Annotated in this window: 46 protein-coding genes and 1 pseudogene (1 of these 47 running past the window's edge); 28 read left to right on the plus strand and 19 right to left on the minus strand. The window is 45.9% G+C overall.

The window, feature by feature from the left end; translation table 11 throughout:
• Nucleotides 1-605: 605 nt before the first annotated feature.
• Together JK130_RS08180 and JK130_RS08185 are read left to right on the plus strand one after the other, a co-directional pair.
• Nucleotides 606-1562 (plus strand): transposase, encoded by a 957-nt coding sequence (locus JK130_RS08180; RefSeq protein ID WP_218353830.1) that lies wholly within the window; start codon nucleotides 606-608, stop codon nucleotides 1560-1562.
• A 1111-nt stretch (nucleotides 1563-2673) separates the two neighbouring features.
• Entirely contained in the window at nucleotides 2674-3225 is a 552-nt protein-coding gene (locus JK130_RS08185) for a porin family protein (RefSeq protein ID WP_218353831.1), read from the plus strand.
• Nucleotides 3226-3653: 428 nt separating this feature from the next.
• On the opposite strand, the pseudogene JK130_RS08190 reads toward JK130_RS08185, so the two are convergent.
• From JK130_RS08190 to JK130_RS08200, 3 genes and pseudogenes are all read right to left on the minus strand, one after another.
• Nucleotides 3654-3821 (minus strand): annotated as a pseudogene (locus JK130_RS08190) (ATP-binding protein); the annotation flags it as partial.
• Between the two features lie 267 nt (nucleotides 3822-4088).
• Nucleotides 4089-4730, minus strand: a complete 642-nt coding sequence (locus tag JK130_RS08195; RefSeq protein ID WP_218353832.1) for a PEP-CTERM sorting domain-containing protein — start codon at nucleotides 4728-4730, stop codon at nucleotides 4089-4091.
• 230 nt (nucleotides 4731-4960) lie between these two features.
• A complete protein-coding gene (locus JK130_RS08200; RefSeq protein ID WP_218353833.1) occupies nucleotides 4961-5239 on the minus strand; it encodes a hypothetical protein in 279 nt (92 codons plus the stop codon).
• A 1208-nt stretch (nucleotides 5240-6447) separates the two neighbouring features.
• On the opposite strand from JK130_RS08200, the gene JK130_RS08205 reads away from it, so the two are divergent.
• From JK130_RS08205 to JK130_RS08215, 3 genes are all read left to right on the plus strand, one after another.
• Nucleotides 6448-6990 (plus strand): cysteine hydrolase family protein, encoded by a 543-nt coding sequence (locus JK130_RS08205; RefSeq protein ID WP_343210988.1) that lies wholly within the window; start codon nucleotides 6448-6450, stop codon nucleotides 6988-6990.
• Complete coding sequence (locus tag JK130_RS08210; protein WP_218353835.1) at nucleotides 6987-9050, plus strand: NAD(+) synthase; 2064 nt, start codon at nucleotides 6987-6989, stop codon at nucleotides 9048-9050. Before JK130_RS08205 ends, JK130_RS08210 begins: the two co-directional genes overlap by 4 nt.
• A gap of 1028 nt (nucleotides 9051-10078) precedes the next feature.
• Complete coding sequence (locus tag JK130_RS08215; protein ID WP_218353836.1) at nucleotides 10079-16303, plus strand: putative Ig domain-containing protein; 6225 nt, start codon at nucleotides 10079-10081, stop codon at nucleotides 16301-16303.
• A gap of 534 nt (nucleotides 16304-16837) precedes the next feature.
• Here JK130_RS08215 and JK130_RS08220 read toward each other — a convergent pair.
• Together JK130_RS08220 and JK130_RS08225 are read right to left on the minus strand one after the other, a co-directional pair.
• The gene (locus tag JK130_RS08220) at nucleotides 16838-17560 is read right to left on the minus strand and encodes a haloacid dehalogenase type II (protein WP_246587738.1); all 723 of its coding nucleotides are present in this window, start codon (nucleotides 17558-17560) and stop codon (nucleotides 16838-16840) included.
• A 205-nt stretch (nucleotides 17561-17765) separates the two neighbouring features.
• Entirely contained in the window at nucleotides 17766-18080 is a 315-nt protein-coding gene (locus tag JK130_RS08225; RefSeq protein WP_218353838.1) for a DMT family transporter, read from the minus strand.
• A 217-nt stretch (nucleotides 18081-18297) separates the two neighbouring features.
• Between JK130_RS08225 and JK130_RS08230 the strand changes: the two genes are divergently transcribed.
• Entirely contained in the window at nucleotides 18298-19296 is a 999-nt protein-coding gene (locus tag JK130_RS08230) for an aldo/keto reductase (RefSeq protein ID WP_220099509.1), read from the plus strand.
• Nucleotides 19297-19385: 89 nt separating this feature from the next.
• Here the strand turns inward: JK130_RS08230 and JK130_RS08235 are convergent, their stop codons facing one another.
• The 4 genes from JK130_RS08235 to JK130_RS08250 form a co-directional block, all read right to left on the minus strand.
• Nucleotides 19386-19784, minus strand: a complete 399-nt coding sequence (locus tag JK130_RS08235; RefSeq protein ID WP_218353839.1) for a type 2 periplasmic-binding domain-containing protein — start codon at nucleotides 19782-19784, stop codon at nucleotides 19386-19388.
• 12 nt (nucleotides 19785-19796) lie between these two features.
• Nucleotides 19797-20921, minus strand: coding sequence for a porin (locus JK130_RS08240; RefSeq protein ID WP_218353840.1), 1125 nt, complete (start codon nucleotides 20919-20921; stop codon nucleotides 19797-19799).
• Nucleotides 20922-21160: 239 nt separating this feature from the next.
• Nucleotides 21161-22780 carry a methyl-accepting chemotaxis protein gene (locus tag JK130_RS08245; RefSeq protein WP_218353841.1) on the minus strand — a complete coding sequence of 540 codons (1620 nt, stop codon included), beginning with the start codon at nucleotides 22778-22780 and terminating at the stop codon, nucleotides 21161-21163.
• Between the two features lie 407 nt (nucleotides 22781-23187).
• Complete coding sequence (locus JK130_RS08250) at nucleotides 23188-23871, minus strand: haloacid dehalogenase type II (protein ID WP_218353842.1); 684 nt, start codon at nucleotides 23869-23871, stop codon at nucleotides 23188-23190.
• 174 nt (nucleotides 23872-24045) lie between these two features.
• Between JK130_RS08250 and JK130_RS08255 the strand changes: the two genes are divergently transcribed.
• Complete coding sequence (locus JK130_RS08255; protein ID WP_218353843.1) at nucleotides 24046-26331, plus strand: TonB-dependent receptor; 2286 nt, start codon at nucleotides 24046-24048, stop codon at nucleotides 26329-26331.
• 72 nt (nucleotides 26332-26403) lie between these two features.
• Here the strand turns inward: JK130_RS08255 and JK130_RS08260 are convergent, their stop codons facing one another.
• Complete coding sequence (locus tag JK130_RS08260; protein WP_218353844.1) at nucleotides 26404-28677, minus strand: TonB-dependent receptor; 2274 nt, start codon at nucleotides 28675-28677, stop codon at nucleotides 26404-26406.
• Between the two features lie 245 nt (nucleotides 28678-28922).
• Here JK130_RS08260 and JK130_RS08265 point away from each other — a divergent pair, with 245 nt between their 5' ends.
• The 4 genes from JK130_RS08265 to acnA all read left to right on the plus strand — a co-directional run bounded on the left by JK130_RS08265 (nucleotide 28923) and on the right by acnA (nucleotide 35737).
• Complete coding sequence (locus JK130_RS08265; RefSeq protein ID WP_218353845.1) at nucleotides 28923-29942, plus strand: LacI family DNA-binding transcriptional regulator; 1020 nt, start codon at nucleotides 28923-28925, stop codon at nucleotides 29940-29942.
• 118 nt (nucleotides 29943-30060) lie between these two features.
• The gene (locus JK130_RS08270; RefSeq protein ID WP_218353846.1) at nucleotides 30061-31302 is read left to right on the plus strand and encodes an MFS transporter; all 1242 of its coding nucleotides are present in this window, start codon (nucleotides 30061-30063) and stop codon (nucleotides 31300-31302) included.
• Nucleotides 31302-32804, plus strand: a complete 1503-nt coding sequence (gene treF / locus JK130_RS08275) for an alpha,alpha-trehalase TreF (protein WP_218353847.1) — start codon at nucleotides 31302-31304, stop codon at nucleotides 32802-32804. The genes JK130_RS08270 and treF overlap by 1 nt, the downstream gene beginning before the upstream one ends.
• Nucleotides 32805-33016: 212 nt before the next feature.
• Nucleotides 33017-35737 (plus strand): aconitate hydratase AcnA, encoded by a 2721-nt coding sequence (gene acnA, locus JK130_RS08280; protein ID WP_218353848.1) that lies wholly within the window; start codon nucleotides 33017-33019, stop codon nucleotides 35735-35737.
• A 69-nt stretch (nucleotides 35738-35806) separates the two neighbouring features.
• Here the strand turns inward: acnA and JK130_RS08285 are convergent, their stop codons facing one another.
• The 3 genes from JK130_RS08285 to JK130_RS08295 all read right to left on the minus strand — a co-directional run bounded on the left by JK130_RS08285 (nucleotide 35807) and on the right by JK130_RS08295 (nucleotide 38194).
• Nucleotides 35807-36130, minus strand: a complete 324-nt coding sequence (locus JK130_RS08285) for a DUF3392 family protein (RefSeq protein ID WP_218353849.1) — start codon at nucleotides 36128-36130, stop codon at nucleotides 35807-35809.
• A gap of 148 nt (nucleotides 36131-36278) precedes the next feature.
• Nucleotides 36279-37154, minus strand: coding sequence for a sugar phosphate isomerase/epimerase family protein (locus JK130_RS08290; protein WP_218353850.1), 876 nt, complete (start codon nucleotides 37152-37154; stop codon nucleotides 36279-36281).
• An 11-nt stretch (nucleotides 37155-37165) separates the two neighbouring features.
• Nucleotides 37166-38194 (minus strand): LacI family DNA-binding transcriptional regulator, encoded by a 1029-nt coding sequence (locus tag JK130_RS08295; protein WP_218353851.1) that lies wholly within the window; start codon nucleotides 38192-38194, stop codon nucleotides 37166-37168.
• Nucleotides 38195-38451: 257 nt separating this feature from the next.
• On the opposite strand from JK130_RS08295, the gene JK130_RS08300 reads away from it, so the two are divergent.
• The 11 genes from JK130_RS08300 to rplI all read left to right on the plus strand — a co-directional run bounded on the left by JK130_RS08300 (nucleotide 38452) and on the right by rplI (nucleotide 48317).
• Nucleotides 38452-39612 carry a Gfo/Idh/MocA family protein gene (locus JK130_RS08300; RefSeq protein WP_218353852.1) on the plus strand — a complete coding sequence of 387 codons (1161 nt, stop codon included), beginning with the start codon at nucleotides 38452-38454 and terminating at the stop codon, nucleotides 39610-39612.
• Nucleotides 39613-39639: 27 nt separating this feature from the next.
• Nucleotides 39640-40698 carry a sugar phosphate isomerase/epimerase family protein gene (locus JK130_RS08305; protein WP_218353853.1) on the plus strand — a complete coding sequence of 353 codons (1059 nt, stop codon included), beginning with the start codon at nucleotides 39640-39642 and terminating at the stop codon, nucleotides 40696-40698.
• Nucleotides 40699-40743: 45 nt separating this feature from the next.
• Nucleotides 40744-41964, plus strand: a complete 1221-nt coding sequence (locus tag JK130_RS08310) for a nucleoside permease (RefSeq protein WP_218353854.1) — start codon at nucleotides 40744-40746, stop codon at nucleotides 41962-41964.
• Nucleotides 41957-42832: a hydroxypyruvate isomerase family protein gene (locus JK130_RS08315; protein ID WP_218353855.1), complete on the plus strand. Its 876-nt coding sequence runs from the start codon at nucleotides 41957-41959 to the stop codon at nucleotides 42830-42832. The genes JK130_RS08310 and JK130_RS08315 overlap by 8 nt, the downstream gene beginning before the upstream one ends.
• 39 nt (nucleotides 42833-42871) lie before the next feature.
• Nucleotides 42872-44557 carry a GMC oxidoreductase gene (locus tag JK130_RS08320; RefSeq protein WP_218353856.1) on the plus strand — a complete coding sequence of 562 codons (1686 nt, stop codon included), beginning with the start codon at nucleotides 42872-42874 and terminating at the stop codon, nucleotides 44555-44557.
• Between the two features lie 2 nt (nucleotides 44558-44559).
• Nucleotides 44560-45171, plus strand: coding sequence for a gluconate 2-dehydrogenase subunit 3 family protein (locus JK130_RS08325; protein WP_218353857.1), 612 nt, complete (start codon nucleotides 44560-44562; stop codon nucleotides 45169-45171).
• A 100-nt stretch (nucleotides 45172-45271) separates the two neighbouring features.
• The gene (locus tag JK130_RS08330) at nucleotides 45272-45976 is read left to right on the plus strand and encodes a 3-keto-disaccharide hydrolase (RefSeq protein WP_425514597.1); all 705 of its coding nucleotides are present in this window, start codon (nucleotides 45272-45274) and stop codon (nucleotides 45974-45976) included.
• A gap of 143 nt (nucleotides 45977-46119) precedes the next feature.
• Nucleotides 46120-47019, plus strand: coding sequence for a DMT family transporter (locus JK130_RS08335; protein ID WP_218353858.1), 900 nt, complete (start codon nucleotides 46120-46122; stop codon nucleotides 47017-47019).
• 149 nt (nucleotides 47020-47168) lie between these two features.
• The gene (rpsF, locus tag JK130_RS08340; protein ID WP_218353859.1) at nucleotides 47169-47600 is read left to right on the plus strand and encodes a 30S ribosomal protein S6; all 432 of its coding nucleotides are present in this window, start codon (nucleotides 47169-47171) and stop codon (nucleotides 47598-47600) included.
• An 11-nt stretch (nucleotides 47601-47611) separates the two neighbouring features.
• On the plus strand, nucleotides 47612-47839 hold the full coding sequence (gene rpsR, locus JK130_RS08345) for a 30S ribosomal protein S18 (RefSeq protein ID WP_073316739.1): 228 nt from the start codon (nucleotides 47612-47614) through the stop codon (nucleotides 47837-47839).
• Between the two features lie 25 nt (nucleotides 47840-47864).
• Nucleotides 47865-48317, plus strand: a complete 453-nt coding sequence (rplI, locus tag JK130_RS08350) for a 50S ribosomal protein L9 (protein WP_218353860.1) — start codon at nucleotides 47865-47867, stop codon at nucleotides 48315-48317.
• 52 nt (nucleotides 48318-48369) lie between these two features.
• On the opposite strand, the gene JK130_RS08355 is transcribed toward rplI, so the two are convergent.
• Nucleotides 48370-49020, minus strand: coding sequence for an MOSC domain-containing protein (locus tag JK130_RS08355; RefSeq protein ID WP_218353861.1), 651 nt, complete (start codon nucleotides 49018-49020; stop codon nucleotides 48370-48372).
• A 112-nt stretch (nucleotides 49021-49132) separates the two neighbouring features.
• On the opposite strand from JK130_RS08355, the gene JK130_RS08360 reads away from it, so the two are divergent.
• The 5 genes from JK130_RS08360 to dnaB all read left to right on the plus strand — a co-directional run bounded on the left by JK130_RS08360 (nucleotide 49133) and on the right by dnaB (nucleotide 53822).
• Nucleotides 49133-49717, plus strand: coding sequence for an RNA polymerase sigma factor (locus JK130_RS08360; protein WP_218353862.1), 585 nt, complete (start codon nucleotides 49133-49135; stop codon nucleotides 49715-49717).
• Entirely contained in the window at nucleotides 49707-50249 is a 543-nt protein-coding gene (locus tag JK130_RS08365) for a hypothetical protein (protein WP_218353863.1), read from the plus strand. The genes JK130_RS08360 and JK130_RS08365 overlap by 11 nt, the downstream gene beginning before the upstream one ends.
• Nucleotides 50250-50267: 18 nt before the next feature.
• Nucleotides 50268-51248, plus strand: coding sequence for a DUF4097 family beta strand repeat-containing protein (locus JK130_RS08370; RefSeq protein WP_218353864.1), 981 nt, complete (start codon nucleotides 50268-50270; stop codon nucleotides 51246-51248).
• Nucleotides 51249-51532: 284 nt separating this feature from the next.
• Nucleotides 51533-52027, plus strand: coding sequence for a hypothetical protein (locus JK130_RS08375; protein WP_218353865.1), 495 nt, complete (start codon nucleotides 51533-51535; stop codon nucleotides 52025-52027).
• 406 nt (nucleotides 52028-52433) lie between these two features.
• Nucleotides 52434-53822, plus strand: a complete 1389-nt coding sequence (gene dnaB / locus JK130_RS08380; RefSeq protein ID WP_218353866.1) for a replicative DNA helicase — start codon at nucleotides 52434-52436, stop codon at nucleotides 53820-53822.
• Between the two features lie 88 nt (nucleotides 53823-53910).
• On the opposite strand, the gene JK130_RS08385 is transcribed toward dnaB, so the two are convergent.
• The 5 genes from JK130_RS08385 to rsd all read right to left on the minus strand — a co-directional run bounded on the left by JK130_RS08385 (nucleotide 53911) and on the right by rsd (nucleotide 57043).
• Entirely contained in the window at nucleotides 53911-55047 is a 1137-nt protein-coding gene (locus tag JK130_RS08385) for an OmpA family protein (protein ID WP_218353867.1), read from the minus strand.
• Nucleotides 55048-55150: 103 nt separating this feature from the next.
• Nucleotides 55151-55588 (minus strand): secondary thiamine-phosphate synthase enzyme YjbQ, encoded by a 438-nt coding sequence (locus tag JK130_RS08390; protein ID WP_218353868.1) that lies wholly within the window; start codon nucleotides 55586-55588, stop codon nucleotides 55151-55153.
• Entirely contained in the window at nucleotides 55578-56042 is a 465-nt protein-coding gene (locus JK130_RS08395; RefSeq protein WP_218353869.1) for a chemotaxis protein CheX, read from the minus strand. Before JK130_RS08395 ends, JK130_RS08390 begins: the two co-directional genes overlap by 11 nt.
• A complete protein-coding gene (locus JK130_RS08400) occupies nucleotides 56032-56508 on the minus strand; it encodes a transcriptional repressor (protein ID WP_218353924.1) in 477 nt (158 codons plus the stop codon). Before JK130_RS08400 ends, JK130_RS08395 begins: the two co-directional genes overlap by 11 nt.
• Before the next feature lie 49 nt (nucleotides 56509-56557).
• Nucleotides 56558-57043 carry a sigma D regulator gene (gene rsd, locus JK130_RS08405; protein ID WP_218353870.1) on the minus strand — a complete coding sequence of 162 codons (486 nt, stop codon included), beginning with the start codon at nucleotides 57041-57043 and terminating at the stop codon, nucleotides 56558-56560.
• 174 nt (nucleotides 57044-57217) lie between these two features.
• On the opposite strand from rsd, the gene nudC reads away from it, so the two are divergent.
• Nucleotides 57218-57671, plus strand: partial view of an NAD(+) diphosphatase gene (gene nudC / locus JK130_RS08410; RefSeq protein WP_218353871.1) — the 5' portion only. The gene runs 374 nt beyond the window's last position; 454 of the gene's 828 nt are visible here — the first part of the coding sequence; its start codon is at nucleotides 57218-57220; its stop codon lies off the right edge, out of view.

Raw genomic sequence — 57671 nt, forward strand, 5'->3', positions numbered from 1 at the left:
CGTACCCCTGTGGCTGCACCACGCGTTACAATCCCGGGTCGAGGCACCATTATTCTAAAGGCCCGCATTTATGCGGGTTTTTTAGATCTGGGCTATCGGAACACGCTGGCGTACCCCTGTGGCTGCACCACGCGTTACAATCCCGGGTCGAGGCACCATTATTCTAAAGGCCCGCATTTATGCGGGCTTTTTTAGATCTGGGTTATCGGAACACGCCGGTGTGCCCCTGTGGCTACACCACGCGTTACGATCCCGGGTCGAGGCACCATTATTCTAAGCCCTGCACGCAAGTGTGGGGCTTTTTTGTTCCTACTATCCTATTTCTTTCCTAGAAAAAGTTCGCTCCAAACGGAGGCAACACTTTTACCGTTAGCACAAACAAAAAAACCGCGTTTGCACGCGGTCTTTTAGAAGCAAGTGCGTCAATATTTCTTAACCTCGGACAGACACTCACACTACTTACAATATTTCCTTCTTAACATGGACAGTCACTCTCTATCCTTTCTTTCTGTCAAGGACAGTCACTCTCTATCCCTGGGTACAGTTGGATTTCGAGTTAACTTCAGCACAATAGAAAGCCTACTTTCCTCGTTTTGTTTAACCTCATGCCCAGACCGCGTAAAAGTCTTATTAACCTGTCAGATACGCCTTACTACCACTGCGTGTCGCGGTGTGTTCGCAGAGCATTTTTGTGCGGCGAAGACAGGCAGACGGGCAAAAGCTATGAACATCGACGACAGTGGGTTGAAGACCGGCTGTTATTGCTGGCTGACGTGTTCTGCGTGGATGTGTGCGCCTATGCGGTGATGAGCAACCACACCCATGTGGTATTGCGTATCAATAAGCAAAAGGCGGATTTGCTTTCAGTGAAGGAGGTTATCGGCCGCTGGCATAAGCTGTACAAAGGCATGCTGCTGTCCCAAAAATATATTAATCCCGAGGTATGTGATGCATTATCTGAGGCAGAAATTGAAACCGTAAAAAACCTCGCCGAAGTCTATCGTAGCCGACTGTTCGATATCAGCTGGTTTATGCGGCTGCTCAATGAATACATTGCCCGGCAAGCGAATAAGGAAGACGAGTGCACAGGCCACTTCTGGGAAGGAAGATTCAAGTCTCAGGCATTAATGGATGACGCAGCGTTAGCAGCCTGCATGGCGTATGTTGACTTAAACCCGGTGCGCGCTTGTTTAGCGAAAACACCGAAAGAGTCGGCCCATACCAGTATTAAAAAGCGCATTGAAGCCGCAACGTCTCATCAACAGCCCCGTCACTTACTTCCTTTCGCAGGCAATCCCTCAGATAAAATGCCCGATGGTCTACCTTTTCGTATTGAAGAGTATCTGGCAGTTGTCGAACAAACCGGACGCCAATTTCACCCGAAAAAACGAGGTAAAATCGATGATGTCGCCAGGCCTGTGCTCACGCTCACGCGGGTAGCGTTAGAGCCTTCTGACTGGCATGCATTAGTCTGCGGCATAGAAACAGAGTTTAAAACGGTTATCAGTCTCGAAAAACTAATGTCGCAACGCAAGAAAAACTTAAAGTATAACTCAGCGTAATCCAGCAAAGCGTTCATCGTCGACTTCATGCTTCAATCATTCGTATCGCCCAAACCGGGCCGATGCACTCCATCATCTTGGCTATTCAATCTGACTGTTATTATTGTTAATAAGTAGTGGGCAATACTCCTTCCAACACAAATAGTGCTGCAATATTTAACCGCCTGGTAATGATATCAATATCGAAAGTAATGAGGGAAGCAAGGAGTGACTGTCCTATGCAAGCCATACTATGGAAGCCGTAGATACAGGGAGTGACTGTCCTATGCAAGCCATATTGAAAAACTAATGTCGCAATGCAAGAAAAACTTAAAGTATAACTCAGCGTAATCCAGCTAAGCGTTCACCATCGACTTCATGCCTCAATCATTCGTATCGTCCAAACCGGGTCGATGCACTCCATCATCTCAGCTATTCAATTTGACTGTTATTATTGTTAATAAGTAGTGGGCAAGATTCCTTCCAACGCAAATAGTGCTGCAATATTTAACCGCCTGGTAATGATATCAATATCGAAAGTAATGAGGGAAGCAAGGAGTGACTGTCCTATGCAAGCCATACTATGGAAGCCGTAGATACAGGGAGTGACTGTCCTATGCAAGCCATATTGAAAAACTAATGTCGCAATGCAAGAAAAACTTAAAGTATAACTCAGCGTAATCCAGCTAAGCGTTCACCATCGACTTCATGCCTCAATCATTCGTATCGTCCAAACCGGGTCGATGCACTCCATCATCTCAGCTATTCAATTTGACTGTTATTATTGTTAATAAGTAGTGGGCAAGATTCCTTCCAACGCAAATAGTGCTGCAATATTTAACCGCCTGGTAATGATATCAATATCGAAAGTAATGAGGGAAGCAAGGAGTGACTGTCCTATGCAAGCCCAGACCTACGCGATCCCTTCTGGGTTTCCTAGTTTATATTACAGACGACTTTTATCTAGGAAAAAAACATTACAACTCAAATGATTTCGTGGCAATTAATTACTTTTTAGTAGTAAAATGCCGCGGCTAATAAAGGACGTGGGAAGCAGCAAGTGAAACGTACGGCGTATTGCTGTGAGTTCCCCATTAGATGTTGTGAGAAAATTAAGGAGTGTTAATTAAAAATGTCAGTTGTTAAAATAGTTCCTGTTTTATTGGGTGTATTATCCCTTTCATTGCAAGCAGAAGAGCAAGAATCAAGCGATGATGGATTCTTAATTGGCGGTGGTGTTTTTTCCGCAGCAAACTCAAGTTGTGACTATTCTGATTGTGCATATTCTGGGCAATATGGTGAAGTTGGTTATGATTTCAACAATGTGTTTGGGATTGAAGCCAAATACGTAGTTGGCGAAAATGATTCTGACATTGATTTAACGGTAAGTTATTTTGGTTTGAATATTGGCCATGACTTTAATACAGAGTGGTTCAGGCTCTATGGTAAAGTTGGCTATGCCAATATAAAAGAGGAAGAATCTGGAGAGAGTTTTTGTAATAACTACTGGTGTTATTATCCACGGTCATATTCATCCTCAGGTGCAACATTTGGTATAGGGACCAGATTTACTTTTTCAGGAAAAGCTTCTGGCCTTTACCTTAAATTGGAAAGCTTAGCCGTTGCTTTTGAAAATGACACCGTGGGTGCAGCCTTTGCAGCTGGCTTAGGATACAGATTCTGATAAGAAACTATGGCGCCAATAGTTAAGTTATAGCCTTGGCGCTTCTTGTATTGCACCTACTTTGTACATCGAATTTAAGATAGCAACCCTCTTTTTTATTCCATGAGTTCCACTGGGGTTAACGCATAGACCAGGGCAAGATCGCGACCAGTTAAACAGTTAAATAATCCATCGATTGAACTCACAGGTTAAGCAGCCATCCATCTTAGGTGTTATCAGGTCTACCGTTCGTTCAAAACAACCAGTCATGGTATGTCGGGACTTCTAGAAAATTGTGTGACGATTTTTGGCCCTGTCTTAGTATTTTGTCTCAATGAAGCGGCGCTACAGATCGCTTAAATCAATAGGTGTCATCATTGCTACATTGTCAACGGCAATCTAATTTTGACCCAGTTAGCGGTAAAATAAAATTGACCCACCTTTAGCGTTTACACTTTATTTTGTTTATTGGTGACCTGGGCTATCCCAGCCGCTTTTTTGCCCCGTAGACGGTAACTATTTCCTGCTATCTGGACGATATGTGCATGATGTAACAGTCTATCAAGCAGAGCCGCAGTCAGTGTTTGATAGACTGCGAATGGATACAAGAAGTGACTGTCCTGTGCGAGTCACTGTGCGAGTCTGTCTCTTTGGAAGAAGGAGGCTGGTGTACGACTCTATCAGCACACAGTCAGCTTAAGGCTGAACAAATGATAATATGAAGTAGCCCTTTAGTTAGGCGTTTGCCTATGGTGGAAATCGAAGGTTTTTGAATTATTTGGCTAAGGTCAGCTTTAGATACAAGAAGTGACTGTCCTATGCACTTTAGGCAAAAAAAAGCCTCGAGATTTACCGAGGCTTAGAATATGTATAACGGTGATAGATTATGACACTTTCTTTTTTCTAGAAAATCCTATCCCAGCTAAGCCTAGTCCTAAAATAGCAATGGTTGAAGGTTCAGGCACATGAACTGAAGCTATATTTACTGTAAATGCCATTTCTGGAGTGAGCGAACGCCCATCAAAATTTGTACCGGTAGGATCATTAGAATACCAGAATGTACCATTATCAATTATACCGCCACTATTTTGCGTATGAGCGCCAACGTTAAAAGGGCCAGATCCTCCTAAACCAACTGTACTGGCCCCAAACCAATACGTTTCATTTGCTATTAGATCAATCGCGCCTGCAATAGTTGATTGCTCAAAATATGTTAACGATGGGAAACTTAAGCCTGAAATTACTGATGTCGAGGCAAGGATACTTGAAGAATCAGGACCATTATTTAAATCACCTCCAAGCGAGCTAAATACTTGCAATACAAAATCAGAGCTGCCGCCATTTAACCAAACTCCTAAGTCTGTAGCGATACCATTTGAATCAGCCACAAAACTATTAGCATATATATATGTTCCTGAGCTTGAAAGGGGATTCCAAAAATCACCTAAATCCGGGCTTTTGGTAATAAGGCCAGCATTCGCTGAGGCTGCAAAAAAGCATACGACCAAACCTATAATATTTTTCATTTTTTTTACCATATAATTTCAGTACGAAATACATGGCAAATGCTGTGCCAAAAGTATATATTCTTGTTTTTTATGAATTAATATCCACGCAATTGCATAATTAACACACGATTGTAAAATTTACCGACACATATATGGCTATAATAATTAGAATGAAGTAACACAGCCGCCCTATTTGGGAGGGAGCCCGCCTGCGAACAAATTTAATATGATTGTGATGTGTTTAATATTTATATTAAGACGATATAAACCACAATCAATGTCCAGAAAGATAACCCTAAAATACAGACTCCCCAGGCTCCAAGGTAGGTTTGGCCAGAACGATTTATAAGACCAAAGCCGCTTTGTTTTTTGGACACACGGCCCGTATTTGAGCGGATAATACTATCAGGTACCCACTTACCAAAAGAAATGATGAAAGTGAGAACCGAACCTGTGGCATATATTACGCCCCAAAAGATAAATTCAAAGATTAGCCAGATAAATAAAAAACCAATAAAATCTTCCATGATAATCCTTACGACACTTATGTCCTATAAATGGGGTGAAATACAAAAAAATCGTTACGAAGTGGTATTTTTTCAACCAGCCTTCAAACGATTTAATGTGATGGTCAGGGCCTACGAACATACTCAATCATGATAATCATACCACCTAAAAAGAGGAAGCATGCAGAAATTAAAAACGGTGTTTCCGTATACAACCCCATATATAAAGCAACTAATAAAACACCCTAACCCACACCAATAGAGTAAACGGCAAATTTACTGATTTTGGGATAGTGAATAACCGTATATATAACCACTCCAAGCGAAAAAATTCCAACTAAAAGTAAGACGGTTACAAAAAAGGAAAAGAGACTATAAAAAGTACCATGAGTGAAAACCATCAGACCGAGCAATGTAATTCCAAGCCAATGTATGGAAGCAGGGACAACTATAATTAACAGTAATATCTTTTTTAAACAGAGCGTCATTACCTGCTGGCACCTAATGATTTAAAAGTGCGTGAATTGCGCATTTTTTATATCGCCATTGCTCACTTTTATACTTTCGCTATTAATAGCAAACTAACTATCGTATTACTACATATAGAGAAATCAGCAATCTGGATATAAAGCAAAGGGACATAAACGCGCGAATAGGTTGTTTCTAAATATGAGCGTAAAGGAGCGGGTGGGGATAGATTAACCGGGTTATGACGTTAATGGGTGAGGGGACACCAACTTGCGCTATTCGCTCAAACTGCTAGTAACGGTGTGTTGAGGCTCCCATAGTACCTTGTCTGGTCCTTGATAAAGAGCGCTACTGCCCGCTAGAATCAAACGGTTTCGTCATTAACATAAGCCCGTAACATAAGCCTGTAACATAAGCCTGTAATACATGTCCGCAGACATTAGCCATTTGCTTGCTCCCTGGGCAGCTCGGGGCATTGCGAATTTGGGGCTGTCTATCATTACTTAGAAGCGGTGAAGGCAAGTTAGGGCTCCTTTCTATTTTTCTATTAATTTCACATCTATGTGTCGCTTAATCTTCCCCTCCCGAGCAACGTGTTATCCGCAATTTTGTTGATCCCCCTTAGACGGTGGCTCATATCAAACTCAGTCTTTTTCACTTTGTCGAAATATATACTTATCCCTGTTTACGCTCTATCTGCACTTACCATAGGAGAATAACCTATTAATAAGCCAGCTGATTTTCCTGACAAAAGCAATGTGGTGCTCCTGATTATCGATATGATTAATGATCTGGAATTTGAAGATGGAGAGCAGATGCTTGAGCCAGCACTTGAAGCCGCTCATTCCATTAGCCGATTCAAAAAGCGTCTCAGTGAAGCTTCTATCCCCACCATTTATGTTAACGATAACTTTGGCAAATGGCGGTCTGACTTTCGACAGTTGGTTGAACATTCGTTAGACAAGAATGTACGGGGTGAAAAAGTTGCAAAAATTCTAAAACCCCAGGATGAGGACTATTTTGTCATTAAGGTACGCCATTCTGGTTTTTACGGCACTACTCTTGAAACCCTGTTGCGGCATCTCGAAGCAGATACCTTGATATTAGCGGGTATTACTGCCGATATTTGTGTTCAGTTTACCGCTCAGGATGCCTACATGAGACGTTATAATTTAATCGTACCTCCTGATTTGGTGGTGTGTGCAAACGAACACAACAAACAAACTGCTTTAGAACAGCTAAGACAAACCTGTAAAGCTAAAACACCGTTGTCTACCGAAATTAATCTTGAGGAATTTTTATGAAAGAAGAGCAACCCTTCAATAATATCTATTCGCATGGTTTTGCTCGGGTAGCGGTGTGTATACCGGAGCTTAAAGTCGCCGATCCGCAATATAATAGTCAGCAAACCATTAATTTAGCGAAAGAAGCGGGTAAACAAAATGCGGCGGTCTGCTTGTTTCCCGAACTCGGTATCAGCTCCTACTCATGCGGAGACTTATTTCACCAGGATGCTCTGCTAGATGCCTGTTTAGACGCAATCGAAGAAATTAAAGTGGCTTCAAACGACCTTCCGTCATTTTTATTAATCGGAACTCCTCTCAAAATAGAAGGAGCGCTTTACAATTGTGCGGTCGCAATCCACAACGGCAAAATTTTAGGCGTAGTACCAAAATCTTTCCTGCCCAATTACCGGGAGTTTTACGAAAAAAGGCAGTTTTGCTCAGGCCGTGACTGCCTGCTCGATGAAATTTATCTTTTAGGAGACAAGGTTCTTTTTGGTGCGGACATCATATTTAATGCGTTGGATGTCGAACATTTACGAATTCATGCCGAGATTTGCGAAGATTTATGGACACCCATTCCGCCGAGTACCTACGCTGCTTTGGCAGGGGCTACAGTACTGACTAATTTATCTGCAAGTAATATTACTGTAGACAAAGCGCGGTACCGCCGTGACTTATGTGCGCGTCAATCCGGGGCCTGTGTTGCTGCCTATCTTTATGCTGCAGCGGGGCCAGGCGAGTCTACCACCGACTTAGCGTGGGACGGTCATGGTGTAATATTTGAAAATGATGAATTACTGGTTGAGTCTGAAAGGTTTACTCCAGAAGCTGACCTTATTTTTGCTGATATCGACCTTGAGCGTCTTGCGCAGGACCGTATGCAATTAACCAGCTTTCACGATTCGGTCTCTGCTCATCAAGCTCTGGTTTCCAAAATTCGGCGCATAGATTTTACGCTTAATCCGCCCGAGGCCAAGCTTCCTCTTCTTCGAAACGTCAATCGCTACCCGTTCGTACCTTCAATCGTTAATGACCTGGACTTGCGCTGCTTTGAAACCTACAACATTCAGGTGCACGGACTGGCAAAAAGAATGTCTGCGTCTGGATTCACCAAACTCGTAATTGGTGTTTCCGGTGGATTGGACTCGACCCACGCTTTAATCGTTGCCGCAAAAACCATGGACCGCTTAGGTTTACCCCGGGAAAATATTTTGGCCTATACCATGCCAGCCTATGCTACTAGCAAAAGTACCAAAAATAACGCTCATATACTGATGGAAAGTTTAGGTGTGACCGCTAAAGAGATAGATATACAGCCCTCATGCGATCAAATGCTTAAAGATATAGGCCACCCTTACGCCGACGGTAAAGAGCTATTCGACGTTAACTTTGAAAATGTTCAGGCGGGAGAACGGACTTCTCATTTGTTCCGACTGGCTGGTCAGAATCATGCCCTGGTTCTGGGAACCGGAGACTTGTCAGAAATTGCATTAGGCTGGATGACCTATGGGGTGGGCGATCATATGTCTCACTATAATGTAAACTGCAGTGTGCCTAAAACACTTATTCAACATCTTATTCGATGGATTGCCGCCCAGGATGAATTTGATTCTGAAACTCATGACGTATTAACAGAAATCGTAAACACCGAAATTTCTCCTGAACTGGTCCCCGGAGAGGCCAATTCGGACAAACCAGCTCAAAAAACCGAAGACAAAGTGGGCCCCTATGAATTGCAGGATTTTAATCTTTACTGGATCACCCGCTTTGGTGTGCGCCCCTCGAAAGTTGCGTTTTTAGCCTATCATGCATGGCATGATGCCAGTGAAGGACGTTGGCCTAGTACTCTTCCTGAAGAAAATCGAACTCAATACACCTTGTCAGAAATAAAGCATTGGCTAGAAGTTTTTTGCTATCGATTCTTTAAAATCAGTCAGTTTAAGCGCTCAGCTATGCCAGATGGCCCTAAAGTAGGTTCAGGAGGATCGCTATCGCCTCGGGGAGACTGGCGGGCCCCTAGTGATGCAGAGGCCAAAGTATGGTTAAAAGACATAGAAAAGATACCAGATAAATTATAAGACACTTTGGGTCTTCAATACTTACCAGCTAAGGTTGAAGGCCCCTTAACGCTAATTGTTTAAACCACGACAGGCTATTTTTTAACTCTCACTCTAACCTCGGGTTCTTCTGTCATACCTGCTGTTTCTTTCCTGTTAAGCGAATAAATCTAAAAAACTATAATAGCTGAGTTATCACCTTTACGTTTTATAACCCTCTCTTTATTTAAATTCTCTGAAAACGCTCTAAAACATAAGCAAGGTTCTGAAATATTCTTAACCGTTAACTGCAACGTCAAACAGAGGTTTTAACGCCCTGTAGCGGTGTTCGTGTCAAAAAAATATCCTACGAATATTGGTATAGTTTTAATGCCCGGTTGCCCATCAAATTATTTAAGGTGCAATAAGTCCTGTTGGAAGAGCGTACGCCAGGGCATGGAAAGTAGAAAGAAGCGCCTATAAATAGGTATGTCGGTTACTACCTATGTATGCTTTCTATCAGGCCGGGCATACTAAACCGGGGACTTTTTTACGGTAAAACTTTGTGTTGAAACACATAGGTTTGCTGCTCAGGAAATCTTTCGAAAATCGCCAATGAGCTAAGCAAATTAATGGAGGGTTTTTTTTAATTCTAACATCAAGATTATTCACTTCTTCGCGTTAACGTCAAAAACAAAAAATTACTCGATAGCCCTTAGCAAATAAGGGACATAGTGACTTTTTTAAAATTCAGATAGGCAGCATCAATAGACATATTACGTTCTGCGGTGACCAAAATTCATTACCAAGATGGTGGCTTTTTTTGGCGCCCGAAAATGTCTGTTCGACGACAAAAATGATGCTTTTTTGAGGGCAAATGTTGCACAGGTCTTTCACTGAAATTTACTTTAAATACTCGTACAGAATTAGGTGGCAGGTTAAAAAGTTTTAAGGCTCATATTGGCAGAATGGCTAATAGACTATTACGCTTATTCAACTATCTTACGAAATGTAATTTGTTGACCAAAGTAATTTTGAAAATGTTCCCATATCATATAGATGGAGCTCATATGACTTCACCCTTATTTCGCTCTGCCCCCGTTATAGCGTTGGCACTCGCAGGCTTTGCAGTTAATGCAACGGCCTCGCCGAGTGCCCACCACGTATCTCAATCGCTGGTTGTTATCGACAGCGCCGCGCCTGATGCATCATGGCTTTATGACGAAGCGGTTAAAAATGGCCATAAAGCGGTAATTTTAAACTCAGATACCTCTGGTATTGAACAGTTGCAAAACGCATTGGCGTCTCATGAAGGCAAGATCGGTGACCTTCACCTGATATCACACGGCGCCGATGGCCAAATTTTCTTAGGTTCAGATATTCTCGGTGCCGATAGCGCGACCATGGCACAAATGAGCTCGCTACAGCAATACTTTGCTCCGGGCGCTGATGTTAAGCTTTACGGTTGTGATATTGCTAAAACAGATTCTGGTGAATATTTTGTTAATCAGTTGGCCGATGCAATGCAGGTTGATGTGGCCGCTTCTTCTGATACCACGGGTGGCGACAAATATTCGGCCAACTGGTCATTGGAGTATACGGTAGGGGACATTGACAGTGACCTTTTCGCAAAGCAGTCACAGCTAGCTCAGTATGACGGTTACCTTTCTCACTTCAGGGGCGGCGGTATAAAGTGGATCCCTGTAGATGCAGATGGTGACGGTCAGGTAGATGATGTTCGGTTGTATATGAATACAGCTTGGGCGGTTGATAGAGCTCCCACACCGGCATTATCAAGTACTCCGACCTTTAATATTGTAGAAATTCAAAGTCAAAAAGTACTTACACAAATTCGAGATTCCGATCCCAATAGCCAATATGATCAGCTTTCTCAAGTATTTGAAATGTATGATGTAGATCCAACAGTTACGTACAAGCTTCAATACGCCAGTGGCAACCGGATAGCTGAATTAAAAAATAATGCTAATGGCCCATGGGATATCCAGACCCTGGTGTATACCGGTAACGGCAACAAGCAGCCAGGTTTAGATCTCCCTATTGTTTTTGAAGTGCCCAAGCAAAATGGTGACGGCACTGTGTTGACCGACTGGACCTACCAAACCAATGTGGTGGATCCAAATGGTGATGAAATTAAATATAGACTTGCTAACCTTGAAGAGTTGGGTGGTGGCTCATCGGCAAACCCGCCGGGGATTGCGATCGATGAGAAAACCGGTGTAATAACCTGGACAGGTTCAGGCACCCAAACCGCCGGTTTGTATTCTGCCGGCTTTGTGGCCGAAGACTTAGATACTGTCGGTAATGTAAAGTCAAAAGCGCATTTCGACGTCATTCTGTATCTAATAGATGGCCCGGCGACAGAAGAGTATGCGTTTTCAGAAGACATTCCTGAAGAAACGAAAACGGTAATTGTGTCTCCGGAAACCCCGTTAATTTTTGCTATCGATGGGGTGAATGGTTCTACGGTAACCAGTACTAACCTTGGTAATTTCAGAAATGAAACCGGGGATCTAGTACTGACCACTCTGCCTTCTGGCGAGTATCAATTTAACGCAGCGGGTCTGGCCTCAGGTACTTACCCCATTACGTTTCAGGTTGAAGAAAACGGAAAAGTTAAAGCATACCAAACCATAAACTTTGTGGTTCCGGATCCCGAAGGCCCGCAACTAACTTATTATCCTGGCGATGGTGCCTATTCACTAAACGGCGATAAGGTATTTGTCGACGTGGGTCAGGATGCGCTACTTACCGATGTAGACTCTGTTGATTTACAAGGTGGTAAATTACGTATAGACACCACCAGAATAGATGGAGCCAGTGAAATACTTAATGTTGAAAACATCGGCACAGGGCCAGGCCAGATCAGTGTTGATAATGCCACCGGTATTGTTTCTTATGAAGGTGTACAATTTGCGACCATTAGTAGTTCGCAAAACGGGGTAGGCGCTCCGCTGGTGGTTGATTTTACCGGAAGTACATCATTGGATTCAGCTCAAGCTCTGGTAAGCGCGCTTACTTATGAAAATAGTGCCGCAACGCCTACTGATGGTCTGCGTACACTGTCGTTGGTTATGAGTGACGAAACGCAAAAAAGTAACCTGTTTAATACCAGTGCAACTGTGGGTTCAATTGCAAACGACGCCCCACAGGCCAACGGCACATTACCTAACCAGACCTTTTTAGAAAACGAGCCGTTTTCATTTGGTCTTCCGGCTAACTTTTTTACCGACAACGATGGCGATGCGTTAAATTATTCAGTAAGTGGTTTACCCGCCGGCGTGTCCTTTGACGCTGCTTCGCAAACCTTTACCGGCCCTACGGCAGTTGTTGGTCAGCACACTGTGCTGGTGAGTGCAGACGATGGTAAGGGTGGTACAGCTACCGCGCAATTTACCTTATTTATCAATGCCAATACTGCCCCTAATGTTGACAATACTATTGCCAATACCAGCATTGCTGAAGATAACGCAATGACACCTATTAACGTGGGTAACGTATTTAGCGACCCGGAAGGTAAAGCATTAACGGTTACGGTCACTGGCTTGCCTGATGGCGTAAGCTACGACAGCAATACGCAGGAAATTTCTGGTACCCCAACTACACCGGGCGACAGTGCTGTAACTATTACCGCTACCGACACGTCTGGTGAAAGTTCATCTACAGGCTTTACATTAACTGTAACCAACATCAATGATGCGCCGGTGGTAAATGCTGCACTGGTTGATCAAACCACAGACATCACCACCAGCCCTTCTGCATACCAGTTTGCCGCCAATGCGTTCACTGATGAAGATATTACTCAGGGACAGGCCGACGAACTAACGTTCACTGCTCAACTTGCTGATGGTTCGCCATTACCTGATTTTATCTCGTTAAATTCAGCTAATCGTACTTTTACTTATGTACATAGCTGGTACGACCGTGGCACTTATGACACCCGTGTTATTGCTACAGATAAAGCCGGGGAAAGTGTTTCGCAAGACTACGCACTTACAATCACCGGTACTAATACAAATCCAATGCGTCATCACTTCGATGGTTTAGATGTTAACGAAAACGGCAATGCGTTTTTTATGCACAATACGCTGCATTACATGGACAATGAGCAGCTACCGATAGATTTAATCTATACCGTTACTCAAACGCCTTCAGCGGGTGCATTGTACAAAAATGGTGAGCTATTAAGCGCAGGCGATACGTTCACTCAGCTTGATATTGATGAGATGAATGTTGTTGAATACCGTCATAATGGTTCAGAAGACCCTACTGATACTTTCTTCTTCACCCTTAGCGATAGCTTTGGTGGCTTTGTTGCCGAAGTTACTGACTTTGCGATTCGGGTTGCACCGGTTAACGATACCCCTGAGGTAAATCAGGGCCTGGCAGACCAGAACGCGATTGAAGGCGTGGCATTTAATTACAGCGTGCCCGAAACCACCTTTAGTGATATTGAAGGTGATGCACTGACATTAGAAGTCACCTCAGAACTACCTGCCTGGGTAAGCTTTGATGGGGTTACCTTATCTGGTACTCCGGCCCAAGGTGATGTAGGCGGATTCAATGTAACCGTTCAGGCGACAGACACTAGCGGTAGCTCTGTTGAAGAAACATTTGCTTTGTTTGTACTTAAAGATTCAGATGGTGATGGTGAACCTGACAATATTGACCCGGATACCGATGGCGATGGATTTATAAACTCTGAAGATGCGTTTCCGCTGGATGCTTCTGAGTGGGTTGATACTGACATAGATGGTATTGGTAACAATACTGATACCGACGACGACAACGATACTGTTGAAGATAGTCGTGACGCGTTCCCGTTAGATCCTAAAGAAACTCTGGACACTGATGTTGATGGTATTGGCAACAATGCTGATACTGATGACGACGGTGACGGTATGCCCGACGCCTATGAGCTTGAACAGGGTTTTGATCCGTTAGACGCGGCAGATGGTCTACTGGATTTAGACAACGATGGTTCGACTAACAGCGAAGAATTCGCTGCAGGAAGCGACCCATTTACTGATGAACGTGGCCCGGTATTTGAGCCCGTAGAGCCATTTATCATCAACGCTACAGGTACCTTTACCCGTATTACTGCGCAAATGATTGAAGAGGCCATTGAGGTTTCGGTAACCAGTGCTCTGGATGCAGACTGCTGTGAGCCAGAATTAATTGGTCTTGAGTCAAATGGTACACAGTTCAGACCTGGCAGACACACTCTTACCTGGAAAGCCGTCGATGCTAAAGGCAATGTGGGCGAAATTGAACAGATTGTCGATATTTATCCTCAAGTATCATTTAGTCGTGATGTTCAGGTGAAAGAAGGCTCTGTAGCTACCGTAACATTGATTCTAAATGGCGAATTACCTGAGTATCCTGCTACCTATAACTTTACGGTGAGCGGAACCGCCGATGGTGAAGACTATGAGCTGTCAGCACAGTCATTTACGATAGCCTCTGGCGCAACAGCAACCATTGATATCGATTTGACCGACGACGGACTTGGCGAAAATGTTGAAACGCTAACCCTGACCTTAGATGACAGCCATAACTTAGGTGCTAAACCTGACTTTACGCTGGATATCGTTGAAACCAATGCCGCACCACAACTGAGATTATCAACCTTTGTAGACGGTTCGCCTTCGGCGGTTGTCACTCCTGAAGATGGCATTTTGGTTATCGACTTAGACATTACCGATCCGGGCGATACTCACACTATTGAATGGGATGTTCCTGAAGGTATTACTATTGTTGAAGATGAAAATGGTAAAGCGATTGGTATCAGCGCGATTGGCTTACCGTTAGGACCTATCGACTTAACAGTGACGGTTACTGACAATGGCAGCCCTGCACTTTCAAGCATTGCAAATATTATTATTCCGGTAATCAGCGCGCGCGTTGAGTTAAGTGGCTCACAAGACTCAGACGGTGATGGTATTAACGATGCTGATGAAGGTTGGGCTGATGCCGATAGCGATGGCATTCCAGATTACCTGGACAACAATGATGTACCTTATTTGCTGCCTGAGCGTGGCATAGTCAGAGACGCGTATATTGTGGAAGGTGATGTCGGCCTGAAAATGAAACTGGGACGCGTGTCATCATTTAGTACCTTTACAGGCGCTCAGGTTACTGACGATGACTTTGCTAAGTTAGATATTGAACCAGATACCATTGAAAACGTGGGCGGTTATTTCGACTTTATCGCCGAAAGATTGCCAGAAGGTACGGTGTCTATAAATGTTGTATTACCCCAACGTGCCGCGATTCCTGAAGAAGCGGTGTATAGAAAGTATATGCCTGCTTCAGGCTGGCAGACCTATGTGGAAGATGGCAACAACATGGTTAAATCAGCCTTAGGTGAACCAGGTTACTGTCCAGCGCCAGGCTCGTCAGAATACACAGTTGGGTTAAAAGAAGGAGATTGGTGCGTGCAGTTAACGATAGAAGACGGTGGTCCGAATGATGCTGACGGTGAAGTAAACGGTATTGTTCGTGACCCAAGTGGTGTAGGCAAACCAGAGATCTTTGATAGCAGAGTGGTTGTTACTTCAGAATCTGGTGGTAGCTTAGGTATTCTATCTTACCTGGCTCTGGGTCTGGCAGTAGTATGGCGTCAAAAGCGCCTGCTACTGGCGCTAAGCCTGATGGTTACGGCTACTGCGTCGCAGGCTTCTGATAAGTACAAAATGTATCTTAAAGGGGGGTTGGGTAATGCAAAGTACAATCTTGATGAAAGCGATATTCGTCAACAGATAATGAATGTTTCAGATACGGCTGTTTTTGAGAGTATTTCTGAAGACAGCAAATCTTACTGGGTCGATTTTGGCTATCACATTACCCCAGAGTGGGCGGTAGAGATCGGCACCGTTGACCTGGGTGAAAACCAGGTCTCGTTTACCGACCGAATTACCGAGTTTGAGATTGATGAATATCTGGCTGAACTGAACTTTGAACATCCAAGCTCTGCTTCAGGCGAAAGTATCGCCATCTCTTATGGTCAGCAGATTAACGAAAACCTGAGCTGGAGAATTCGTGTTGGTAAGCTTTGGTACGATGCCGATTACAATCTACGTCTTGAAACCGGTGGTACGCAAGTAGATACCGGCCGGGAAAGCATCTCTGACAGTGATATGTTTTTCGGAGGAAACTTGCAATGGCATGTTTTCGAGCAATTTTCGGTAGGCGTGTCGGCCAGACGCTACGAAGTAGCAGGTAACTACGTCCGCTTGATTGGTTTTAACCTTCAATATCAGTTTTATGAGAAATAAAAAACGCTAATGTGTGACCGAAGATTGAGTTGTTAATTCGCTGAATCTTCGGTCATTTTATTAAAACTCAACTAACAAAATTTACCAAAAAAGTAAACCGTCAGACATTCACCGAAACTTGAAAGTATCAAGGTAAAAAAACAGTTAGCGTACTGTTACCCACTCTTAAACTCTCAATACCAATACTCTCGCCTTTTTATCTTTGCCCACCTCTACGTCTTTTCGGCGGAAACAATTTCAACCAGAACGCTGCCTCTAAACAAAAGCCAAGTATGATAAAAATAAATAAGCCTGTAGTGTGTCCATAGCTATAGGCGCTAAACGCGCCCGCGATAAGAATAAGAGCAACAAGACTGCGAAGAATAATTTGCATGTCGTTCCTTTTGAGCAAATGCAAAGTATCAGATGAATACGTCAACTAAACCGATTGCTGGCAATATCCGCTGAGGCAATACTTGTTTTTGGTAGGTTCCACGCCGGCATCACTCACAGCGTGAAGGCCAAAGAGTGTTACCGGGCAGGGAACTAACCGAGCTAGCGGGCCAGAATCGTGGCCAATTCGGGCAAAGTATTGATTTGATAATCAGGCGCTATGGCTAACGGGTACAGGACTTTGCCTTCACGGGCAATAAATGTAGCCTGTAAACCTGCGGCCTTAGCACCAGCAATATCCCAACCATGAGCCGCCACCAGCATAGCGTCTTTCGCTTTAACTCCGGCTTTTTCTAAAGCCCATTCATAAGTACGCAAATCAGGCTTATAGCGATTGATGTCTTCAACGCTATAACGCGCATCAAAATAAGAAAGCAAGCCAGCATTTTCAAACTGGGTTTTAACCCCTTTGTTTGATGAATTAGTTAAACTGATTAGGGTAAATCCTGCTTCTTTGAGTGCTTTCAGGCCGGCTTTAACATCTGAATGGGGCGGTAAGCTGCGTAATGGAGTGACGATGGCCTTACGAGCTGTATCTTCATCAAGCTCGACACCATTTGACTTTGCTACCATTAACAACGAGGCGACACCGATTTCTCCAAAAGTGTGAAACCGGCCAGTGGTATTATCGACCAAAGAGTGATGCAGCATGGTAGAAAACCATAGGCTCATAAGCTCGCTACGTCCGCCAAGAGCTTCTGTAACCGATACTTCCATGGCGTTTAAGTCTAGCAGGGTTTCATTGACATCAAAAAATATTACCTTGGGCGGATTATCAACGTTAGCCTGGGTATTCCAGCTGCTTACTATCAACATTATTACCATTAAGATACGCATCATTTGCTCTCCGGAAAGTTAACTTGAACGAATGTTCAAAGGCTATACTAGACTTTTTTACAAGAGTGTAAAGGTATCGGGGTTGTGAGTTGTGAATAACCATCTAAAAATAAAAGCAGTTTTACAGCGCAAGAGTGCCCACCCGCTTCGGCTATCTTATGCTGTAAGTAAGGGCGTAGCCTGAAACCTATTTTCAGGCTACTTTGAGTAAAACGACGCCCCCTACAATCATCAATGCCCCTAAATAGCGCAGAAATGAAGTAGGGTCCTGATAAAACACCACCCCTACGGCAAAAGTGCCTACTGCACCAATTCCGGTCCATACCGCATAGGCAGTTCCCATGGGGATTTGTTTTTGCGCCAGCCACAGTAAAAAACCGCTGGCTATCATAAAGACAACCGCAATAATGATACCTGAAATACGGGTTTCCGGAGATTGTGACATTTTCAAACCCACCGGCCAGCCAATCTCTAAAAACCCCGCTGCAATAAGATAAACCCAGCTCATACTCTTCCTTATAAAAAATTGCTCGCGCTGTCACTTAGTGTAACGAAGCCTTTTATACGCGAACAGGCCTGTTCAGGCCAGCGACCTGGGTATAAATTTAAACGAGTATAAGTGCGCCTTGAAAACTACCGATTTGTTATATCGAAGATGGTCTTTCCATACATGCCTGCGTACTTTGCCTTGTATCAATATTTTACCAACCAATTCAGGGGCGACAATGTCTTCGCGTAAAATTGCAACACGTAAGCTCGGTAAATCAGGCTTGCAGGTGACCGAGGTGGGATTAGGCTGTTGGCAGTTAGGAGGCGAGTTTGGTCCTATCTCTGAGTCAGACGCACACTCAATTGTAGAAAGCGCGCTTGATGAAGGCGTGCGATTTTTTGAGACTGCTGATGTGTATGGGGCCGGGCAAAGTGAAAACCACTTAGGCGAAGCTTTGTTCAAATCGTCAGCAACCACGGTAGTGGCGACCAAATACGGAAGAGCGCACGGTGTCTACCCTGATGGTTACAGCTTCAATAGTATGCGTGATTCGGTGTTGCGGTCACAAGATCGCCTTCAGCGCGATAAAATTGACCTGTTGCAGCTGCACTGTATTCCACATGAACAGCTTGAAGCCGGCCATGTGTTTGACTGGCTGGAAGAGCTGAAACTTCAGGGCCAGATCAGTCATTACGGAGCCAGTGTGGAAACGCTGGCGCAGGCAAAAACATGTTTAAAATATGAGGGTATATCCTCTATACAGCTTATTTTTAACCTATTCAGACAAACTGCTGTCGAGTCGCTTTTTGATGAAGCGCAACGCAAACAGGTGGGCATTATTGCCAGAGTGCCGCTGGCAAGCGGATTATTAAGCGGCAAACTAAGTAAAGACACTCATTTTGATGAATCAGACCATCGTTTTTTCAACCGGCAGGGCGACGCCTTTGCTATTGGCGAAACATTCTCTGGAATCGATTTTGAAACGGGTCTGAAACATGTCAACAGTTTGTATCGACACTACAAGCCAGCCACACTGAAGATGCCTGAATTTGCGCTTCGCTGGATATTGGCTCATCCTGCAGTGAGCTGCGTTATCCCCGGCGCCAGCTCTGCTGCCCAAGTTATTCAGAACAGCCGGGCAGCCAACCTTCCTCACCTGGAAAGCACCCTGCACAAGAATTTATTCAAGTTTTATAATGAACAGATAAAAACGACTATAAAAGGTGAAATTTAAAGTCGGGTTTTAATACATAATGAAAAAGGGATGCACAAGCATCCCTTTTTGGTCTCTTATCTTGCAGACTGGGTCTGCTGCGGTATCGGTTACAAGGTAAACAACACCTTTACGTCACCATTTACTGCACCCGAGTCAACCACACCTATAGCATCGGGGTTACTGGCTACTTCGCTCAGTACACTGGCGGCATTATCGGTCTTAGGGGGCCGTCCGCCGCCGGTAAACGCCAGTTTGGCCCAGTATGCTTTGTACTGACTTGGAGAACGGGCAAGAACCTTTTCGATAAACTCATCGGCAGGCCCACCCTGGGTCATGACTGGCGTTAAAGATTTGTTTTTTCCCAGAAAGACTTTTGATACATCATCTTGTGACAATGCAGCAGAATTGCCACTGTTAACCACTACTGCGACTTCGGCAAAAGCAGATACCGAGCTTAACAGTGTAAAAGTTATCAAAGAATATTTTATAGTTTGCTTTAATTTCATCAGAATAAACCCTTAAAAAACAGTAACAAGTGCAACCTGAATTAACCCGGCATCAGAGCCATCAGTCTGTTCAGAGTTGGTGTATTCCGCCTTAAGCGCGGCCGAGTCATGAAAATCCCAGCGAGCGCCAATGGTATAAAACGAGCTGTTGCGGGTACGCCCGGCAATAACCTGCTCAGTAGTGGCCGTTAACTGATCAAGTGTCGGGTCAATACCGCGTGGAATTGCAGACAAATCAACACCGGTTTCTGCTTTGTCACGGCCATACGTGCCGTGTACCAATACTGAGCCAAAGCGCTTGCCCGCCGAAACAAACCAAGGCTCAAAATCGCCTATCAGGGTATTATCCAGTGACGCTGGAATGTACTCAGCCACAAACAGCCAGTTTTGATCATCATAAATAACCCCAACCTCAACACCATCAACTTTATCATCCTGAATGTCCAGGTCACTGCCCACATAGCCAAACGGCGTTTGTTGCCATGCTCCCACAAGCGGAGCCAGCCCCAGGTCTGCAGACAGGTCAAACTGAACATACGTAGTACGGAAGGTCCACCAGCCATAGTTAACACTGGCCACTGTGCTGAATACTTTATCAACATCAAATGTGTTGCCATCAGGGGCTTCGGTATTTTCCTGGCCGTAGTAAACACGCATATTAATCAGGGCGTCGCCCACACTAAAGTCGTGAATTGATGAGATGCCATCAATGCTGTCAAAAAACGACTGATAAACCTCTGTAGGCGGGGCAATCCAGTGATAGGCGTAAGAAACATCCAAATAATCAGAGTACAAATAGATAGGAATACGCTGGCGGCCAACCTGTACCCGCCAGTTTTCCTGAACCTCATAAGACAAATACGCCCAGGTGAACTGCGGATCCCAGTCTTCAATTCCGCGGGCTCTGATTTGGGCAGTAGCGCTCAGGCCATCACCTAAGTCGGCGTAGGCTTGCAAGGCTAAAAATGAGCCGGTTTTAAAATCAACTTCACTGTCTGAGTAATTGCGTACTTCTGTATCACTGTCGGTTGGTAAACCCGCTGCCAATGTGCCAAAGCCGCTCAGCTGAATGTCGGCCATCGCATTGAACGAAAGAGCCAGGCCAGCAGCCAGACCAGAGAAAGAATTTAATTGCATCTGATATCCAAAACTAATAAATGAGAACCCGGCGTATACTAAAGCTTTATTACGTTTCGGCTATAGCCATAAAGTAGAGATTACATAGCGCTTGTGATAGGTAAGTATCAAAGTCAATACCCTGAAGCCGGGTATTACACTAGACATTCAAAGCAGAAAGATTTTAGTAAGAAAGAGGTGCGCAAACCTTTACCTGAGGTCGCGGGTTTGACGACCCATGACGACCTCAAGCAAAAATATTACACTTTAAACTGACGGGCGATGGCCTTTAGTCCGGTAGCAAGGTGTGCCAACTCGGCGCTGGCTGATTCGAGTTTTTGGGAGTTGTTGCTGGTTTCTTCCGTACGCTGAAAAATAGCATCCACGCTGTCGACAATATTTTTTGATGTCGCTTGCTGCGAGTCAGTAGACTGAGCAATTTGCGCATTCATCTGGCTAATCATGTTAATAGTATTGTTTATTGAGTCGAGACTGTGGCCAGCTTTATTGGCAGCCTCAACGCTTTCCCGAGCCCGATCGTTACCACTGTTCATAACCAGAACCGCCGATTGCGCCGCGCTTTGCAAACGCTCAATTGTGTTTTGAATTTCTTCCGTTGACTGCTGGGTACGTGAGGCCAGAGTACGAACTTCGTCTGCCACTACGGCAAAACCACGGCCCTGCTCACCAGCCCTGGCAGCTTCTATGGCGGCATTTAATGCTAAAAGGTTGGTTTGTTCGGCTATACCCTTGATCACATCAAGCACCGCCCCGACCTGATTAGAATCGTTTTCTAGCTTTTGAATCACCTCTGAGGTCTCGGCCACATTTTGCGCCAGACTTTCAATGCTGGCTACCGTATCGCCAACAACCCGCTTTCCTTCATCTGCGGCCAATGCGGCCTCGTTAGCCGCAGTAGACGCTTCGGCAGCGTTAGATGCGACCTGGTTTACTGAGTAATTCATGTCGTCAACAGCTGACTTTGCCTGGGTGGCTGAGTCTTGCTGATTAGCAATAGTTCGGTTGGTATCACTGGTCAGGCTATTTAAATTTTGGGCTAAATCAGACAAAGGTAGAGTGGTGTCCACAATGTCTTTCACCACATTTTGAAGACGCGCCATAAAGCGATTAAAGTAAGTAACCAGTTCGCCAATTTCATCTTTTGAATTTGAGTCAATACGTACCGTTAAATCGCCATTTTCTTCAGCAATATTACGTAATGAAAGAACCACTTGCTGCAATGACCCACGAATCTCAGAGACAATGGGCCAGGCGGTAGCAAATAAAATAATGGTGGTCACCAGGCCCATGATAATACCCAGATACATCAAAAACTGCTGAGCCTCACTGTAGTCTGTAAAGGCCATATCAAACACATCTGCCCGCTGTTGTTTAAAGGCGTTTAGTTCGGTGGTGACAGTATCGTAAGTGGTGTTCATTTGGTCGAGGCTGTCATTGAGTCGGGCAAAGTCAGCGGTGCCATCAAGCATCGACTGAGTAATGCCATAAGCTAACCGATAGTAGGTTTCGAACTCGTTTAAAATAACCGCAACTTCAGTAGAAAGCGCCGGGTCCATTTGTTGAATTTTTTTCAGGCTTTGCTGAACCGTAGTCGCTGATGTTGAAGCTAATTCAAGCGCATCAGCATCTCCGGTAGTCACGGCACCGGCCAGGGTGTCGCGCACTTTTTCAATGCTCACCAACGCGGTAGTGCTTAACTGCAATGCTGGAAAATCGATACTTTTTGCGTTTTCCAACTGATTGGCATTTTGTGTTGAAATATAGCTATTAATAAACACGAACAAAATAAAACTTACCGCCCCAATAATAGGGATCAGAAAGATTTTTTTGGCAACAGATAGGTGTAACAGAAAATTCATTTAAACGTCCTTTGCATCATTCGGCCAGATTTTAACCAACCGTGAAGAACTTATAAAAATAGCTGCTACCCGGGTTTTAACAATGTTTGATTGCAGCAACAATTGACCATCTTACTGAGGTTATCGGAATGAAAGGAATTGGACTTTAGATTTATTCTCTAATTTTTCATTAATTTTTTCGAATAAGATATGTTCGTATTTTTAAAACGGGCGGGATACATAAGCGCTAAAAGAGGGCTGTTTATGAATGCTTCACCGCTATTTTTTGGGGCAAACCCTTGAAGTGGTAACTGGTTATGGTGAGCAGTAATGTTGCAAGCCAGCTTCGTGCTGGTGGTAATACTTTACCTGGCATTGGTGCAAAAGCCAGCCCTGCTGGCAAACCACAAAAACAGCAGGGCTAAGACTCAGGCGCCTAGTTCATCGGCCAGTTCAGTAAGCGTAGCCACTGACACATCTGGCGAGAGCCCTAATGGGTACATCATTTTTCCGGGGCGCTCAATAAAAGCGGTTTGCATGCCGGCAGCTTTGGCGCCGCTAACATCCCAGCCGTGCGCTGCAACCATAAGTGATTCGTGAGTATCGGTTTGCATTGTTTTTACGGCCCACTGATACGCTTCTCCATGGGGCTTGAAGCGCTTAATAGAAGAAACACTTAACACCGCATCGAAATACTGGCGAATGTCAGCATTTAAGAGTTGACGATTAAGCCCCGCTTCGGCCGAATTTGAAAAGGCCACCAGAGTAAAGCCGTGTTGCTTCAACCGTGTCAGTGCATCTTTGACATCATCATGAGCAGGCAACTGAGTCATAGGTTCAGTAATGGCCTGTTTGGCCTCATCCATACTCAGTGTAATGTCTTTGCTGTGGGCGACCATTACCAGCGCGGCGGCGCCAATTTCAGCAAAATCATGGTATTGATTTGTCACAGTGTCGACCAGCGAATGGTGCAACAACTTTGAAAACCATACCGGCACCATCGACTCATCACCATTTAATACCTCGGCAATGGCTGATTTTAGCTCCTGCATATCTAACAGGGTTTCATTTACATCAAAAAAAAGTACTTTGGGGGTTGTTGCAAAGGCCATAAAAAGTCCTGTTATTTATAGAGTCTTAAAATATAAGAAAATTCTTAAAACGCAAAAGTTTTGCTTCCTAAACATATTCACTGTTGTATACTCGCGGCCCGATATATGAGCGCAAATCTGTGCATTATCTGTACAAAAACCAATTACAAAAGCACTCACCTGACGGAGAAAATCATGTCCATTTATTCGCTTAGTCTGCGAACATTTAACCCTACACGTCTTACTGCGCTAGCTCTGGCTGTATCGGCAAGCTTATTTCCTGCGATGTCGGTGGCTCAACAGGCCAGCAGCGACCCCGCGGCCGACGACACCGTCGAAAAAATCATGGTGACCGCCCGTAAACGGTCTGAAAGTATTTATGAAACACCTACCGCGGTTTCATCTATTGGCGAAGACCTGATTGAAGATACCAATGTGACTACTTTGGACGATATCGGTAAGTATGTCCCCAATCTGAATATCAGCCGCTACGGTGCTGGTAACAGCGGTCATGCATCTATCTTTATTCGCGGTATCGGGCTACAGGATCACGTTATTACCACAGACCCGGGCGTAGGTGTGTATCTGGATGGGGTTTATCTGGGGCGCCAGATGGGCGCAAACATGTCACTGCCCAATGTACAGCGTGTAGAAGTACTGCGCGGTCCACAAGGCACATTATATGGACGTAACACCTTAGGTGGTGCGGTAAACATCATTACCAAAGCGCCGGGTTCGCAAGACATCGCCACGGTGTCTGCAAAAGTAGGTACGCGTGGGCGTCTGGCCACGGACCTGTACATCAATAGCGATATTACCGATGACTTTAGTGTTTCTGCCTCAGGCTCTTTTAAACAGCGTAATGGTGTAGGTACCGCCATTAATCTGGAAAACCCAGAACGTGAAATCGGTGAAGAAGAAGAATACAGTGGCCGTATAGCTGCAAAGTATGACTTTACCTCAGATTTTTCGGTGACTTTGTCAGCAGACTTTGTTGAAAACGAAGCAGGACAGTCACCTTACACTATTGAGTTTACTGAAAATCGTCCTACTGAATTTAGTATCGACAACGGTGAGTTTTATTTGCTTAACCCGTCACTATTACCTGAAAACCCCGACGATCTGGGTACGACGGTAGCAGGTATCGAGTCGACTTCTTATTCAGGCTGGGGCACGTCATTAACCGCGTTGTGGGCGGCGACTAATAATCTTGATCTTAAGTTTATTGCCAGCAAACGTTCGTCAGAATACGAAGGTGGTCTTGACGATGACGCTTCACCGTTAAATTTATCAGAGTTTCCTGAAACTGGCGGCGCGGATCAAACCTCGTTTGAGCTGCAGTTAAACGGAACCTACGATCGCTACGACTTTGTTTCAGGGTTGTACTATTTTACCGAAGAAGGCGATACCACCTCAGGACCCTGGACCTTCAGCCCGTTCAATGTGCCTAATGGCTTATTAAACGATGGGGTTACGCCAGTTACTGAATTTTGTGGTTTTTGTGGCGGCTACGGATTTTTCGATATTCAGCAGGAAACGAAAGCCTATGCGGCCTATGTGAATGCTTCGTACAGTCTGACCGAGAAACTGAATATTGGCGGCGGTATGCGTTACAGCCGTGACGAAAAAGACGCCAACGCGTTATTTCCGTCCTTTGGTGGCGAACGGGCGTATCGTAATGCAGAATTTTCTGAATTTACCTGGGATTTAAACGCCGGTTATACTCTGACCGACGATTTAAATATGTACCTGGCCATTCAAAAAGGATATCAAACCGGCGGTTTTCCTCCTCGCCCGTTTGGTGGCGCAGCACAGTTTGTCTCATTTGATGAAACCACAGCCATTAACTACGAAGTCGGTTTTAAAGGTCAAATCAACGAGTATGTTAGCTTTATGTCAGCATTCTTTTTGACCGACTATACTGACCTGGCACTGCCATTTTCAGACCCGCAAGCGGGTGGCGGTTTTGTAACTATTGTGGAAAACGCCGGTGAATCGCGTTCACAGGGTGTAGAGCTTGAGCTCACGACAAATGTTACCGATGACTTTGTTATTCGCTCGACCTTTGGTTATCTGGATGCCGAAATTACCTCTATTGATGATGGGGTAGTGGGCATTGGTGAAGGAGACTCGCCGGCGTTGTCACCCAAGTGGACAATTATGGTGGCACCCACTTATTATCATGAGCTTAATAATGGCGCTCTGATGACCTTTAGTGTTGATTATTCTTTTCGGGACGAAATGCAGGGTCAGTCGGTTTTCAACCCGAATGAAACGATGGAGTCACGGGAGCTGGTTGGTTTCAATGTTAGCTATGAAGCACCGGCCGGAGACTGGAGCCTGAGCCTGTACGGTAAAAATGTCTTTGACGAAGTTTATGATCAAGGCCGTTTAGCGCAAAATGGTTATGTAGGAATTGTACGTAGTAATGATCGCAGCGAGTTTGGCCTGCGCTTTAACAAATCATTCGACCTGTATTAATCATTTATAATCGTGTGTAATGAAAAAAGGAGAGCTTCAGCTCTCCTTTTTTGTGTTTGCTGGTTTATGGGTTTAGTAAAACAAATAAGCAACGCTTAGTTTCATACTGCGAGGCATAATATACCGCCCGTTAGGCGCATCGGGACTACGTGGATCGCCTTCGGTAATACCTTGCTCGTCGGTCAGGTTGTCTACTGACAACTGGAGCTTCAGTGAGTCAACAGGTTCAAATATCACACCTACATCAACCTTTTCATAGCCTTCTAAAACCACGGTATTTTCGTTGTTGCCAAACCTGTCATCTACCGCTGAAACGGTACCGTAGACGCTGGCGTACATACCATTTACATCAAAGGCATAGCTGGGTGTCAGACGTACCTGCCAGCCGGGCTGACGTTGAGCTTCGTTGCCTTCGTTAGTGGCACTGGCAGTAATTTCAGTTTCCTGAAACGTCCCGTTCAGGTTTAATGAAAAACCTGAGTCATGCTGATATTTAGCATCCAGTTCTACGCCATAAGCTTCATTTGTTAAAATTTCAGCGGGCACCCCGGGCAGGCGTACAAAGGTGTCGCCTTCAACTTCGTTTGCAAATGCGGTGGCAAAAAACTGAATGCTTTCATTCATATACTTATAGCCAAGCTCGCCCTGGGTAACCTTTTTAATAAGGTCGTTACCGTCAGTGTACGCACCAAAGTTATCTCTGAAATCATCAAAGTAAGGCATTTTATAGCCTTGGTTCATACGTACAAATACGCCGCTAAAATCATTTAGCGAATAGTTGGCGCCCGCCGTCCATGAAACCTTGCTCTGGTCATAGTTTACCGCTTTGGTAATCTGGCCATCTAAGCCTTCATCTACCGAGTAACTTACCTCGTGAGTTTCATGACGCACGCCAAGATCAAAGTCTAAATCGGCCGTAGCATACCATTTAGTGGTGGCATAAAATGCAGTAGTACTGGCATCGCCTACAGAGTCTATGTCATACGAAAAGCCACAACCTTCAGGGCTGTCATTACACGCGATGCCCTCTAATTTTTCGCCGCCAGGGGTGAGTACATAATAGGCCTGGTTGCCAAGACTCCACCAGTCTTCCGCTTTTGTTGTTGCCGTGTAAAGCCCTAAAGACGTATCAAATGCATCCCAGGCTTTTGACACCGCCAGGTCATTGGTAAACGCTTCAATATCTTTTTGAACCACCCAGCGACCTATTTGCTGAACCGGCGTATCGCCCGCGTATTGTTCACCGGTGACGGCACCCATAGCGCTCATGTTGTTATCTGCAACCTGCGCCAGTGTGGTCGCGGCACCATTGGGGACCAGACCATAGGTATTGGCCTGACCTTTGGTTAAATTAAAGCGGTCGACCAACTGCCATCCAGCACCCAAATCTAATTTAAGACTACCGCCACTTACATGACCATCCCAGCCTCGTCCATTACCAAAGTCAAAGCTTTCGGTAGTGTTTTGCGGACCATAGGTAATAGTTGCCTGACGATTCAACGGACCTATCTGGGTATAGTTTGCATCAATGCCTTCTACATTCAGCGGGGTAGGCAGATACCAGGTACCATGGTCGTCAGTTTGACGGGTATAAAGGTTTAGCTGTCCGTTATCAAATTCTTTGGTTATGTTGAACGTAAACTGATTGCCTTCTTCTGAGCGAAAACCTGCATCACGAATACCTTCTGAGCTTTTTATGTAACCGCCCACCATATAATACAGGTCGTCAGCCAAGGCACCGCTTGCCATCACATCAACCCGATTCAGGCCGTAGTCAGATACGGTATATTTAGCCAGTCCCTCGGTGGTATCGCTGCCGCGTTTTAGTCGAAAGTTTGTGGTTAACCCGGGCTGGCCATTGCTAACTACCGGGTTTGGACCGCCTCGTAACCCTTCCACTGTTTCAATGGTTTCGTCAATTCTGAAAAGCTGAGAGTTTTCCAGAAATGAAAGCGTTGAAGCAGGATAAATTGGTGAGCCTTCTAAAGAGATAGTCAAAAATGGGGCATCGCCACCACCAGGAAAGCCACGTACAAATACGTTCGCGCCCGATTCACCACCAGAGCTTTCGACCCATACACCGGGAATCGCCTTAAATAGGTCAGCGGTAGACTTGGGCGCCAGTTTCTCAATATCACTGGCATCAATATTGGTAACCGCAAAACTGGCATCAATTTTACGAATGCCGGTACCACCAGGAGTTCCGCTAACGACAATAACCTCAGTATTCTCTGATGTTGCTTTAGCAGGGGTATCCTGCGGGGCATCTTCCTGAGCGACAACTGACTGGCTTAAGGCTGCAGCAATTGCACTGGCTAATACTTGTTTCAAGAACAGCGGCTTCATAAGTACTCCTGATGAGCATGAAATTTGTTAATTAAACACATGTCAACGTTAATGAATCGTGACATGCCTGGGAAATTGGAAACAAAATAACGACATTTGCAAACGATTGCAATAATAAATGCAATCGTTTGCAAATTGCTGGGTTGGTTTAATGTTTCTTTGTTTTTCCCTGAAAATAACTGACATAGGCATCGAGCATAATTGAGGTTATAGTGGTCATTAGAATAGTCAGACAGAAAAAATTGATGTTGGACAGTAAATTAACTTTGGCAAAACTGGCTGAATTGGCAGGTGTTTCTCCTTCCACGGCTTCACGGGCGTTAAACAATAACCCGCTTATAAAACAAGAAACCCGCGATAAAATTCGGCGGCTGGCACGCCAGCACAACTATAGTGTAAACGCCGCTGCCAGTCGTTTGCGCACCCGTAAGACTCATGTGGTCGCGGTTATTCTTAATCTTATTGAAAACACTGAGCAAAGCACCACCGACCCCTTCTTATTGAAAATAGTAGGCGATTTGAATCAGGCGCTAAATGCGCGGGGTTATGAATTGTTACTGTCTAATTCGTTTATGGCTTCTGATGACTGGGCAAACTATTTTATTCACAGTCAGCGTGCAGATGGCATTATTGTAATAGGTCAGGGTAAAACGTCTGACAAAATTGATCAGGCCGCTGAACAACAGATTCCTATGGTGGTTTGGGGCGATGCCACGGCTAAAACCCGTTATCCCATTGTTGGCGGCGATAACTTTGCCGGGGGGCTGTTAGCCACTGAACATCTTATAAACCAGGGCTCCAAACGAATTATGTTTTTGGGTGACCCTGGACATGCTGAAATGCAGGAACGGTTTCAGGGTTACGGCAGGGCGCATAGCAACGCCCAATTGTCTTTGGATGAGGACCTGACGGGTGCTATAGATATTACCTCAAAAGCAGCGTATGCCTTTATTAATCAGCGGATTCGTTCTAAAGGGTTAGACTTCGATGGTATTGTGGCAATGTCAGACATGATTGCCTTAGGGGCATTAAAGGCCTTAAAAGAGCGTTATGTTGGTATCCCTGGCGATGTTGCCATTATTGGCTATGATGATATTCCCTTGGCAGAGCTCATGCACCCCTCATTAAGCACCATTTTTCAAGACACTCAGGCGGCGGCAGAAGCAATGGTTACGCAGCTGCTTAATCAGCTTGACGGTACGCCAGCCAATAGCCAGATCATCGACACGTCACTGGTAATTCGGCGCTCCTCCGAGGGAAAGTAACGGTTTTAGTCTGCAAAACTACCCGAATAAGGAATAATGATGCCTAATAATGCAAACGATTGCATTATTAGGCATGCAGCTATAGACTTCAGGTAAAACATTAACAAGGTGTTCACACATGTCTAGATTCTGGATTATTGTTGCTATTGCCGTGTGCTATTTTGTGTTCGCTATTATGCTAAATAGTGTGGGCACAGTTATTTTGCAGGCGATCAATTCATTTGGTGTCTCAAAGCCAGAGGCTAGCACTTTGGAAGGATTCAAAGATTTGTCCATCGCTATAGTTTCGTTTGCGGTGGCGTCTTTTATCCCCAGAGTAGGCTACAAACTGGCTTTGTTAACCGGACTTTTGATGGTGGCCATAATCTGCGCCATGACTCCGGTCATTGCCAGCTTTTGGGTTATTCAATTGTTATTTGCGGTTGTCGGTACTGCTTTTGCACTGGTGAAGGTGTCGGTCTATGCCATTATTGGGCAGCTTTCCAATGACACTCGCGGGCACAGTTCGCTGATGAATACCATAGAAGGTATTTTTATGCTGGGAGTGCTTTCTGGCTACTGGATTTTTTCAGCATTTATCGATCAGCAGGATTCTGCCTCTTTAAGCTGGCTAAATGTGTATTACCTTTTAGGCGCTATCACCCTGATTGCCATCGGCTTAGTGGTTCTGGCGCCCATCAGTAAACCTTCTGCCGACGCGTCGCAGGAACCTGCGAGTAAAGCTTTTATCGATATGCTTCGATTAACTTACCAGCCGCTGGTTCTGATTTTTGTTATTTCTATTTTCTTATACGTACTGATAGAGCAAGGTATCGGGTCGTGGCTACCTACGTTCAACCGCGAAGTGCTGGGTCTGCCGGTCGCCGTCAGCATTCAGATAACCAGTATCTTTGCTATTGCCCTGGCGGTAGGGCGGTTATCAGCAGGTGCCATATTGACCCGGGTGCACTGGTATCCATTTTTAAACAGTTGTCTGGCCGGTATGGCCGCGATTATTGTTTTGAGCTTACCTTTGGCTGAAAAAGTTGACGAAACCATGATACATAACTGGTCCGATGCACCTTTGGCGGCCTTTTTAATACCGCTGATTGGTTTAATGATGGCCCCTTTATATCCGGTTATTAATTCAGTAATGCTCAGTGCGTTACCTAAAAAACAACATGCTCCTATGACCGGCCTAATCGTGGTGTTTTCAGCACTGGGGGGCACGACAGGCTCCATTTTTACCGGCTATATTTTTGATGCTATGGGAGGGCAGCAGGCCTTTTATTTTTCTTTGGTTCCTATCGCCGGCATTCTGATTTCTCTGTATTTTTTTCGTCGAATGTCTGCCCAAATCTCGTCTAATAAGGAAGCGTAATGAACGACGCTCATAAACAAAAGTGGCAAGCGGTACTGCCATTTTTTTCAAGCAAACTGTTTCAGGAAGTGCAGCAAAAACCCGTTTTTGAAGACAGTAAAACCTTCGCCGATGCCTGCGTCACCAGTGACTGGCAAAGTGTATTAACACAGTATGAAGCAGGCCACAAAAGACCTGATTTTAATTTGATTGAGTTTGTAAATACGCATTTTGTTTTACCTGAGGCAACGCCAGATTCAGCTTCGGTAACCTCTGTCAGCGCGCTGGATTATGTACACAAAATGTGGGACGTGCTTACCCGACAGCCGGATACTCGGGATAACAGTAGTTTAATTGGGTTAAGCCGGCCTTATATTGTGCCCGGCGGGCGCTTCAGAGAAATTTATTACTGGGACAGTTATTTCACGGCCCTGGGCCTTATCGATTCAAAGCGTCACGATATGGTCATTAATATGCTGGAAAATTTCTTAGATATCCTGAATGAAGTAGGTTGTGTTCCTAATGGCAACCGGGCGTATTACCACACCCGCAGTCAGCCACCGATACTGGCGTTAATGTTTGAGCTGGTTGAAGAACACTTATCGGTAGCGCAAAAAAAACGGGTGGTAACCGGACTACTCAAAGAGCATGCATTTTGGATGCAAGGCGAAAAAGATCTAAGTCCGCAGCCATTATCGGCAACATGCAGAGTGGTGCGCATGCCCGATGCCAGCGTTTTGAACCGGTATTACGATAATGCTGATACACCCCGCCCCGAATCCTGGCGAGAAGACATAGAAACAGCCAAACAGGCAGGGGCCAAATCGGATGAGTTTTACCGCAATATACGGGCAGCCTGTGAATCAGGCTGGGATTTCAGTTCACGCTGGTTGGCAGAACCTGACTCTTTGGCCTCTATTCGCACCACCGAGATTGTCCCGGTCGATTTAAACTCGCTGTTATACCGGCTTGAAAAAACACTGGCGCGCATTGCTCCTACCGCGTTACAGCAACAACATTTTGACCAGCGGGCGACTGCACGTAAACAGGCGTTACAAACCTTTTTGTGGAGCCACGATTACTACTATGACTTTGTTCTGAGTGAAGGGAAATGTTCGCCGGTAGTGAGCGCAGCCGGCGCTGTGCCACTGTTTGCGCAAATTGCTACTACAAGCCAGGCCAAAGCAGTGCAGCAAAAGCTGGAGCAATGCTTGTTAAAAGCCGGGGGCATTGTTACCACCAGCTTAGAAACAGGCCAGCAGTGGGATACCCCCAACGGCTGGGCGCCTTTACAATATTTTTGTGTGCAGGGGTTAATAAATTACGAACATCAGGGGTTAGCTGACACTATTATGCAACGCTTCATAAGCACCGTAGAGCACCACTACGAGAATAATGGCGTGATGCTTGAAAAATATAATGTTTGCACCCCGCACTTGCGCGCTGGTGGGGGTGAATACGACATACAACTAGGCTTTGGCTGGACCAACGGCGTATACAAACGCTTTAAAACCTGGTTATGACCTAAGACTGATTTGGCCTGAGTCGGTTGGTCTTATGGATAAAACAGGTCAAAGCCCTTCAATAGTTATAAAAGAAGGTAACTTTTGATGGCGCTTTAAATGAACTTTTTTTCACCTGAATACCGTATGAATCCACACACTTACCCGCCCGGTGCGACTGTTGTTGCGGATGAATCTTGCCGGGCCATGTAACTCTAAAGGATGGTTATCAGGTGAAATATCAGACATTTTCCGAGCTTAATGTTAACGATCAGCAATATAAGCTGGTTAGTTTTGACAAAATAAGCGAACAACACGACTTATCTCGTCTGCCCTTTTGTATCAAAATTTTGTTGGAAAACCTGATTCGACACGAACAGGAAGATTTTGTCACCAGCGAAGATATAGAAAAAATAGCAAAGTGGGACACCAGCGACGAAAGCCAGCAGGAAATCTCATTTGTACCTGCGCGAGTTATTTTACAGGACTTCACGGGCGTGCCTGCTATTGTTGATTTGGCCGCTATGCGCGATGCCGTGGATAAACTGGGCGGCGATGCCCAGGTTATAAATCCACTAAACCCTGTAGAGCTGGTTATCGACCATTCGGTTATGGTGGACCATTTTGGTGATAAAGATTCTTTTGAAAAGAATACCGACATTGAGATAGAGCGCAATAAAGAACGCTATCAGTTTTTGAAGTGGGGCCAGTCTTCTTTTGACAACTTCAAAGTGGTCCCGCCGGGTCGCGGTATTGTGCATCAGGTCAACCTTGAATATTTGGCACGGTGTGCATTTACCAAAGAACAAGACGGCGAAACCTATGTTTATCCAGATACTTTGGTAGGGACCGACTCTCACACGACCATGATCAACGGCCTGGGCATTCTGGGTTGGGGTGTAGGCGGTATTGAAGCCGAAGCTGCTATGCTGGGGCAACCGGTAACCATGCTGGCGCCAAAAGTTGTGGGTCTTCGTTTGTCAGGTAATCTGAATGCCGGAGTCACGGCCACTGATATGGTACTGACCATTACCGAGTTGTTGCGTAATCACGGGGTAGTGGGTAAGTTTGTCGAATTCTTTGGTCCGGGCATTAAGCATTTAACCACCGCCGATCGCGCGACTATCGCTAATATGGCGCCTGAATATGGCGCTACCTGTGGTATTTTCCCTATCGATCAGGTGGCCCTGGATTACCTTGAGCTTACCGGTCGTGATGAAAGTCAGATTAAGCTTGTAGAAGAATACGCAAAAGCCGCTTCGCTGTGGCACGACGACCACAGTAAAGATGCGGTATACCATGAAACCCTTGATTTAGATTTAGGCGATGTAGTGCCATCACTGGCAGGCCCTAAACGTCCACAGGATCGTATTCCACTGGACAAAGCGGCCGGCGCATTTAAAGACTGGTTCAACTCGCAAATTGACTTTAAAGAAGTGGAAACCGAAGAAGAAAAGTTTGTCGCTGAAGGCGGCGATATGTCCGAGGTCGACGAAGAACACGATTCTTATGTAGAATTCCAGAACGAAAAATTCAACCTTGAGAACGGTGCAATTGTCATTGCAGCAATCACCAGTTGTACCAATACTTCTAATCCCTCAGTTCTGATTAGTGCAGGTTTGGTGGCCAAGAAAGCGGTCGAGCTGGGTCTGGCTCGCAAACCGTGGGTGAAAACCTCTCTGGCCCCCGGTTCACAGGTGGTTACCCAGTATTTAGAAGACGCCGGGTTAATGGAGCCGTTACAAAAGCTAGGCTTTAATCTGGTGGGTTATGGCTGTACTACCTGTATTGGTAATTCGGGGCCACTGCCAGATGAAATTAACCGGGCAGTACGTAATGCAAATCTGACGGTCACCTCTGTCTTATCCGGTAACCGTAACTTTGAGGGACGTATTCACCCCGACGTCGCCGCAAACTATTTAGCTTCACCACCTTTGGTCGTGGCCTACGCTTTGGCCGGTAATATGAATATAGATATTACCACCGAGCCGTTGGCGACAGATAAAAATGGCAAACCGGTATATCTGAAAGATTTATGGCCAGACGACAAGGACATTAAGTCGATGGTTAAAGAGTATGTCTCGGGTGAATTGTTTAAACAAAAATACGCAGATGTATTTAAAGGTAAGCGCGTTTGGAATGAGCTGGAAGTGTCATCAGCGTCGGTTTACGACTGGCCCGAATCAACTTATATCAAGCAACCGCCATTTTTTGCCGACATGGGCGAAAAACCGGACGCATTGGAAGCGATTCGTGATGCACGTTGTTTGGTTAAGGTGGGCGACTCTATCACCACTGACCATATTTCGCCGGCCGGGGCAATTGCTCCAGATAGCCCGGCAGGTCAATACTTACAAGATAAAGGCATTGAGCAAATACACTTTAACTCTTACGGCTCGCGCCGGGGTAATCATGAAGTGATGATGCGCGGCACCTTTGCCAATGTCAGGCTCAAAAACCAGCTGGCTCCCGGCACTACCGGAAGCGCAACTACCCATTACCCAAGCGGCGAACAGATGTCGATATTTGACGCAGCAATGAAATACCGCGACGAAGGGGTAGGCGCAATTGTGGTGGGTGGTAAAGAGTACGGAACCGGCTCTAGCCGCGACTGGGCAGCCAAAGGGCCCTCGTTACTGGGTGTTAAAGCGGTGATTGCTGAAAGTTACGAGCGTATTCATCGTTCTAACCTCATTGGTATGGGTATCTTGCCACTGCAGTTTAAACAAGGCGATAGCGCCGACTCGGTAGGTATTCGCGGAGATGAAACATTCTCAATATCGCAGGTATCCCGTGACAGCAAAGAAGTACAGGTGACGATGATGCGCGACTCGGGCGAGGTCACTGAGTTTAGTGCCGATGTGCGTATTGATACAGCAAACGAATACACCTATTTTGAAAATGGCGGTATTCTGCATTATGTAATTCGTCAGTATCTTCAAAAAGCAAAATAAGCTATTGATTACAGGCGGCTTTCGAGCCGCCTTTTTTATGCCGGTATCAATATTGGGATTGGATTGAATTTAAAGATAGCGACGTCGTTCTGCAAATAAACCCACCGCAAAAAAAGCTGAAACAAACACAAACCCCTGCAAATACCCGGGGAAAAAATGAATTAAATGCAGGACAAAAGGAGCCCCGAACAAGGTCAGTGCACCGTAACCAAAGGCGCACAGCAATACAAACAAACTTACCCGTATAATAAAGTGGCATGGCTTTAAAACCTGCTTTACGTATTTGTTTATAATGTCACCAAATACCACCAGCAATGTAGCAACCAGCATCAAACTCATTTGGTTAAAATAAGGCGACAACCAGCGTGTAAGCTGGGCGAGCAACTCAATCATAATGGCATTCCTGACACGACCGCAGATATTGGGCACGACAAATTTTGGCGCTAGTGTAGCGATTTTGAAGCTAAATCGCAGCATGCAGACAAAAAAGAAGCGCCTGTTTTGGCACTTCTTTTAAGTATTATGCAGTATTAAAGTTAAATCACAATAATGCAGATAATGCTTGGTGACCCTGCTTCAGCGTAGCCAGTTTATCTTCGGTTTGATCGCGCTCAATAAAATAGTGTTCTACTCCGGCTTTTTGAGCCTGGGCAAATATTGGGGCAAAGTTGATCACACCGGTACCCACATCGGCAAATTCGCCAGCTTTATCCATATCCTTAACATGCCATAATTTAAAACGGCCAGGGTGTTGTGCAAAGTAAACCAGAGGATCCTGACCGGCTTTTGCCATCCAGAACAAGTCCATTTCCATACTAAGAAGTTCAGGTTGGGTACGATTAAGCAGAACATCGTAAGGTAACTGGTTGTTGGTTTTTATAAACTCGAAGGCATGATTGTGATAAGCCAGGGTAAGACCTGCCCGATTACATGCTTCACCCCAGACATTCAGGTTGTCTGCCAGCTTTTTGTAAACATCAATATGCGAGCCGCGTTGAGCTTCGGTCAGGTAAGGCAATACTACATAGCGGTGCCCCACCTCTAGCGCCGACTCAATCACCTTTTCAACACTGTTTTCAAACGCCGTCAACGGTGTATGAACAGACGGTGCCTGTAAGCCTTCGTCATTTAGCATCTGCTTTATTTGCGCCGGCTTATGATTAAAGTAACCGGCAAACTCAAGTTCTTTATAGCCCACTGCCGCAGCCATTTTCAGGGTGGCAGGCACGCTCACGGCCATCCAGTCGCGCAGAGTATAAAGCTGCAAGCCGGTTACTGCCTGAGTTTGCTGTTCGCGTGCCATCAGTGATAGCGACAAAGGCAGCGTAGCAATGCTGGCGGCTGTGGCGCTAAGCTTTAAAAAACGCCGACGGTTTATCGCAGACTTGTTGAGTTCGAAAAAAGATGGGGCGGGCATAATACTCTCCTTTACATTGCCTGGTTTAGATGGGCAGCGCCTGGGGCCGGGCCCGTGCTATGGCGTATAATTAGCTCAAAAGGCATAATCACTTTTGGGGCTTTACTGATTTTTCCGGTTAATACATCTACTAATAAATTTACCGCGGTCTGGCCAAACTCTTCAGCAGGTTGCGCTATAGTGGTTAGCGGCGGATCGCAAAATGCGGCAAATGAAATATCGTCAAAGCCCGCAATTGAAATGTCTTCAGGAATTTTCAGGCCCGCTTCTTTTATTGCCTGCATTGCCCCGATGGCCGTTTCATCGTTTTCACAAAATACCGCGGAAGGTCGTTGTGGATGCGCCAAAATCTGGCGAGCGGCTTCATAACCGGCATGTAAGGTAAAGTCACCATCAAACAATAACGCGGGATCAAACTCGATATTGGCCTGTTTCAGGGCGTCCTGATAACCGGCCAGGCGCTCTTGTGTCAAGGGGCTGGCCTGAGGCCCTTTAATCAATGCAATACGTTGATGCCCATGCTCCAGCAAATGCCGGGTCATGGTTGCCGCAGCCTGACGATTGTCCAGGGTTACCGTTGGGCACAAGCTGGTCTCCAGCACTTCACAGGCATTTACCATAGGCAATAATCCAGAGCCAGATGAGGGGTCGGTTACAAACGGATTAAAGGCGCGCAACTGAATAACGCCGTCGGCCTGGGCGGTTTGCACCATACGCGCATACTCAGCTTCAATCTGGGGATTGCCTAAAGTATTTCCTAGTAGCAGGGTATAGCCGCGCTGCGCTGCTGCTTCCTGCATGCCGCTAATTACCCGGGCAAAAAACAAATTTGCCACGGTAGGTACCAATACCACCAGACTGTGCGTTTTGCCAGAACGAAACTTAACCGCCATTTGATTGGGCTGATAGCCGGTTTGTTCGATAGCACTGATTACCCGACTGCGGGTTTTTGGCGATACTCGCTCTGGTTGTTGAAGCGAACGAGATACCGTGGCGACCGATACCCCTGCTAAGTCTGCTACATCTCGAATGGTTGCCATGCGCGTTATAAATGCCTCCACATAATTTATAAATATGTAACCGTTTGCATTAATGCTAAAAACAATGCCGTGATTACACCATAAAAGCCAGTATAAATTTTTGTTTATCTACCATTTTAAAACATATCCGCAATCTTATAATCATAAAATTCACAAATAGGACACAAATAATACCAAAATGGTTTGACACTGATAAATGTAATCCGTTACATTTTAACGCAGATAACATGTTTCTAACAATTTTTTCGGAGAAGTACATGGCCCGCACACGCAAAATCCGGCTCGGCATGATTGGTGGTGGTGAAGGCGCCTTTATTGGCGCTGTGCACCGTCATGCAGCGGCCCTGGACGGCCATTATACATTGGTATGTGGCGCATTTTCTCGTGATGAGGATAACAATACCCGAACCGGTGAGAGCCTTGATCTTAATCCCGACCGGGTTTATGGCTCGTGGCAACAGATGCTCGAACAAGAAGCTGAATTACCCGCAGATGAGCGTATGCAGGCAGTCAGTATTGTCACGCCTAATCATTTACATGTGCCCGTATCACTGGCGGCGGCCAAAGCCGGTTTTCATGTGTTTTGCGAAAAACCTGCAGCGGGCAGTTTTGATGAAGTCAGGCAGCTGGCTCTGGAACTTTCATCGTGCCATGTATTGTACGGTCTGGCTCATACCTATCTGGGTTATCCCATGGTATTTCAGGCCAAAGACATGGTGGCTAACGACAAGCTGGGGACCATTCGTAAAGTGTATGTTGAGTATCCGCAAGGTTGGTTATCGGGCGAAGAAGAAGCCCACAATAAGCAAGCTTCATGGCGCACCGACCCGGCGCTGGCCGGAGCCAGTGGCTGTATGGGCGATATCGGCACTCACGCCTTTGGCCTGATTGAGTTTGTGTTAGGCGAAAAAATCACTGAGCTGTGTGGGGTTCTTAATACCCATGTGGCGGGTCGGCGGTTAGACGATGACGGCGCGGCCTTGATTAAAACTGAAAGTGGCGTGACCGGGGTACTGGTTGCCAGTCAGGTGTGTGCGGGTGAGGAAAACCCGTTAAAAATACGGGTCTATGGAGAAAAAGGCGGGTTGGAGTGGCAACAAATGGAGCCGAACTCTGTTATTTATCGTCCTGTTGATGCCCCCTACCAGGTCTATCGCGCCGGGGGTGGGCAGCCCGGTTTGTGTGAGCAAGCGATGCAGCGTTGCCGAATTCCGGGCGGACACCCTGAAGGGTACCTTGAAGCCATGGCAAATCTGTATACCTCATTTGCCAACGCCATTCGCGAAGACGCGACAGGTACAGCCGAAGGGGTACCCGGCATTGAAGCGGGTATACGAGGTATGGCATTTATTCAGGCAATGCTTGATAGCAGTAACAGCGAAACCAAATGGCATCAGGTGCCTGAACTTTCACAATAATAATGGCACGTATTTCAGGAGATTTTTATGGCTGCAATTAAAGGACCGGCGATTTTTCTGGCCCAGTTTGCTGGCGACACCGCCCCATTTGACACGCTAGAAAGCATGGCTGAATGGGCGGCCTCATTAGGATATAAAGGCATTCAGGTGCCTACCGATCCCACTTTGTTTGATTTAGAACAGGCCGCCGATTCACAAGAATATTGCGACAACGCCAAAGCTTCCTGTGCTAAACACGGAATCGAAATTACCGAGTTGTCGACCCACTTACAAGGTCAGCTGGTGGCCGTACATCCAGCCTACGATGAATTATTTGATAACTTTGCCCCTGCCCATTTGCACGGCAACCCCAAGGCGCGTACGCAATGGGCAATAAAGCAGCTAAAACTGGCAGCAAAGGCAAGTCAGCGGCTGGGTTTAACTGCCCATGCGACCTTTTCCGGGGCATTAATGTGGCATCTGGTATATCCGTGGCCGCAGCGTCCGGCCGGGCTGGTAGAGCAAGGTTTTGCTGAGCTGGCCAACCGTTGGAAACCAATCTTAGATGCATTTGACGAAGCGGGCGTGGATGTATGTTATGAAATTCATCCGGGTGAAGACTTGCACGATGGCGCCACCTTTGAGCGCTTTTTAGCGGCAGTAGATAATCACCCTCGCGCCAATATTTTATACGACCCCAGTCACTTTGTTTTGCAACAGCTAGATTATCTGGACTTTATCGACAGGTATCACGACCGCATTAAAATGTTTCATGTAAAGGATGCGGAGTTTTTGCCCAATGGTCGCAGTGGGGTTTATGGCGGTTACCAGGATTGGGTTGACCGTCCGGGGCGGTTTCGTTCATTAGGTGATGGCCAGGTCGATTTTAAAAGTATCTTTAGCAAGCTAACGCAGTACGGGTTTGATGGCTGGGCGGTACTGGAGTGGGAATGTTGCTTAAAAGATTCGGACCAGGGGGCGGCTGAAGGTGCGCCGTTTATTACCCGTCATATAATCGAGCCCGCTACGCGTACCTTTGATGACTTTGCCGGCGGCAATGCCAGTGAAGCAAAAAATCGTCGGATTTTAGGGTTAGATAACGACTAAAGCGCTGCGGTTTACACGTCCTGGACACTTATAACGAGAATAACAATGACTAATACAACGGTGCGATTAAGCATGATGATGTTTCTCCAGTTTTTTATCTGGGGCGGCTGGTTTGTTACATTGGGTACCTATCTGGCTAACACTTTGTCTGCCAGCGGTCAGGAAATTGCGATGGCGTTTTCTACGCAATCCTGGGGAGCCATTATCGCGCCATTTATTATTGGTATGATTGCCGACCGGTTCTTTAATGCAGAGCGTATTTTAGGCGTCTTGCATCTGGTGGGCGCAGCATTGTTGTTTATGATGTATCAGGCCAGCGATTTTAATGCTTTTTATCCCTACGTGCTGGGCTACATGATTGCTTATATGCCCACTCTGGCTTTAGTCAACTCGGTGTCGTTCGGACAAATGCACGACCCGTCTAAAGAATTTGGAAAAATTCGGGTATGGGGCACCATTGGCTGGATTGTTGCCGGACTGGTAATTAGTTATCTGTTTTCATGGGACTCACGCGACGGTATTAACGATGGTCTGTTGCGCAATACCTTTATGTTGTGCGCGATTGCCTCGTTGATGCTGGGCTTGTTCAGCTTTTCATTACCGGCCACGCCACCTAAGGCCAAAGGCCAAACGGCCAGCCTGGGTCAGGCGTTGGGGGTCGATGCCTTATCATTACTGAAAAACCGTAACTTCTTTATTTTCTTTGCCTCTTCGGTACTTATCTGTATACCGCTGGCCTTTTACTATCAAAATGCTAACCCGTTCTTAACCGAAATCGGCGTTCAAAATGCAACCGGAAAAATGACCCTGGGACAGGTTTCAGAAGTGTTGTTTATGTTGGCTTTACCGGTATTTCTAAACAAGTTTGGTATTAAGAAAACACTGGTAATAGGCATGTTAGCGTGGGTATTACGCTATGTGTTGTTTGCCTATGGCAACGCTGATAGCGGTATTGTGCTGTTAATTACCGGTATTGCTTTACACGGTCTGTGCTACGACTTTTTCTTTGTATCAGGTCAAATTTATACCGATGCCAAAGCAGGGCCAGGAATTAAAAGCGCTGCTCAGGGCCTGATTACTCTAGCCACCTATGGGGTAGGCATGTTGATTGGGTTTTGGGTAGCCGGACAAATTACCGATGCCTATGTTTCAGATTCAGGCCATAGCTGGGAAAGTATCTGGCTGTTCCCCGCAGGTTTTGCCGCGGTGGTATTAATTCTGTTCTTACTGTTTTTTAAATCTGAAAAGGTGACTACCGATGCCTGATCGTCGTCAGTTGTTAAAAACTATGGCATTAACCGGAGTGGGGCTAACCCTTGCAGGATTAACACATGCAGAAACAAAAACGATGTCATCAAAATTAAAAGGGAACATCCGGCATTCAGTGGCTCGCTGGACCTACGGCGATCTGGATATTGAGTCTTTGTGTCAGGTGGTTACTCGTCTGGGGTTTAGCGCCATCGATTTAGTCGGTCCTGACGACTGGCCAATATTAAAAAAGTACGGCATTGACAGTGCGATGTGTAATGGTGCTGAACTGAACCTGGAAGACGGTTGGTGCGACCCGCAGTTTCACGATGCGCTCACAAAACGTTACCTGCGGCATATCGATTTGGTCGCCGACGCCGGGTACACCAACCTGGTATGTTTTAGCGGCAACAAACGCGGAATGGATCCTCAGGTTGGGCTTCAGCACGCCACCGCCGGCCTGAAGCGTATACTGCCGCAGGCGAAAAAGCGCGGAGTCGTACTGCAAATGGAACTATTTAACAGCAAAATTGATCATCCCGACTATATGGCTGACAACTCGGCATGGGGGATCAAACTGTGTCAGGCACTGGGTTCTGAAAACTTTAAATTGCTATACGACATCTACCATATGCAAATAAGTGAAGGCGATATTATTCGAACTATTCGCGAAAATACCGCCTTTTTTGGGCATTTTCATACCGCCGGAGTCCCTGGTCGGCACGAAATTGACGACAGTCAGGAGCTGAATTATCCAGCGATTGTCAGGGCAATAAAAGACACCGGATTCAGCGGATATCTGGCACAGGAATTTATACCCACAGCTGCGACTGAGGCTGGTCGTATAGAAGCATTACAAGCGGCGGTTCAACGCTGTGATGTTTGAAGTAAGCATTAACTACGCTATGCGTTTAAGAGGATAAACATGGCTAACAATCATTATGATGCAATTGTTGTCGGGTCGGGAATCAGTGGGGGCTGGGCGGCCAAAGAGTTGACCGAAAAAGGCTTAAAAGTACTGATGCTGGATCGTGGTCAAAATATCAAACATATCGAAGATTATAAAAACGCTCATAAAGAAGCATGGGATTATCCACACCGCGATTTGGCCACCCAAAAAATGCGTGAGGACTATCCGGTTTTATCCCGTGATTATCCGCTTAACGAGTCAACCTTTGGAATGTGGGCTACTGAAAAAGAAGCACCTTACATTGAGAAGGAACCTTTTTCGTGGTTTCGTGGTTATCATGTGGGTGGTCGCTCGCTACTATGGGGTCGTCAAAGTTACCGATTAAATCACGAAGACTTTTTAGCCAATCAAAAAGAAGGCATTGCGGTTGACTGGCCCATTCGCTACGAAGATGTCGCTCCTTGGTATGACTATGTAGAAAAATTTGCGGGCATCAGTGGTAATCGTGACGGACTTGATGTGTTGCCCGACGGCCAATATATGCCTCCGTTTGATTTAAACGTGGTTGAAAAAGACGTTGCAGCCCGTATCAAAAAACAATACAAAAACACGCGGCACCTTATTATCGGGCGGGCAGCTAATGCCACTCAGGCCCAGCCTGAACAAGGCAGAGCCGGGTGTCAGGCGCGCAATAAGTGCTGGTTGGGTTGTCCTTTTGGTGGTTATTTCTCAACTCAGGCGTCAACATTACCGGCGGCCATGAAAACCGGTAATTTAACCTTACGTCCCGACTCAATTGTAAGCCAGATTCTTTATGACAAAGACAAAAAGCGCGCTCGCGGGGTTGAGGTAATTGACGCCAATACTAACCAAACCTATGAGTTCACGGCTAAAATTGTTTTTGTGAATGCCTCAGCGCTTAATTCTAGCTGGTTGTTGATGAATTCGGCCACCGATATCTGGGATGAAGGATTGGGCAGCAGCAGTGGTCAGTTAGGCCGCAATGTTATGGACCATCATTTCAGAACCGGGGCATCGGCCGTGGTTGAAGGGTTTGACGAAAAATATTACTACGGACGTCGGCCTTCAGGTTTTTATATCCCTCGTTTTCGAAACTGGGGTAGCGATAAGCGCGACTATGTCCGTGGCTTTGGTTATCAGGGCAGCGCGAGTCGCACAGGCTGGCGTAAAGACATTGCCGAGTTAGGGGTAGGAGAAGACTTGAAAAATGCCGTCAGCGAGCCAGGTACCTGGACCATTGGTATGAACGCATTCGGAGAAATGCTGCCCGATGAGCGTAACCGTATCACCTTAAGCAAACAGACCACCGACAAATGGGGTCTGCCAGTATTGGAAATGGATGTCAAAATTCGTGAAAACGAACAGCGCATGCGCAAAGACATGAAGCAGGATGCGGTGGAGATGTTTGAGGCGGCCGGTTTAAAAAATGTCGAAGGCTGGGACGCGGGCTATGAGCCAGGTATGGGTATTCACGAAATGGGTACCGCGCGGATGGGCCGCGACCCGAAATCTTCGGTGTTAAATCAACACAATCAGGTATGGGATGCCAAAAATGTGTTTATCACCGACGGCGCCTGCATGACCTCAGCTTCGTGTGTGAATCCGTCGTTAACTTATATGGCACTGACCGCGCGAGCAGCCGATTTTGCGGTAAGTGAACTTAAAAAAGGAAACCTGTAAGCATGAATCGTCGTGACTTGTTGAAGCTTATCACTACGGCCACTGGGGTTGCTTTTGTCGGCAGCGCTATGGCTTATGATATTCGTCCCAGTGTCAGCCTGAAAGACACGGATTTTTCTAAAGACGAAGTAACCTTTTTAAATGAAATAGCCGAGGTCATTATACCGCGTACCGCAACACCTGGCGCCAAAGATGCCAATGTTGGCGAGATTATGGCCATATTGGTGTCAGACTGTTATACCCAGGATTTGCAAAAAGTCTTTCGTGAAGGAATGACTACCCTGGATAACGAAGCCAGACAAGCACAGGGTAAAGATTTTTTGCTGCTGTCTAAAACCGACAAACAAGCCTTGTTGAGTCGTTTAGATAAAGAAGCCAAACAGGCAAATACGGCATCAGGATTAGACGATATGGCTATGGCTTCACCTAACAGCCGCTGGCCTGATTCAAAAAAACCGTTGCCGCATTACTTTTCATTGTTTAAACAGTTGACCCTGTTTGGTTTCTTTACCTCTGAGGTTGGGGGCACCAAAGTTTTAAGGTATGTACCGGTGCCAGGAAAATACGATGGCAACATTGACTATAAAAAAGGCCAGACCGCCTGGGCAACCTAAGCGTATATTGCAGGAGATTATTTTGATGAAGACGATGTATAAAACACTAGGCACGGCCGTGGCGGTAGCGCTGGGCACAATTACAGTAGCAGGTGATCTTATGGCTGCAAACGACGAGCTGGAAGACTGGCAAAAGGCGCAAAAAACCGAAGTTTGGGAACCCGTACCCTCTAAAGTAACAGCCGATCCGGGACAGCCACCGTCTGATGCTACCGTGTTGTTTGACGGTACAGATTTGTCGGCCTGGGAGTCGGTAAACGGCGGCGCGGCAAAGTGGACTGTAGAAGACGGGGTGCTGACTGTTAAGCCCGGTGCCGGTGATATTAAAACCAAGCAGTCATTTTGTGATGTGCAACTGCATGTCGAATGGCGTGCTCCCAAACCTGAAGCTGATATGGAAGGCCAGGAACGCAACAACAGTGGCGTTTTCTTGCAGCAGCGTTACGAGATTCAGGTGCTGGACTCCCACGAAAGCGAAACCTACCCCAACGGTCAGGCCGCCAGTGTGTACAAGCAAAGTATTCCGCTGGTAAATGCCACCCGGGCGCCCGAACAGTGGCAGGAGTACGATATTATTTTTACCGCCCCGCGTTTTGACGGTGATGAACTGACTTCGCCTGCTTATGTGACCGTTCTGCATAATGGTGTATTGGTTCAGCATCATTATGAGTTAAAAGGAAAAACAGAATGGATTGGTGCGCCAGCCTACGAAGCACACGGCTGTGCGCCGATTCAGCTTCAGGACCACTCCAACGAAGTCAGCTTTCGTAATATCTGGGTACGTGAAATCAAACCTTTAAAATAAGCTCTCCCGCTTGTTGACTCACCCGGCCGAAGCTAGTCTTCGTGCCGGGCTTTTTTATGGAGATAAGTATGCCCCTTGCTTCTTGTAAGCTGAGGTGGTTCTGGTAGGCTGTGCGCTTTTTTCACACAGGATAAACCCGCTTTATGGTAGGTGAACTTGCTGCGTTGACCGTGGCTTTATGCTGGGCGATTGCTGCCCGAATGTTTCGGGTACTGGGAGCTTCGTTTTCGCCGTTGTCGCTAAACCTGTGGAAAGGTGTGGTGGCCATTGTACTGCTGGTGGCCATAACCCAAATTTGGCTTCCCGCCGTTGACTTACCCGCCAGTGCTTACTGGTGGTTGCTACTTAGCGGCGTTATTGGCATTGGTATTGGTGATACCTGTTTTTTTCAGGCGTTGAACCGTATAGGCGATACCCAGTCGGTACTTATTACCGAAACCCTGGCTCCTATCTTTACCGCCTTGCTGGCGATGGTATGGATTGCAGAGTGGCTGACCTGGCAACAATGGATAGGTATAGCGGTAGTGCTATTTAGTGTTGATATGGTGGTAAAGGTGCGCCGCCGTACCGAACTGCATTTGTTTGCGCCCTCAGGCTACATATTTGCCGCTATTGCCGCAGTATGTCAGGCGGTAGGGGCAGTGGTCAGTCGCGATATTCTGACCGCTTACCCACAACTTGATGCGTTTAATGCCAGTTTAGTGCGCCTGACCGGGGGGCTGGTTATTATTGTAATATTAATGCTGCTACTGCGTAAGCGCTGGTTGCCGGTAAGCGATGAACCAGTAAAAATGTGGCGTACCTTCGCTATGGCTACGGTGCTGGGCACCGCTGCGGCTTTATATTTGCAAATGGTGGCATTTGCTAATGCGCAAGCAGGCGTAGTACAAACCCTGATTGCGACCAGTGCGGTGATGTCGCTGGCAGTAGCGTGGGTGGCTGGCGAACGTACCAATCGTGCTACCTTGCTGTGGTCACTGGGCGCTCTGGCTGGGGTGACGATTTTGGTGGCAGCAGGACGTATGACGATGGCCGGGCACTAAGACGCTGCAATTTATTTTATTTGGGTTTGATTAATGCTTGTGCAGTTAAACCGGGATCTGTATACTTCGCGCCCTTACAGCCCACCTAACTCGTTCCTTGCCTCAAGCAGCTGGCTGTACTGACGAGGCTACAACCGTAAGGAGCAATAATGCGTCATTACGAAATCGTTTTTATGGTTCACCCTGATCAGAGTGAACAAGTACCTGGTATGATCGAGCGTTATACCACTATCCTGAAGCAAGACGAAGGTCAAATTCATCGTCTGGAAGACTGGGGCCGCCGTCAACTGGCTTACCCAATCGAAAAGCTGCATAAAGCGCACTACGTGCTAATCAATGCTGAAGCAACTGCTGAAGCTGTTGATGAGCTGGAAAACGCCTTCCGCTTCAACGATGTTATCTTGCGTAATCTGGTTATGCGCACTAAAAGCGCTGTGACTGAGCCTTCTCCTATGATGAAAGAAGAGCCTCGTCGTGAGCGTCGTGACGATTCTGCACCTCGCTCTGAGCGTCGTGATGATTCTGCACCTCGCACTGAGCGTTCAGAAAACAAACCTGAAACCACTGAAGATAACGCGTAAGGAGATCTATCATGGCTCGTTTTTTCAGACGTCGTAAGTTCTGCCGTTTTTCTGCAGAAGGTGTGACTGAAATTGATTATAAAGATATCGCTACTTTGAAGAACTACATCACTGAAAGCGGTAAAATTGTCCCTAGCCGTATTACCGGTACCAGTGCGAAGTATCAGCGTCAGCTGTCTTCTGCGATCAAGCGTGCACGTTTTCTTGCATTGCTTCCGTACACTGATTCTCACAAGTAAACTGGCGAAATAAGGGGTAGTTAAGATGAACATCATCCTACTGGATAAAGTCGCCAACCTTGGTGGTCTGGGCGATCAGGTAATCGTTAAATCTGGTTATGCACGTAACTTTCTTTTCCCTCAGGGTAAAGCGGTTCCTGCAACTAAGAATAACGTAGAAAAATTTGAAGCACGTCGTGCAGAGCTTGAAGCAAAAATTGCTGAAGACTTGTCGGCAGCTCAGGCACAAGCTGAAAAGCTGGAATCACTTGAAGAAGTGACCATTGCAGCACCAGCGGGTGACGAAGGCAAATTGTTCGGTTCAATTGGTACTCGCGACATCGCTGATGCAATTACTGCAGCGGGTGTTGAGGTTGCTAAATCTGACGTACGTCTGCCTACCGGCACTCTGCGTGAGACGGGCGAATACGACATCGACGTACAGCTACACACTGACGTAGCCGCGACCGTTAAGGTTGTGATTATCGCTGAAGCGTAAGCGTTAATTGTGTGACATAAAAAGCCGCTACGGGAAACCGCAGCGGCTTTTTTTATGAATGTTGCTCAGTATTAGACGCTTTACGAGCAGCCCGGGCGCATTTGCCGCGCCATTCGTCATCAAGCACCTCTAACGAAGATAACGCTGCTGCCTTGCCGGCACATCGTTTATCGAAGACACATTGCATTAATGCGGCCACCGATACGCTATGTTCGGGGCGCTCGAGCAATTGTACCTTGTCTTCAGGGTATAATACTCCGGGCTGTCTGACCCGGTAATACCAGCCGGTAATACCCTGAACGCCAACAAATTTATCGATACCACTTTGCTCAAAACGATGGCATATTTTTACACAAGGAGCCCGTGGAGCGCTCACCTGTACCACCACTTCACCCATTTGATACACATCACCTATAAAGACATTAGTATCGCTCATGCCTTTTACTAACAAATTTTCGCCCATCATACCCGACTCAAAGCTAAGGGCGGGGTAGGCCTGCTGCAATACACTGTAGCCTTCAAAAGAATACTGATGCAGTACTTTTTCGGGACCGCCATGTAATTTTGTATTGGCTTGCTGATCTTCCACAGTCCCGCTTTTTTCCACGGTAAGTTGAGGGCTTGCTTGTTTAACAAAAGCACTTAACGACTGCCGGGGCCCTAATGGTGCGGGCTGACCCGCATACAAAGCAAAAATATTCATACACACTCATTCTTCAGTGAAAAAAAACGTTATTGGTATTCAAACCTTTTAGGTATAGCTTACGACTAACCTTATACCAACGCCATATTAAAAATACAGGTCAGCCAGAGACATGGAATCGTTAAGTACTGTAAATACAGAGAGAGTTAATGCGGTTCCGGTGCGCTATGACGAACCTTTGGTACGTGCCGCGCAACAGGGCGACCGACAGGCGTATCATGCTTTGTATAAGCATTACCATCAGCGTGTATACGCGCTTTGTTATCGCTTAACGGCTGACACAGGTATGGCAGAAGATGCCACTCAGGAAGTATTTATTCAGCTATGGCAAAAATTAAAAAATTATACCTGGAAAAGCCGGTTTTCTACCTGGTTACACAGTGTGGCTACCCATATCACCGTAAGCTATATGCGTAAACAAAAAAGCTGGGTGGCACACATGCTCAACATAGAAACCAGTCCGGAAGTTCAGGCGTTAGACGCCAGTCGTTGCACCAGCGAAGTAGATTTAGAGGCGCTGATTATACGTCTACCAGAACGAGCCAGGGTAGTGTTTGTGTTACATGCAATAGAAGGGTATCGCCACGATGATATCGCCGCGCTGCTAAACATTGCTACCGGTACCAGCAAAGCTCAGTTTCATCGCGCCCGGGGCATGCTGATAAAATGGCTTGATGGAGAAAATTATGGACAGTAAATCCAGGTTATCGAAATTATTAAAACAACTGCCTACAGAAAAAGCACCCGAGCGCGATCTGTGGCAGGGCATTGAGCTGGGACTAGAGCCGCCTGAAAGGTCAGTTTCAAAAGGTCGTTTGCTATGGCTTGGTAGTGCCGCTGCATTGATATTGAGCGTTGGACTCATTACCCCGCCGTGGGTGTCCTTTACACCGGAGTCTGCACAATCTCCTGTGCAATCCCCTGCACAGCAACCGTTCGAGCCACGGGGGAATACTGAGCCTTTATTAGGTAATGCTTTGGTCAGTTCGCTTAGCAAGCAACACACCGCGCAACTTAATGCTCTTCTTACAACCATGCAAAGCATGCCGGCATTGACTCAAAACTGGCAGCAGCAGCTTACCGATTTACGCCAAGCTGAAACGGTTATCACGCGAGCTTTGAAACAAGACCCTAACAATACTGCCTTATTGCAAATGCTGCAAAATGTACATCAACAACAACTGTTCCTGGTCAAACGGGTGCATACGCCCCAATGGCAACGAATTTAACCAAAAGAGGACCCACCTATGAAACGTATACCTAACCTGACAAAAACAGGAAGCCTCGTCCCGATAACATTGCTGTGTGCCTGTCTTAGTTTGCCAGCGCTGGCTCAGCAAAAAATAGAAGAAAGTGCCGATACATCAGCCAACCCAACCGTTGAAATAGAGCATGTAAGTGGTAAAGCCCACATTAAGGTGTGGGAAAAAAATCAGGTCCACATCGAGGGAACTTTAGGTAAGAAAAGCGAAACATATCAATTTGAAAAGCACGCCTCAGGGGTACGTTTTGAAGTTGAAACCCAACGCCATCGCGATGACTGGAAATCGGGGTACGACAAGGGTGATGACTTGTTGATCAGAGTACCGCGAGGTAGTCGGCTGCTATACACCGCAGTTAATGCTGATGTTGAAATTAATGACATTGCTAATGCTACCCAGGTTGATCTGGTTAATGGCGATATAAAGGTTTCCCGACTACAGGGTAAAACGAAGCTTGAGACAGTAAATGGCGATATTGTGATAGATGATGTGGCTGGCGAGCTAATGATAGAAACGGTTAATGGTGACATTGAAGGGGCACATGCAAATGGCGACACGGGCCACTTTATTACGGTTAATGGTGACATTGATATTACCACGCAGGCCCGTGAGTTACGGATGGACTCGGTAAACGGCGATATGGAATTTGTAGCCGCGCAGATTAATGAGCTTGATATAGTTACCGTAAACGGCACCGTGGACGGAGAGATTAACCTGACTGAAAACGGGAATGTCAGCGCATCATCAGTAGGTGGCAAAATCACCTTAGCGTTTCAGCCTGAGGTAGCAGCTCGGTTCGAGTTGCAGGGTCATGCCGGAGGTAACATTGAAAATAACCTAACTGATGCGCAAGCCTCAAAGGCTAAATATGGACCTACAAAGTGGCTGGAATTTACCACCGGAAACGGCAGTGCCCGGGTTGAAATGTCGACCGTGCATGGATTGTTAGAGATTAACAAACACTAAACTGATATTTTGCTTGTATTCCGAAAGGCACCTTTTTAACGGTGTCTTTTTTTATAGCAGGACTTTATTGTTCAACGTGATTAACCGGCCCACTTCTTGCTTTATACTAAAGTATAGCCGTCGTCACCGCCAGCAGTAGCATTCTTTGTATGTTCATTCGTACAGTATTTTCAAGGCCTTGAAGAACGTTGCGTTCACATACTTATCGCCAATAATGCTGTAACACTGTGAAAATTATACTGAGCACACAGTAACGACGGATTTTATTTGCGAAGGAGTAAAGTATGAAATGGCTACGTGCTAAACGTTTATTTTCACGTATTCAGCTACGGTTGATTATAGGTACTGCAACCATGTTGGTATTAGCCAGCAGCTGCGCCCTAAGACAACCTGAACAGGTAGAAGGTACCTGGATTGTCACCGAAGCCTTAACCACGGGCAATAGTGCTATGTCGTCTAATCAAGCCAAACAATGGTTAGGACAGTCATATCATTATGGTCCGCAAAAACTAATTTTAGGTCAGGTTCAGTGTCAGGCTCCTGAATATCAAAAGTCACAGCTTAATGATAAAGAGTTCAGCCAGCAATATAACGTACCTTTAACAACATTAGGCAATGGCCTTACCGATGTAGATACGTTTTCAATTGAGTGTAACCGAGGCGCAAAAATTCCGGGACAAACCGTATTTTTGACCAGCCATCAAGAGGCGTATATCGTGTGGGATGGGGTGTTTTTTAAGCTTGAAAAAACCGGTAATTTGCCAAATGCTCCTGTTTAACATATTAATCGTGTTACAAGCGAAACGTTTACGTGCTGACTTCTAAATAGTTACCCCTGAACAGTTCGCTATCTTCTTCACTGGCGGCAGCCCGCGCTCGTTATCGCTGTGTTAATTTAAGCTGAGCGCACGCTCGCATAGACATTTATACTTTCGCGTATCTGCGATATATGAATTTTATCGGTTAACTACCGCGATAACTCCACCACACTAACGAGCGATAAATAAGTAAGTCCCTGTTTACGTTTACAACGTTCATTCCAGATTATAAAGCGCCGTCTTTCACGCAAATGTTTCCTGCGCGTTTTTTACGATAAGACTATCAGTGCTGATGATGTTTTCGAATTTAACTTAGAGCCGAAATAAAGCATAATAGGTTCATTAAGAATTTAAGCGGTTTGTGTTTGTGAAAGTAGTCTCCTCTGGGAAAGACAGAAGTGTCGAAAAGCTCAAAATTCCTCCTCACAGCATCGAGGCCGAGCAGTCCGTACTCGGCAGTATGCTTATCGACAAAGACAGCTGGGACAAAGTTGCCGAACAAGTTACTGACAACGACTTTTATAATCGCTCTCATCAAATCATTTACCGGGCGATTGTCAGGTTATTAAGCCGCAACGAACCGGTCGACCTTATTACGGTATCAGAAGAGCTTGAACAACATGATGAGTTGGAAGATGCCGGGGGCTTCGCCTATTTGGGAGAGCTGGCTAAGAACACGCCCAGTTCTGCTAATGTAGTTGCGTATGCAAAAATTATTGCCGAGCGAGCAATAACTCGTGAGTTGATTGGCGCCGCTCACGAAATAGCTGAAATAGGCTATAACCCTGAGGGCCGCGACAGTGCTGACATTCTTGACTATGCTGAAAGCAAAGTTTTTGAAATAGCCGAAAAGCGGACCAGCGATTCAGAAGGCCCTGTGGGTGTAGAGAGTGTTTTGGGTAAAACCATAGACCGTCTGGAAGTGCTGATCAAAACCAACAAAGAAGTTACGGGTGTTACTACCGGATTTACCGATTTAGACAAAAAGACCAGTGGTCTGCAACCTTCAGATTTGGTCATTGTGGCCGCACGTCCTTCGATGGGTAAAACAACCTTTGCTATGAACTTGTGCGAAAATGCCATGATGGCTGAAGAAAAGCCGGTGCTGGTGTTCAGCCTTGAAATGCCTTCAGAACAAATTATGATGCGGATGCTTGCGTCGCTAAGCCGTGTTGATCAAACCAAAATACGAACTGCGCAGTTAGATGACGAAGACTGGGCGCGCATATCTAATACTATGGCAATGCTAAAAGATCGCGATAATTTATTTATCGATGACTCTTCAGGCCTGACCCCCATGGATGTACGTAGTCGTGCACGCAAACTGGCGCGCGAGCGTGGGGGTATTTCAATGATAATGATCGATTACCTACAATTAATGCGGGTGCCGTCGTTAAGCGATAACCGAACCCTGGAGATTGCGGAGATATCCCGGTCTTTAAAAGCTTTGGCTAAAGAGCTTGAAGTGCCCGTGGTGGCATTATCGCAGTTAAACCGGAGTCTTGAGCAGCGCGCCGATAAGCGTCCGGTAAATTCAGATCTTCGTGAATCTGGCTCTATCGAGCAGGATGCCGATTTAATTATGTTTATCTATCGTGACGAGGTTTATCACGAAAACAGCGAAGAGCAGGGTATTGCGGAGATTATTATCGGTAAACAACGTAATGGTCCTATCGGTACTTCGCGACTTACCTTTCAGGGACAATTTTCTCGTTTCGATAATTATGCAGGCCCGGCAATGGCAGATGACTATTAACGTCACTCAACTGTGTGAATATTGAAATGTAATCCGGCATAAAAAAAGCGCTCAAATGAGCGCTTTTTTGGGTCTATCAAAAAGTAACTTAGTTACGATCTTTTGGAACTTCTTCTGTAGCAGTTACACGAATATGAATACGACGATTCTTTTCATGTGCCGCTCGGGTGTTAGATTCATCTAACAATTGGTTTTCACCAAAGCCTTCAGTGCTAAGACGTGATGCTTCAATGTTGTACTCGTTAATCAAAACTTCTTTGAACGCTTCAGCACGACGCTTTGAAAGGTCCATATTGTACTGTGCATCGCCAGGCTGTGAAGCATGACCTTCAATCAGGGCATCAGTTTTGCCATAACGTTTCATGAACGAGGCAAATTCCTGAATTTTCTCGGCACGAGGATCAGTAACTTCTGCACTGTTGTGTGGGAAGAAAACGCGAACGGTATGCGTTACTTCTTTTTCTTCAAACACAGTACAACCGTCAGAATCTACACGGTCGTTGCTTGGAGTGTCTGCACAACGGTCTTTGTTGTCAGCTACGCCGTCGTTGTCGCTGTCCTGAGAAATCTCACAACCACGGTTGTCAACCTGAACACCCGCTGGGGTATTGGCGCAATCGTCCATGTTGTTCATCACGCCGTCATTGTCAGAGTCATTGTTAACAGGCGTGCTAGGAGCCGGTGTCGGCGCTGAAGAACTAGAACCACCCATAGGGAACGCAACACCTACTTTGGCGCTGTAGTCGTTGTAGCTCTTATCAAGACCCTGATATGCAGCAATTTCAGTAACCAGTTTTACTTTTTCAGTAATATCCCAGTGTTTACCAATACCGAGATCAACCAGGTCATGGTTTTCGTTAAAGTTCTGGCGCTTATAACCACCGAATAAATACCACATATCATTCGGTAGGAAATACATGGCATCAACACCATAAGAAACACCCGAAACGCTATCGTCGGTACCCAAAACCTGTTTGTAGTCGATGTCCAGTGCGGTCAGTTCTGCGCGCACGGCCCAGTCCTGATTGAAACGCCAGCCATATTCGCCACCAAAACCACGGCCATCGTCCATCAGATCATCGGCAGGTTTGGTTTCTTCGGCACTGTAATACATGCCGTATAAACCAATCCAGCTATCGTATGGCTTGCCAGTATTTTCTTGTGCAAAGCTGTTGGCTGACATAACGGCCAAAGCAACTGCAGCAACGCTAAATGTTTTTTTCATAGTCACATCCTATGTAAAGTTGAGTGATAAACTTATTTCCGGGAATTATGCAGGTACTATACCAAAACAGCATAAAGAAACATGCAAGTATACAACCCCGTGATTACTTTTGACAACCGTTTAGTGTAATGGTAATACTCCGAGAACCCCCATGGTTGCGGTGTTCCGCTAGAATAATACCTTGCCACGTACCAAGTTGTAGCTTCCCATCTGCTATTGGAATGGTGACCTCACATCCCAACAGACTTGATTTTACATGCGCCGGCATGTCATCACTTCCTTCAAAAGTGTGAGTAAAATACGGCGTGTCTTCCTTCACAGTATGGTTAAACCACGCTTCCAGATCAGTTCTGACCGATGGATCGGCGTTTTCATTAATTGTTAATGATGCGCTCGTATGCTTTAACCAAAGATGAAGTAATCCTACTTTCAAGCTACTAATTTGAGGCAGGGCATCACATATGTCGTCAGTAATTAAGTGAAACCCACGAGGCTTTGCCGGCAATGTAAGGGTTTCACTGTGCCAATAGCTATTTGTCAAAACAAATTTCCATATGGGCCATACCATCGTCACTATGAAAAGGCATGATAAGTTTCGGGCCATCTACCTGATGGCTTATTGTATGCTGTTTACCAGAAACCACAATAGGCGTAGCCATGCCAAAGTCGAAGCCTTTTTCGGACAATTCGCGCTTTGCGTTGCCACAAATCATGTTGGTTATCTCGCCTACCATGTCGGCAACATCTGCATCTATTGCTGCGGGCCGCTCCCCCACCATGCGCTCCATTAGAGTTAATGCCAGATTTTCATCAAAGGTAATAGATAACGAGCCTTTAACCTGAGGACCTACCATACCAATTAAACCCGACACATCCCCCTTAGCAATATCAGTCTTTTTTTTCATCGGCTTACCAGGCTTTAGGCTGGTTTGAGCCATAGTTTCAAGGACGTTAAGTAGTCCGCTTATGAATGGATTTACAAACTCAGCATTCATGATGTTCCTGCCCCTTTATTTCTTCCTTTTCGGCTTGCTGGCAATCAGCGCACAAACCATGTGCTTCAATGGTCTGTTTTGATACTGAAAAACCATGCTCCTGTGCTTGTTTGTCCAGTGTGGCTTTTAAGCCCTGCGACTGAATTTCTGCGACATCACCACAACTGTCGCAAATAAGAAACTGCACAGGGTGGTGACACCCGAAATGATAACAGGCTACGAACGCATTGGTCGATTCCAACCGGTGAATAAAACCAAATTCAAGCAAAAAATCTAATGCCCGATACACGGTGGCCGGTTTGGCACTGGTTTCTGTTTCTTTCAAAGAATCAAGAAGTTCATAAGCACCCATCGGCCCATGCTTGCCAAGCAGAATATCGTATACCTTTTCTCTTAACGGAGTAAAACGTACATTACGCTGTTCGCAATACGCGCGGGCTTTGTTGATCAGGGTAACATTTGTCATCATCTCATCTTTCGCTGTTTAAGTGCATTGTATTACCGTAGGTTCAGACTTAATCTTTTTTAATCTGTTGTGCTTGTTGAATACTTTGAGCGCTGTGTTGCTCTAACATATGGCTAATTAATTTGTCTTCAAGGGCAAAGCGGTCTTCCAGCGTTTCGCCTAATGCAGCCAGTTTAGTATCAAACTTAGCGCTATCAGCAGCGTTTAGCTGGGTAGCGAAGGCATCATTAAACAACAATGCATCATCAGTCGTGCCCGCAAGTTGAGGGTAAACGTCCTGTTTGAGGGCCTGGCCAGAGCGGTCGTCACTTACTAAAATGTCATAGACCTCAAAATGTCCTGCCGACAAATAATCCATCAGCATGTTGCAAAAATCTGTTATTTTTTGTTGTTCGGGCAAGCAGGGCGGCGATTGGCGTAACCCAATAAGCTGACAATACTCAATAAGTAACTGCTGACGCGCGTGAAGCCAGTGGTCGATAGTTGCAGAGTGACCACTCCATTTGTTTTGCAGTTGTTCAAGTTTGTTTAACATATTGCCTCTTAGACAAAATCGTCAGCACATTACACAAAGCCATATAATAAGTATAACACTGCCACTGAACAGCACAAATTGCTTGTTATTTTACTTAGTTACCATAAGCGCTTGTCACTGTAACCAGTGGGGCATTATCATCGTATGCATTCACCCTTAAGGTAATTTTGCATCATGATGAATAAAGTTAACCCTTGCGTACTTACCGAACATACTGGCCGCTGGGTTATTGTAGCCAGTGACAAAGTATTAGTGGCAAATACCACCGGAGAGTTACCTGAAGGCAGCTGGACAAATCTGCCTTTTTTACAGCATTACGCGGACCAGGTGCATTTATTACCGGCACTTAATTATGGTGACAGGCCGGTTTCAAAACTGCATGTATTAGATGTAGGCAGCGAACATATTGATGCCCCTGGCTGGCAGTGGGTATCGTTACGGCACTTGCTCATGCAACATGATGCCCAGACTTTCAATGAATTTGCCCGAGCCTGGCAGTATATCCATTTTCTGCGCACGCACCGCTATTGCGGACAGTGCGGTTCGCCTGCTGAACAGGTCGACTGGGAGATGGCCATGCAGTGTTCACGTTGCCGCCACCGAACCTACCCGCGAGTCTCCCCCTGTA

This window comes from Alteromonas lipotrueiana (assembly GCF_019249245.1).
Taxonomy (GTDB): Bacteria; Pseudomonadota; Gammaproteobacteria; order Enterobacterales; family Alteromonadaceae; genus Alteromonas; species Alteromonas lipotrueiana.

Bases quoted from the DNA above. Each gene is read 5' to 3' on its own strand.
- JK130_RS08180 (WP_218353830.1), top strand. From the start codon at position 606: ATGCCCAGACCGCGTAAAAGTCTTATTAACCTGTCAGATACGCCTTAC.
- JK130_RS08185 (WP_218353831.1), top strand. From the start codon at position 2,674: ATGTCAGTTGTTAAAATAGTTCCTGTTTTATTGGGTGTATTATCCCTT.
- JK130_RS08195 (WP_218353832.1), bottom strand. From the start codon at position 4,730: ATGAAAAATATTATAGGTTTGGTCGTATGCTTTTTTGCAGCCTCAGCG.
- JK130_RS08200 (WP_218353833.1), bottom strand. From the start codon at position 5,239: ATGGAAGATTTTATTGGTTTTTTATTTATCTGGCTAATCTTTGAATTT.
- JK130_RS08210 (WP_218353835.1), top strand. From the start codon at position 6,987: ATGAAAGAAGAGCAACCCTTCAATAATATCTATTCGCATGGTTTTGCT.
- JK130_RS08215 (WP_218353836.1), top strand. From the start codon at position 10,079: ATGACTTCACCCTTATTTCGCTCTGCCCCCGTTATAGCGTTGGCACTC.
- JK130_RS08220 (WP_246587738.1), bottom strand. From the start codon at position 17,560: ATGGTAATAATGTTGATAGTAAGCAGCTGGAATACCCAGGCTAACGTT.
- JK130_RS08225 (WP_218353838.1), bottom strand. From the start codon at position 18,080: ATGAGCTGGGTTTATCTTATTGCAGCGGGGTTTTTAGAGATTGGCTGG.
- JK130_RS08230 (WP_220099509.1), top strand. From the start codon at position 18,298: ATGTCTTCGCGTAAAATTGCAACACGTAAGCTCGGTAAATCAGGCTTG.
- JK130_RS08235 (WP_218353839.1), bottom strand. From the start codon at position 19,784: ATGAAATTAAAGCAAACTATAAAATATTCTTTGATAACTTTTACACTG.
- JK130_RS08240 (WP_218353840.1), bottom strand. From the start codon at position 20,921: ATGCAATTAAATTCTTTCTCTGGTCTGGCTGCTGGCCTGGCTCTTTCG.
- JK130_RS08245 (WP_218353841.1), bottom strand. From the start codon at position 22,780: ATGAATTTTCTGTTACACCTATCTGTTGCCAAAAAAATCTTTCTGATC.
- JK130_RS08250 (WP_218353842.1), bottom strand. From the start codon at position 23,871: ATGGCCTTTGCAACAACCCCCAAAGTACTTTTTTTTGATGTAAATGAA.
- JK130_RS08255 (WP_218353843.1), top strand. From the start codon at position 24,046: ATGTCCATTTATTCGCTTAGTCTGCGAACATTTAACCCTACACGTCTT.
- JK130_RS08260 (WP_218353844.1), bottom strand. From the start codon at position 28,677: ATGAAGCCGCTGTTCTTGAAACAAGTATTAGCCAGTGCAATTGCTGCA.
- JK130_RS08265 (WP_218353845.1), top strand. From the start codon at position 28,923: ATGTTGGACAGTAAATTAACTTTGGCAAAACTGGCTGAATTGGCAGGT.
- JK130_RS08270 (WP_218353846.1), top strand. From the start codon at position 30,061: ATGTCTAGATTCTGGATTATTGTTGCTATTGCCGTGTGCTATTTTGTG.
- treF (WP_218353847.1), top strand. From the start codon at position 31,302: ATGAACGACGCTCATAAACAAAAGTGGCAAGCGGTACTGCCATTTTTT.
- JK130_RS08285 (WP_218353849.1), bottom strand. From the start codon at position 36,130: ATGATTGAGTTGCTCGCCCAGCTTACACGCTGGTTGTCGCCTTATTTT.
- JK130_RS08290 (WP_218353850.1), bottom strand. From the start codon at position 37,154: ATGCCCGCCCCATCTTTTTTCGAACTCAACAAGTCTGCGATAAACCGT.
- JK130_RS08295 (WP_218353851.1), bottom strand. From the start codon at position 38,194: ATGGCAACCATTCGAGATGTAGCAGACTTAGCAGGGGTATCGGTCGCC.
- JK130_RS08300 (WP_218353852.1), top strand. From the start codon at position 38,452: ATGGCCCGCACACGCAAAATCCGGCTCGGCATGATTGGTGGTGGTGAA.
- JK130_RS08305 (WP_218353853.1), top strand. From the start codon at position 39,640: ATGGCTGCAATTAAAGGACCGGCGATTTTTCTGGCCCAGTTTGCTGGC.
- JK130_RS08310 (WP_218353854.1), top strand. From the start codon at position 40,744: ATGACTAATACAACGGTGCGATTAAGCATGATGATGTTTCTCCAGTTT.
- JK130_RS08315 (WP_218353855.1), top strand. From the start codon at position 41,957: ATGCCTGATCGTCGTCAGTTGTTAAAAACTATGGCATTAACCGGAGTG.
- JK130_RS08320 (WP_218353856.1), top strand. From the start codon at position 42,872: ATGGCTAACAATCATTATGATGCAATTGTTGTCGGGTCGGGAATCAGT.
- JK130_RS08325 (WP_218353857.1), top strand. From the start codon at position 44,560: ATGAATCGTCGTGACTTGTTGAAGCTTATCACTACGGCCACTGGGGTT.
- JK130_RS08330 (WP_425514597.1), top strand. From the start codon at position 45,272: ATGGCTGCAAACGACGAGCTGGAAGACTGGCAAAAGGCGCAAAAAACC.
- JK130_RS08335 (WP_218353858.1), top strand. From the start codon at position 46,120: ATGGTAGGTGAACTTGCTGCGTTGACCGTGGCTTTATGCTGGGCGATT.
- rpsF (WP_218353859.1), top strand. From the start codon at position 47,169: ATGCGTCATTACGAAATCGTTTTTATGGTTCACCCTGATCAGAGTGAA.
- rpsR (WP_073316739.1), top strand. From the start codon at position 47,612: ATGGCTCGTTTTTTCAGACGTCGTAAGTTCTGCCGTTTTTCTGCAGAA.
- rplI (WP_218353860.1), top strand. From the start codon at position 47,865: ATGAACATCATCCTACTGGATAAAGTCGCCAACCTTGGTGGTCTGGGC.
- JK130_RS08355 (WP_218353861.1), bottom strand. From the start codon at position 49,020: ATGAATATTTTTGCTTTGTATGCGGGTCAGCCCGCACCATTAGGGCCC.
- JK130_RS08360 (WP_218353862.1), top strand. From the start codon at position 49,133: ATGGAATCGTTAAGTACTGTAAATACAGAGAGAGTTAATGCGGTTCCG.
- JK130_RS08365 (WP_218353863.1), top strand. From the start codon at position 49,707: ATGGACAGTAAATCCAGGTTATCGAAATTATTAAAACAACTGCCTACA.
- JK130_RS08370 (WP_218353864.1), top strand. From the start codon at position 50,268: ATGAAACGTATACCTAACCTGACAAAAACAGGAAGCCTCGTCCCGATA.
- JK130_RS08375 (WP_218353865.1), top strand. From the start codon at position 51,533: ATGAAATGGCTACGTGCTAAACGTTTATTTTCACGTATTCAGCTACGG.
- JK130_RS08385 (WP_218353867.1), bottom strand. From the start codon at position 55,047: ATGAAAAAAACATTTAGCGTTGCTGCAGTTGCTTTGGCCGTTATGTCA.
- JK130_RS08395 (WP_218353869.1), bottom strand. From the start codon at position 56,042: ATGAATGCTGAGTTTGTAAATCCATTCATAAGCGGACTACTTAACGTC.
- JK130_RS08400 (WP_218353924.1), bottom strand. From the start codon at position 56,508: ATGACAAATGTTACCCTGATCAACAAAGCCCGCGCGTATTGCGAACAG.
- rsd (WP_218353870.1), bottom strand. From the start codon at position 57,043: ATGTTAAACAAACTTGAACAACTGCAAAACAAATGGAGTGGTCACTCT.